Origin of the sequence: Schleiferilactobacillus perolens DSM 12744, assembly GCF_001435585.1 — a bacterium.
GTDB lineage: Bacteria > Bacillota > Bacilli > Lactobacillales > Lactobacillaceae > Schleiferilactobacillus > Schleiferilactobacillus perolens.
Genome location: NZ_AZEC01000020.1, coordinates 1 through 40,860, shown reverse-complemented (window position 1 = coordinate 40,860; position 40,860 = coordinate 1). Strand labels below are relative to the sequence as shown.

The 40,860-nt window shown below is 50.9% G+C and carries 35 protein-coding genes; 10 read left to right on the top strand and 25 right to left on the bottom strand.

The genetic code is table 11. The annotated features are described in order from the left end of the window. Positions 1-70: 70 nt before the first annotated feature. The 3 genes from FD09_RS14230 to FD09_RS14220 form a co-directional block, all read right to left on the bottom strand. Positions 71-826 carry a MerR family transcriptional regulator gene (locus tag FD09_RS14230; RefSeq protein ID WP_057822362.1) on the bottom strand — a complete coding sequence of 252 codons (756 nt, stop codon included), beginning with the start codon at positions 824-826 and terminating at the stop codon, positions 71-73. 142 nt (positions 827-968) lie between these two features. Beyond that, positions 969-1,817, bottom strand: coding sequence for an NAD(P)H-binding protein (locus tag FD09_RS14225; RefSeq protein WP_057822361.1), 849 nt, complete (start codon positions 1,815-1,817; stop codon positions 969-971). Positions 1,818-1,910: 93 nt separating this feature from the next. Beyond that, the gene (locus FD09_RS14220; RefSeq protein ID WP_057822360.1) at positions 1,911-2,132 is read right to left on the bottom strand and encodes a hypothetical protein; all 222 of its coding nucleotides are present in this window, start codon (positions 2,130-2,132) and stop codon (positions 1,911-1,913) included. Between the two features lie 126 nt (positions 2,133-2,258). Here FD09_RS14220 and FD09_RS14215 point away from each other — a divergent pair, with 126 nt between their 5' ends. The 3 genes from FD09_RS14215 to FD09_RS14205 all read left to right on the top strand — a co-directional run bounded on the left by FD09_RS14215 (position 2,259) and on the right by FD09_RS14205 (position 5,060). Beyond that, positions 2,259-3,443 carry a multidrug effflux MFS transporter gene (locus tag FD09_RS14215; RefSeq protein WP_057822359.1) on the top strand — a complete coding sequence of 395 codons (1,185 nt, stop codon included), beginning with the start codon at positions 2,259-2,261 and terminating at the stop codon, positions 3,441-3,443. 97 nt (positions 3,444-3,540) lie between these two features. Further along, complete coding sequence (locus FD09_RS14210; protein WP_235812309.1) at positions 3,541-4,065, top strand: sigma-70 family RNA polymerase sigma factor; 525 nt, start codon at positions 3,541-3,543, stop codon at positions 4,063-4,065. Beyond that, entirely contained in the window at positions 4,062-5,060 is a 999-nt protein-coding gene (locus FD09_RS14205; RefSeq protein WP_057822357.1) for a DUF4179 domain-containing protein, read from the top strand. Before FD09_RS14210 ends, FD09_RS14205 begins: the two co-directional genes overlap by 4 nt. A gap of 57 nt (positions 5,061-5,117) precedes the next feature. Here FD09_RS14205 and FD09_RS14200 read toward each other — a convergent pair whose 3' ends face one another. The 5 genes from FD09_RS14200 to kdpA form a co-directional block, all read right to left on the bottom strand. Continuing rightward, positions 5,118-5,804, bottom strand: coding sequence for a response regulator transcription factor (locus tag FD09_RS14200; protein ID WP_268873299.1), 687 nt, complete (start codon positions 5,802-5,804; stop codon positions 5,118-5,120). A 17-nt stretch (positions 5,805-5,821) separates the two neighbouring features. Further along, the gene (locus FD09_RS14195; RefSeq protein WP_057822355.1) at positions 5,822-8,440 is read right to left on the bottom strand and encodes a sensor histidine kinase; all 2,619 of its coding nucleotides are present in this window, start codon (positions 8,438-8,440) and stop codon (positions 5,822-5,824) included. A 92-nt stretch (positions 8,441-8,532) separates the two neighbouring features. Next, a complete protein-coding gene (locus tag FD09_RS14190; RefSeq protein WP_057822354.1) occupies positions 8,533-9,099 on the bottom strand; it encodes a potassium-transporting ATPase subunit C in 567 nt (188 codons plus the stop codon). 13 nt (positions 9,100-9,112) lie between these two features. Further along, on the bottom strand, positions 9,113-11,188 hold the full coding sequence (gene kdpB / locus FD09_RS14185; RefSeq protein ID WP_057822353.1) for a potassium-transporting ATPase subunit KdpB: 2,076 nt from the start codon (positions 11,186-11,188) through the stop codon (positions 9,113-9,115). A gap of 19 nt (positions 11,189-11,207) precedes the next feature. Further along, on the bottom strand, positions 11,208-12,977 hold the full coding sequence (kdpA, locus tag FD09_RS14180; RefSeq protein WP_057822364.1) for a potassium-transporting ATPase subunit KdpA: 1,770 nt from the start codon (positions 12,975-12,977) through the stop codon (positions 11,208-11,210). Positions 12,978-13,295: 318 nt separating this feature from the next. Here kdpA and FD09_RS14175 point away from each other — a divergent pair, with 318 nt between their 5' ends. Further along, positions 13,296-14,147 (top strand): EAL domain-containing protein, encoded by an 852-nt coding sequence (locus FD09_RS14175; protein WP_057822352.1) that lies wholly within the window; start codon positions 13,296-13,298, stop codon positions 14,145-14,147. Between the two features lie 376 nt (positions 14,148-14,523). On the opposite strand, the gene FD09_RS14170 is transcribed toward FD09_RS14175, so the two are convergent. The 11 genes from FD09_RS14170 to agaB all read right to left on the bottom strand — a co-directional run bounded on the left by FD09_RS14170 (position 14,524) and on the right by agaB (position 26,641). Then, positions 14,524-15,375 carry a nucleotidyl cyclase domain-containing protein gene (locus FD09_RS14170; RefSeq protein ID WP_057822351.1) on the bottom strand — a complete coding sequence of 284 codons (852 nt, stop codon included), beginning with the start codon at positions 15,373-15,375 and terminating at the stop codon, positions 14,524-14,526. Then, a complete protein-coding gene (locus tag FD09_RS14165) occupies positions 15,372-17,411 on the bottom strand; it encodes a cellulose biosynthesis cyclic di-GMP-binding regulatory protein BcsB (protein ID WP_235812306.1) in 2,040 nt (679 codons plus the stop codon). The genes FD09_RS14170 and FD09_RS14165 overlap by 4 nt, the downstream gene beginning before the upstream one ends. Positions 17,412-17,430: 19 nt before the next feature. After that, positions 17,431-18,684, bottom strand: coding sequence for a glycosyltransferase family 2 protein (locus tag FD09_RS14160; protein ID WP_057822349.1), 1,254 nt, complete (start codon positions 18,682-18,684; stop codon positions 17,431-17,433). Next, the gene (locus tag FD09_RS14155; RefSeq protein WP_157053850.1) at positions 18,681-20,240 is read right to left on the bottom strand and encodes a hypothetical protein; all 1,560 of its coding nucleotides are present in this window, start codon (positions 20,238-20,240) and stop codon (positions 18,681-18,683) included. The genes FD09_RS14160 and FD09_RS14155 overlap by 4 nt, the downstream gene beginning before the upstream one ends. After that, positions 20,237-21,718, bottom strand: a complete 1,482-nt coding sequence (wsfD, locus tag FD09_RS14150; RefSeq protein ID WP_057822347.1) for a glycan biosynthesis hexose transferase WsfD — start codon at positions 21,716-21,718, stop codon at positions 20,237-20,239. Before wsfD ends, FD09_RS14155 begins: the two co-directional genes overlap by 4 nt. A 3-nt stretch (positions 21,719-21,721) precedes the next feature. Next, positions 21,722-22,855 (bottom strand): glycosyl hydrolase, encoded by a 1,134-nt coding sequence (locus FD09_RS14145; RefSeq protein WP_157053849.1) that lies wholly within the window; start codon positions 22,853-22,855, stop codon positions 21,722-21,724. A gap of 559 nt (positions 22,856-23,414) precedes the next feature. Beyond that, positions 23,415-23,909, bottom strand: coding sequence for a hypothetical protein (locus FD09_RS14140; protein WP_057822346.1), 495 nt, complete (start codon positions 23,907-23,909; stop codon positions 23,415-23,417). A gap of 84 nt (positions 23,910-23,993) precedes the next feature. Further along, entirely contained in the window at positions 23,994-24,425 is a 432-nt protein-coding gene (locus FD09_RS14135) for a PTS sugar transporter subunit IIA (RefSeq protein WP_057822345.1), read from the bottom strand. Between the two features lie 22 nt (positions 24,426-24,447). Then, positions 24,448-25,278, bottom strand: coding sequence for a PTS galactosamine transporter subunit IID (gene agaD, locus FD09_RS14130; RefSeq protein WP_057822344.1), 831 nt, complete (start codon positions 25,276-25,278; stop codon positions 24,448-24,450). Then, a complete protein-coding gene (agaC, locus tag FD09_RS14125) occupies positions 25,268-26,089 on the bottom strand; it encodes a PTS galactosamine transporter subunit IIC (RefSeq protein ID WP_057822343.1) in 822 nt (273 codons plus the stop codon). The genes agaD and agaC overlap by 11 nt, the downstream gene beginning before the upstream one ends. Before the next feature lie 57 nt (positions 26,090-26,146). Continuing rightward, entirely contained in the window at positions 26,147-26,641 is a 495-nt protein-coding gene (agaB, locus tag FD09_RS14120; protein WP_057822342.1) for a PTS galactosamine transporter subunit IIB, read from the bottom strand. Positions 26,642-27,245: 604 nt separating this feature from the next. Between agaB and FD09_RS14115 the strand changes: the two genes are divergently transcribed. Both FD09_RS14115 and FD09_RS16420 read left to right on the top strand, forming a co-directional pair. Next, the gene (locus tag FD09_RS14115; RefSeq protein WP_057822341.1) at positions 27,246-27,632 is read left to right on the top strand and encodes an iron-sulfur cluster biosynthesis family protein; all 387 of its coding nucleotides are present in this window, start codon (positions 27,246-27,248) and stop codon (positions 27,630-27,632) included. Between the two features lie 22 nt (positions 27,633-27,654). After that, positions 27,655-27,795, top strand: coding sequence for a hypothetical protein (locus FD09_RS16420; protein ID WP_157053848.1), 141 nt, complete (start codon positions 27,655-27,657; stop codon positions 27,793-27,795). A gap of 100 nt (positions 27,796-27,895) precedes the next feature. Here the strand turns inward: FD09_RS16420 and FD09_RS14110 are convergent, their stop codons facing one another. The 5 genes from FD09_RS14110 to FD09_RS14090 all read right to left on the bottom strand — a co-directional run bounded on the left by FD09_RS14110 (position 27,896) and on the right by FD09_RS14090 (position 35,496). Continuing rightward, positions 27,896-29,311, bottom strand: coding sequence for an APC family permease (locus FD09_RS14110; protein WP_420806866.1), 1,416 nt, complete (start codon positions 29,309-29,311; stop codon positions 27,896-27,898). Between the two features lie 350 nt (positions 29,312-29,661). Beyond that, a complete protein-coding gene (locus FD09_RS14105) occupies positions 29,662-31,734 on the bottom strand; it encodes an Orn/Lys/Arg family decarboxylase (RefSeq protein ID WP_057822339.1) in 2,073 nt (690 codons plus the stop codon). A gap of 127 nt (positions 31,735-31,861) precedes the next feature. After that, positions 31,862-33,121: a methionine gamma-lyase family protein gene (locus tag FD09_RS14100; RefSeq protein ID WP_057822338.1), complete on the bottom strand. Its 1,260-nt coding sequence runs from the start codon at positions 33,119-33,121 to the stop codon at positions 31,862-31,864. 235 nt (positions 33,122-33,356) lie between these two features. Further along, a complete protein-coding gene (locus tag FD09_RS14095) occupies positions 33,357-34,499 on the bottom strand; it encodes an MFS transporter (protein ID WP_268873298.1) in 1,143 nt (380 codons plus the stop codon). A gap of 64 nt (positions 34,500-34,563) precedes the next feature. Then, complete coding sequence (locus tag FD09_RS14090) at positions 34,564-35,496, bottom strand: hypothetical protein (protein ID WP_157053847.1); 933 nt, start codon at positions 35,494-35,496, stop codon at positions 34,564-34,566. Between the two features lie 68 nt (positions 35,497-35,564). On the opposite strand from FD09_RS14090, the gene FD09_RS14085 reads away from it, so the two are divergent. Then, positions 35,565-37,148 carry an ATP-binding cassette domain-containing protein gene (locus FD09_RS14085; protein ID WP_057822336.1) on the top strand — a complete coding sequence of 528 codons (1,584 nt, stop codon included), beginning with the start codon at positions 35,565-35,567 and terminating at the stop codon, positions 37,146-37,148. 88 nt (positions 37,149-37,236) lie between these two features. Continuing rightward, positions 37,237-37,401, top strand: coding sequence for a hypothetical protein (locus tag FD09_RS16415; protein WP_157053846.1), 165 nt, complete (start codon positions 37,237-37,239; stop codon positions 37,399-37,401). A 79-nt stretch (positions 37,402-37,480) separates the two neighbouring features. On the opposite strand, the gene FD09_RS14080 is transcribed toward FD09_RS16415, so the two are convergent. Further along, positions 37,481-39,211, bottom strand: a complete 1,731-nt coding sequence (locus FD09_RS14080; RefSeq protein WP_057822335.1) for a pyruvate oxidase — start codon at positions 39,209-39,211, stop codon at positions 37,481-37,483. A gap of 194 nt (positions 39,212-39,405) precedes the next feature. Here FD09_RS14080 and FD09_RS14075 point away from each other — a divergent pair, with 194 nt between their 5' ends. Further along, complete coding sequence (locus FD09_RS14075; RefSeq protein WP_057822334.1) at positions 39,406-40,236, top strand: helix-turn-helix transcriptional regulator; 831 nt, start codon at positions 39,406-39,408, stop codon at positions 40,234-40,236. A gap of 182 nt (positions 40,237-40,418) precedes the next feature. Further along, positions 40,419-40,860 (top strand): helix-turn-helix domain-containing protein (locus FD09_RS14070; RefSeq protein WP_157053845.1); only part of this gene is annotated, 442 nt, incomplete at its 3' end.

Below are 40,860 nucleotides of genomic sequence, written 5' to 3'. Positions count from 1 at the left end.
GTCTAACTTTTTTGTTGCACTTCAAAATCGGTATCGGTGGAACGATCTTTTTGATTCAATTACGTCCGGATTATACCGCGTACTTCTCAATAATGGCCGCCAATACTGAAGCAGCCTTATCACTGCCGGTCTTGGCAGCATAATACTGGCCAAACCGCGGATCAGCTGTGTACATTTGTGCCAATCCTTTGTGGGCTTCCGTCGAATAGGTCGGCCACGTGAACTGCAACCACGCTTTATGCAAAGAAAATACCTGCTGTGCCTCTGGTGAATCGATCTGGCCGCTTTGGATCACCGCCTTGAGCAGGGTCAGCATCTTGCTTTCCGTGTCCTGCATCGCATTGTAATCTGCCTCGCTTAATCCTGCGTACTGCTTATTGGCCGCACTCACTTTTTCTTCTCCATACTTTTCCCGAATCTCGGAACCGAATTGCACATCGTTTTCCTTGATCTGTTTTTCTTTGAATGCCGCAAACTTTTCTGTATCCGACATATGATTACCTCCTCGTTTGAGTGTTTTATCTAGCGTTGTGAGCAAGTGGTCCAGACGATCCCGTTCTGCCAGAATCCGCTGGCGTTGATCCAGTAATGCGGCTTGCTGTGTAGCCAGCGGCGCATCCAAAATTTTCTGAATCGTCGCCAGAGGCACGCCGAAAAGCCGGAGAAAAAGAATCCGTTGTAATCGGTCGACTTGCACTGTGGTATATTCCCGATAATCGTTCGTTGAATTACGCTGTGCCGGCAACAGCCCAATCGTGTCGTAATACCGCAATGTGCGTGTACTGACGCCGGCTAAAGCGGCCAGCTGTTGAATTGTATAAGCCATCGAATCGCCTTCCTTTCCTGCTCACTGAATAGACTACGGGTTGCCGTTACGGCAAGGTCAAGACAAAACTGAAACTTTTTTGCACCACTGCAAAAAAAACCCAAAACATCAGTCGATGCTTTAGGCTCCCGCACATTTTCATTTATTTTCGCAAAACTTCCTGAATGGCCTCCGCCAACGGTGTCAGCGGTCGGCCCAGGACATCCGATAAGTCCGTTGTATCTTCAGCCAACACCCCCGCGCGAATCATCGCTTGAGTCGCTGTCATAAACTGTGCCAACCGAGGATTCATGCCGGCTTTGACGAGACGATCAGTAAATTCATCGTCCGTCACGGCGAGAATCGGAAACTGTCCGGGAACAGCCTCAGCCAGTTCCCGATAAGTCCGCGCCGCCCCAGCAAATTCATAGATTTCTTTGGGATCCATAGCCGCTAAAACCCGTGCAGCGGCTTCGGCATATTCCCGTTCCAGGGCATAACCAGCCTTGCCCTCACCGGCCGAATAGACGAACGGTTCGCCCGCGGCACCTGCGCGCAGGAAATCAGCTTCGTTTTCTAAATACCAATTATTTCGCAAAAACGAATGCGCCAAACCAGCAGCACTGATCGCCTGTTCAGTCTCCCGGTGGTCTTTGGCCAACGGCACTGTCGCGGTATCGGCGTGCGGGAAACTGGTGTAGGCAATATATGATACACCAGCCTGCTTGGCGGCATTGATGATATTCTGATGTTGCTGAATCCGCGGCAGGACCCGACTAGGAATGGATGACACAAATAATAATCGATCCACACCCTGTAATGATGCCGCCAATGCCTCGGGTTGGGCATAATCACCTGGCCGCACGGTCACCCCGGCCGGCACAATCTCGGCGGCCTTCTCCGTATTCCGGGCCAACGCGACGATATTTTCAGCGGGCACTAATTCTGCCAATGTCTTTACAGCCACCCGGCCAAACCGGCCAGTGACGCCTGTTACTGCATATGTGGTCATCGCAATGCCTCATTTTCTCAAACTTCTGATTGAGTGATCATTCTACCGCATGACGCGGTTTTTAGGGTCGTAGAAGTTTCGCCGATCAATCGATTAGAGAAACTTTTTGCCAAACCACTTGCTGATAAAGTTGGCGGCCACGGCAAATACCAATAACGCAATCACTTCCACAATCAATGTGACGTTTTTATCCAAGCTCAGCCACTTGGCCGCCTGAATCGTCAGCAGCATCCCGGCGACAAACACCAGGGTGAAGACAACAGTGACTGTCGCCGCAGGGCGCTCTTTTTTTGGATTATTTTTCGGTGTATTCATAATAATGATTTCTCCCTTTCGCATGGTCCACCCATGTGCTAGTCCCATTTTACCTTATCGGCGTGTTTCCTGACACCGACTGTTATAATGATGGAGTCGAATTCATCGTCAGAAAGGAAAAACGCTATGTCTTCCCGTCCTCGTCATCCTGCCCGCACAATTTTGTTAGGGGTGCTCAGTGCTTTTGGGCCATTATCCATGGATATGTACCTGCCTGCTCTGCCCGAAGTCGCCAGTCAGTTGCACACCACCAGCGCGGCGGGCCAATTGACCATCACCAGCTGTATCTTCGGTCTCGCCGCTGGCCAAATTATTGTCGGTCCGCTAAGTGATCGCTGGGGAAGAAAGCTGCCGCTGCTCGCTGGTGTGGCCCTTTTTACCCTTACCAGTTTCCTTATTCCGTTCACCACCAGCATCTGGCCATTAATTATTCTCCGCTTATTTCAAGGTATCGGCGGCTCCGCGGGACAAGTGTTGTCCCGCGCAGTGGCCCGCGATCTGTTTAGCGGACCGCAACTGGGCCGCTTCCTAGGAATTTTGATGTCCATCAATGGTATCTTTCCGATTATTGCACCCCTGCTCGGCGGGGCTGTCTTGAACTTCACCGATTGGCGCGGCGTTTTTGTGATTTTAGGGGTCACCGGACTCGTCCTGTTTCTGTGGACATTGTTCGGCCTGCCCGAAACACTGCCTAATGAAAAGCGCACCACCACTGGATTTGCCGCCTTTACCCAGATGTCTGGCTTGCTGAAAGACCGGCCTTTCATGGGCTATATGCTCAGCCAAGGTTTTGTGTATGGCGCCCTTTATGTGTATATTTCCGGATCAGCCTTTGCCTTCGAAACTGTCTTTCACTTTTCACCCCAATTGTTCAGCATCATTTACGCCGTCAATGGTGCCGGGATGATCGTCGCCACACAATTGGCGGCCCGTAATTTAACGGATCGAAATGGTGATCGGATTCTCAGAGGTAGTATCCTAGCCGCCGCTTTGGCCAGCACCTTGCTCTTATTCGCCATCCATCAATGGCCCAGCGGGATACTCCTGGCCGCTGGTTTGGTGATCATTATTTCGCTGGTCGGTGCGGTCAACACCACGGCCACCACCCTTGCCTTGGGGAATGAGGCCCGCCACGCCGGTGCCGCCAGTGCCCTGCTCGGCCTCGGGATGAATGCCATTGGCGGACTCATGTCGCCCGTCGTGGGCCTTTTCGGCACCCACAGCAGCCTGCCCATGGTAATGCTGATCATGCTGTGTGAATGGGTCGCCTTCATTTTGCTGATCGGACTCACCCATCAGAAATCACAATAGTCATGCCTGCCCGGATAGATTTTAAATCCGGGTATTTTTGTGCAACCTTTCCGACCAATCCACCACTAATAAGAGAAAGGAGGGGACGGCCGTGGATATGTTGACGCAACATCGGTTAATTCGCCGGGCCCAGCGCGGTGATCCAGATGCCTTTGCGACACTAATGACCGATATGGCCGAGTACCTGACCCGCACCGCTTATCTGTACCTGGCCGATGCCCACGATGTCCAAGACGCCATCAGTGCGGCGACGCTGGCGGCGTTCCAGGCTTTGCCGCAACTCAAACAGCCCCGCCATTGGCGTACTTGGATCACCCGGATCTTGATTCGCCAGTGTTATGCCCGTTACAAAGTAAAAGCCCACGAGATTTACGCCCAAGAGCACCTGCCAGAACCGCCGGCGGACACGGGTCAATTGACCACCGAGGAAAAAATGGACCTGCTGGCCGGCTTGCGGGAAATCAACCAGGCCCATGCGCTGACGCTGATGATGTTTTATTACCATGGCCTGTCGATCAAGGAAATCAGCGCTCTGCAAGACAACCCCGCCAACACCGTTAAATCAAATTTGCGCCGCGGCCGTCAAGCCCTGCGCGATTGGTTAGGAGAGGACTACTTATGACACCAGATGATCAAAAATTCCATGATTTTGTCGATCGGGTTAACACCCCGTCACCCACAGATGTGGCCCAGACCCGCGCCACCATTCAAAACACCCTCGCTCAAATCACCCCGGCTCCCCACCAACGCCGCATCCGCCCTTGGCAAATCGGGGTACTCACGGCAGTCGCCGCCCTATTCTTGCTGACTCTCGGCGGCATCTTCAACCCCGCGATGAACGAAGTGTTTGCTAAAGCACCCGTGGTCGGACAGTTCTTTGCGCGCTTCACCGATCCAGACCGCCTCAGTGTGGTGGTGGAAAACAACGGTGGCGGTCAACATGTCACTGGCCAGTCCACTGTCAACGGGGTCACCATTAAATTAGACTCAGCCTATTTGGAAGGCCAAACCGTCGGCGTCACCGGCACTGCGACCGGCATCAAAGCCCGAAAAAACGAATGGTTTAACTTACAGCTGGCTAAATCAGCCCCTGCGAGCTTCGAGCAAACAGCGATGGATGTCCGCGCGATTAATCAGGATACCTACCGTTTTTCGTTCTTCGGTCAATTAGACGCCGTCGATAGTCGGAAGCCTGTCACGCTACCCATCACCATCAGCCGCTTCGTCGGTCATCCGGGCCCGTGGAAATTCAATCTCAAGTTAACGCCTAGCCGCGCCGTCAACACCGCCATCAGAGGCACCGCGCAGCTGCCATACCAAACCAAATTAGCGCTCACGCAATACACCCGTTACTCTGGCGGCACCGCCCTATTGACGATGAATCTCACCTTGGCAGACAAAGATACGGACGTCAGTGTCCTCTCGATCAAGGCCGCCGCAGACAACGAAGAACGTCTGCTGAATGCGACCCCCATTTACCAAAACGACACGCACGATGGTCAACAGAATCCGATTGTCGGCTACCGCATCAAACAACTCCCGAAGAATACGAAACAACTCAATATCAGCGGCAGCGTGAATGACAAGAAATACAATGTCACCGTGCCAATTCAATAGGTGTTACCAAAAAAGAAAAGCCAACGCGTGCTTTTCCTTTTTTGGGTTCTTCTGATCTCATTGTTGCACCAGCCGGTACCCCACGCCGATATAGGTTTGAATAAAGTGCAGCGAGCTGGCCGTCGGTTCAATCTTGCGCCGCAATGTGGCCACGGCCACCCGCAGAGACGACGTATCCGATGTGCTCTCTTCGCCCCAAATTTTAGTGAGCAGATAGTGGTGGGTCAAAACCTTGTTCGCATTATGGGAAAACTCAGCCAATAATTGATATTCGATGGCCGTGAGATGGATGACCTCACCCCCCAGCGTCACCGTCCGGGTATCATAATTGATCCGCAACGGCCCATTCTCATAAGTCGCACTGGGTTGTTGGTCCGTCGTTTGCCGCAAATACCGATTCCGCCGCAGGGCCACCCGAATCCGTGCCAATAGTTCATCCACTGAGAAGGGCTTGATTAGGTAATCATCCGCCCCCAGATCCAAGGCATTAATCTTGTCGCTTTCTTCACCCCGGGCCGAAATAACAATAATCGGTGTGACACTTTTCTCCCGGACTTGCTGAATGATGACGGTGCCGTCGATATCTGGCAGACCAAGATCCAGCAAAATTACTTCAGGGCGATAACTATTGATCAATGTTTCGGCCTGACTGCCATTATGGGCCCATTCGTTACCATAATCGTTAGCCGTCAAAGCCATTTGGACCAACTTACCGACTTCGGTATCATCTTCTACGAGTAAAATCTTATGCTGTTTGATGGCTACTCACCTTTTTTCTGCTGATAGCGTGGTAACGTGAAATAGAATGCCACTCCGCGCGGTTCGATGTTGTGCACGCCAATCTTGCCGCCGGCGGCCTGGATGATCGTTCGACATAAGGCCAACCCAATACCCATGCCGTGGCGCTGATTAGTTTCTTGATGCTTGCTATAGAAAAGATCAAATAATCGTTTCTGTTCATCCGCCGGAATGTGCGGGCCGTCATTCTCAATGGTGAATAACACATGCTGTCGTTCACTGCGGGCAGTCACGGTGATGTGTGAACCGGCAGGTGTATATTGAATCGCATTATTCACAATGTTGATCAACACCTGCACAATGAGTTGCGCATCGGTATCGACCATCAATAAATCATCACTGACATCAGTCTTGAGCACATGCTGCGTAGCCCGCGGATTCACATGGGCCAGCGCTTCACCCACAATATCAGTGACCAGTTCCGGTTCCCGCTGGATAGTGATTTTACTCTCTGTAAAGCGAGTCATCGCCAATAGATTCTCCACCATCCCCGTCAACCAGACGGCGTCATTGTAAATAGATTGATACAAACCGTGGAGTTGGTCTGGCCGCAACCGGTCGCTTTGATGCACGAGCATATCGGCATTTCCTGAAATCGTCGTCAAAGGCGTCCGCAAATCGTGAGAAATTCCGCGCAATAAATTAGCCCGCGTCGTTTCCTGATGCATCAATTCCGCCACCCGCTTCTTTTCGTTGGCCTCTTGCACCCGCTGAATCGCCAATACGCTGGTGTCAATGATGGACGTTAACAAATTCCGGGTATAAAAATCAATGGTGGCCGTGCCCTGCATCGCAATCCCTAACACAGCCACCGGCAATTGTGCACTGGTACCGCCAATCGGGATATACAGGCCAGCAGAGCGAGGCAGCGTGTCCGTGTGCCAGCCGGCTTCTTGATTGTTTTTTAAGGACCATGCCGCCACCGCCCGTTCGTTGGCATTAAAGTAAGGCGCCAAAGGGTCGGTGGATGCCTCGGGTAATTGAAAAGGCACACCCAGTTTGCCCGCTTGGCGCGGATACACAAAGACATCCCGGTTCACCAAACGCTGGATATGGGTACCAATAATCACGAAAATGTCCGCCAAATCTTGTGCTTTCTCTAACTCATGGCTAGCATTCAAAAGGAGTTGCGTACGTTGCGCCTGTTGAGCTTCATTGGCCGCTTGCCGCCGTAAGCGGGTAGTCCAAGAACCGCTGACCAGACCAACCACGGCCATAATGGCAAAGGTGAGCAGATTATCTGGGCTGCTGGCCAGTGAACCATACGGTGCCGTGAAGAAATAATTAAATAGTGCCACCGCGACGATGGCGGCCGCCGTACTGGCGATCCGGCCAACGGTGACCAAGGCACTAAACATCACGCCAAGGATGTAAATCAAAATAATATTCTCAACAGCGATGTGGAACAATGACATCGCCATTCCCACCCCAGTACAGACGGCTAAAATAGCCACTGTCCGCACGGCATCCTGCCAATAAACTTGGGGCCATTGCCACCGTTTACGCCGATGCTTTGGCCGCAGATGCGGAATCACATACTTATCCACATCCGGCAAACTCTGGTTCAGTTGATCCACGATACTGCCCCGATAGCGCAATCGATTAAACAGTGACATGCTGCCGGCCCCAAGAATCAACTTGGAGATGTGATTATTTTTGGCATATTCCGCAATCAGCTCGGCCCGCTGGTCACCATACAATACCGTGACGTGCATGCCCAGTTTCTCGGCGAGCTTAATATTCTCCATGACTGGCGCCGATGGTTTCTCACCGGCCATATGCCGTGAAATATACAGTGCGGTGATATTGCCCGAAAAGGCGTGGGCCAGCTGCATGGCTGACCGTAACACCGTTTTACTGGTATCAGACCCTGAGAAGCAGACCAATAGATTCTCGGTGGTGGTTTCCTTGCGGGTCGCCAACCGCATGGTCATCCGCCGCAATGCAATTTCCCGCAATGACGTTAGGGTCTTCAGAGTGAAAAAGTGCTGCATGGCTTCTTTCGCCATTGCCGGTCGATAAATCTTACCCATCTTGAGTCGTTCTAATAGGTCTTGGGGGTCTAGATCCACCAGTTTGATTGCATCGGCCTGATCAAAGAAATCATCCGGTACTTTTTCCCGCACATGAATGTGGGTAAAGCCTTCGACAATATCATTCAGACTTTCCAGATGCTGAACATTCATGGTGGTGTATACCGAAATACCCGCAGTGAGCAGTTCCTCCACATCTTGATAGCGTTTCTGGTGCAGCGTCTGATCCGTGTTGGTGTGGGCCAATTCATCCACCAGCAAAACCTGGGGGTGCCGGGCCAAAGCGGCTGGCAGATCAAACTCGTTAACGGTCATCCCCTTATATTGCCGGGTCTGCGGTAGTCGCTCCAGGCCCTGCACCAGTGCCAGTGTTTCCGGCCGGGCCAAGGGTTCCACATAACCCACCACGACATCAATGCCGCGATCCTGCAATTGATGGGCTTCTTCAAGCATTTGATACGTCTTGCCCACACCGGCAGCGTATCCGAAGAATATCTTTAATTGTCCCCGCTTCTTCACTGAAGTTGGTGTTGGTTGTGTATCATCCATTCGTTTTCCACTCCATTGATTGATATTCTCACCATAGCACAAAGACAGCAGGAACGGCAGATATCTCCACGCGCCCTTACTGTCTTGATCCATCACGCATTTGTTTTGGCTAATGCCCGATTAACTTGAGCCACGTTCACTGTTTGGGCACCGAAAACACCGGTCCAAGCTGGTGTGGCTTGCTGGCTAATGATCCGTTGAACCTGTTTGACCGTCAACTGACGGGCCTTGGCAATGCGCGGAGCCTGCCACAGCGCCGCTGCCAAACTAATATCTGGATCCACGCCACTACCGGAAGTCGTGATCAACTCCTGTGGAATGACGCCGCGGGCATCTGGGTTGCGCGCTTGGATCGTTTTTGCCAAGGCCTGTGTCCGCTGGCGATAAGCGGTACTGGCCGGGCTCAAATTGGTAGGCCCAGCCTGCAGCGTATTGCCGGTTCCGCTCACCGCCATGGCCCGGCCCCACAGATCACCATCACCGGTTTCTGGTTGGGCAATCAAGGTCGAGCCAGTGACCTTGCCCTTGACGGTGGTCACACTACCATTGGCCTGTTGGGAAAAGAAGGTTTGCCCGATCCCGGTAATCACGGCTGTGTAAAGTCCCACTAAGACCATGCACCCTAGCAGCAGCCGGCCTGCCCGTAACCATGTTTTCATGTTGTTCAACCCCCTATAATAATGCCAAAAGCGGCGTGATAATCAGATCAATTAATTTAATCCCAATGAAAGGCACGATCAATCCGCCCACGCCATACAACCACAGATTATGCTTCAGCAATTGAGCCGCGGGAATCTCGCGGTATTTGACTCCGTTCAAAGCCAGTGGGATCAAAGCCACAATGATCAAAGCGTTGAAAATCAAGGCAGATAAAATGGCACTGGTCGAACTGGACAGACCCATGATATTCAGTACCCGCAACGGTGGATAGAGATTCATGAAGATGGCCGGAATAATCGCGAAATATTTAGAAATATCATTGGCGATCGAGAACGTCGTCAGGCTGCCCCGAGTCATCAGTAATTGCTTGCCAATCCGGACAATATCAATCAACTTGGTCGGTGACGAATCCAGATCAACCATGTTCCCGGCTTCCTTGGCGGCCTGGGTACCTGAATTCATGGCCACGGCGACATCGGCCTGGGCCAGTGCGGGCGCATCGTTGGTGCCATCCCCAGTCATTGCGACCAAGTGCCCTTTAGCCTGGTATTGATGGATGGTTTCCATTTTGCTTTCCGGCGTGGCTTGGGAAAGAAAGTCGTCGACCCCCGCTTCAGCCGCAATCGCAGCCGCTGTGACGGGGTTGTCGCCGGTGATCATAATGGTTTGAATGCCCATTTTTCGCAGATCCGCAAACTTTTCCTTGACGCCAGGTTTGATAATGTCCTTCAACGCAATGACGCCTAAAACATTGTAATCTTTGGTGACAACCAATGGTGTTCCACCTTGCCGAGCAATTTTTTCTACAGCATTTTTACATTCATCAGAATAGACATGGTCATGCTGTTCGACATAATTTTGGATGTTTTCCGCGGCGCCTTTGCGAATCTCAATACCTTGATAATCTACCCCGCTCATCTTGGTTTGGGCGGTAAAGGGGACAAAGTGATATTGGTGATGACCGACTTCCCGCCCCCGGATATTGAACTGTTTCTTCGCTAAGACCACGATCGAGCGGCCTTCTGGTGTCTCATCAGCCAAGGAAGCCAATTGAGCCGCATCAGCCACTTCTTCGGCGGTATGCCCCGCCACAGGAATAAACTCGCTGGCCCGGCGATTGCCAAACGTGATCGTCCCCGTTTTATCCAATAGTAAGACATCCACATCTCCGGCAGCTTCGATGGCGCGGCCGCTCATCGCCAAGACATTGGCGGCGTTAAGTCGGCTCATCCCAGCAATCCCAATCGCGGACAGCAAGGCCCCAATCGTGGTGGGGGCCAGACAAACGAACAGAGCAATCAACCACACGATGGAAATGGGATTATGCTGCCCCATTAATTGGGCCGAAAACTTGGAATAGGTGAAAAGCGACGCAGTCACTAATACAAAGATAATCGATAACGCCACCAGTAAAATTTCCAACGCAATTTCATTCGGTGTTTTTTGGCGATTCGCGCCCTCCACCATGCCGATCATCTTATCCATGAAGCTATGACCCTTTTCCTGAGTCACCTTGACCACCAAGGTGTCAGACAGCACGGTGGTCCCGCCAGTGACTGCGGATCGGTCACCGCCCGCTTCCCGGATCACCGGTGCCGATTCACCGGTGATGGCACTTTCGTCAACGGAAGCGGCGCCGCCCACGACCTCGCCGTCAGCGGGAATTTGCTCATTCGCTTTGACAAGGAAATAGTCCCCCTTGTTCAGGGTCGGACCGGCGACATCGGTATACTGCTCAGGCTGGTCTGGATCAGCTAACTTGTGGGCCGTGACATCCTTGCGGGAGGCCTTCAGGGTCGCTGCTTGGGCTTTGCCCCGACCTTCTGCGGTCGCTTCTGCCAAGTTAGAGAACCAGCACGTGATCCACAAAATAATCGCGACGGTGATGATAAAGCCGCTGGTCACAATGTGATCGGAGATGCCGAACAGGGACAGGACAAACAGCAATGTCGTCATCGCGGCAGAAATATAAACCAAAAACATGACCGGGTTATTGCGCTCATCGTTAAAATTCAATTTACGCACGGCACTCCACATATTGGCACCAGTCAACAACTTCTCTTTTTTAGATGCTTCTTTTTGAGCCATTCTCGTGAATACTCCCTTCCTAATGGGTTAATGCGTCCACAATGGGACCCAGGGAAAGTGCTGGGAAGAAGCTCAGCACCCCGATAATTAAAACCACGATCAACAGTAAAACGACAAAGGTGGCATTGGTGGTTTTCAATGTCCCAGCGGTTTCTGCGGTGAGCTTCTGTTCTGCCATCCGCTGGCCGATGTTCAGCATGGCGACAATTGGAATGAAGCGTGCCGCCAGCATGATTAACCCCAGCGTCATGTTCATCAGCGGGGTGTTCGCATTGAAGCCGGCAAATGCCGATCCGTTATTACCGCCAGCGGATGAGAAGGCGTATAGAAATTCCGAGAAACCATGGGCGCCGGTATTCGTCAGCGACTTGGCGACCACTGGCAGTGCCGCGATAATGCCGCTGCCGACTAAAATAGATAACGGCGTGGCCAGACAAGCCAAGACGGCCATCCGCATTTCTCCTGGGCCAATCTTTTTGCCCAAGTATTCGGGCGTCCGGCCCACCATCAAGCTGGCAATAAAGACTGTCAATAGAACGAACCCTAACATGCCGTATAGACCAGAGCCGACGCCGCCAAAGACCACTTCGCCAGACTGCATGAGCATCATGGGTAATAATCCACCCAAGGGCGAGAAACTATCCAACATCGCATTGACGGCCCCATTGCTGGTCGCCGTGGTACCCACTGCCCAGATAGCGGAAGCCGGTACCCCCAGACGGGCCTCTTTACCCTCCATGGTGATCGTGCCGATACCGGCCACGTGCACGCCGCGCTGTTCTGCCCAGCCAGTCACGACCATGCCAATGAGAAACAAGGTACCCATGGCAATGAAGAGCATCCACCCTTCTTTGGGTCGGCCGAGACTGCGGCCAAAGGCAAAGACTAATGACATGGGCAGCAGCACGATTGCTAAGTATTCAATGAAATTACTGAGGGCATTGGGGTTCTCATACGGATGAGCTGAATTGGTCCCTAACACTCCGCCGCCGTTACTGCCTAATTGCTTAATCGCCACTTGGCTGGCCTGGGGAAAAATCGGCAGGGTTTCTTTCGTGACGATCCGGGCACCGGGCACCTTTTTGCCATCCACCTTAACGGTTTCAGTTTGTCGATTGACCGTCGCACCCAAAATGACATTGCCTTGGGCACTGACCGCGACTGGTTGGGCCAAAGTGGCCGTGGTAAAGCCATAGGTGCTTTGCGGCACCCCGCACCATAACAGTAAAACGGCAAATAGTGTGCTCAATGGCAAAAGAATATAAAGAATGGCCCGGATCATATCCTGCCAAAAATTACCCAGATCATGCCGTTGATGTCCCGCTATTCCACGGATCAATGCATACACCACCGCAATCCCCACCGCGGCACTGGCAAAGTTTTGTACCGTGAGACCGAAGACTTGAGAAAAGTTCGATAGTGTTAATTCACCGGAGTAACTTTGCCAATTCGTATTGGTGATGAATGATACCGCCGTGTTGAAGGCCAACGACCAGGACAAGCCGGCGAAATGTTGGGGATTGCCAGGCAACAGGTTTTGAAACCGCAGAATCAGCCACAGTACCCCGAAGCTCAGAACAGAAAACGCCCCGACCGCCAAAGCATACCGTTGCCAGTTCATTCTTTCATCCAATCGCAACCACCGGGTCAGCCGCTTCTCCACTGGCCCCCAGACGCGGGTCAGCCAATTATCTTGACCGGCCATCACTTTGCTGATGTAATGACCAACGGGAATCGCGAGTAAAAACGGTACGCCCAGATAGAGCACATACGTCAAAATCGTCTTGATCACTTCTTATCACCTCGCACAAGTACATTTAAAAGATAGGCCAACATCAAAATTGTGGTGATCAGACCAATGAGTTCGACCATGATGATTACCCTCCTGATTTCATTTTCTGAAAGTCAGTATACCGAGATTGATGTAAAAACGGCGTTAAACTTGGGTGGGTGGTGTTAAATCGGTGTAAAAAAGGCAAAGTAGAAACCATCCTGATATGGCTCGCTAAAACGCCGTAATCTCCTCCAGGCATTGCCAATTCCCACCACTTTGCTAAAATAATAACAAAAGGACTATTTCTTCAATACTAGAAAGAAAGCAGACATCATGGCATTTCCTCAGTTGATATGGCTATTATCGTTGATATGTGTCGCGCTATCGGCCGGGGGCTTTGCATGGCTCTGGACGATTCACCGCCGCAAGCAAGAACAAACAGTGCGGTTCAAAAAAATATTGGCGCCTGGTTTGCGTTACTTTGTCCAACCACAGGTCAATGATGCCAATCGGGTCGTGGGATATGAGTGTTTGCTGCGGCAAAGGGGGGCGGACGGCCAGTGGAAAGTCCCCCAACAACTCGAAACACTAGCCTTGTCCCACATTCAATCGCTCCTGGCGGTACCGTTTCAAAGACTGCCAGAAGCACCAATTTTCTTGGCCATAGATTTGTATTATATCCAGATCATGAGTCGTGATTTTCCAGACTTTGTCGATTGGGTGATGCAGCGAATCGCTCCGTTATATTTGGTGATTGAGTATCGGTCAGAGCGGATCCCAAATCGACTGCAGCGATACCGTTTTTTGCAAAAAATCCGGGCCGCCCAAGACGAAGGGGCCCGGTTTGCCATTGACAATGTGGGCTCTGATCTGAGCGCACTCAAACAAATCGAGTGGCTTTTGCCCGTGGTAGATGAGTTGAAATGCTCTATGGCAGCGTTCCGCAAGGATGATCCGTCTATTTGGTTGGACTTGAATCTGGGCTTCTGGAATCGGTTGGCTAAAGAGCGGCAGATTGATTTGGTGCTGACCGGCGTAGAGACTGAAGAGGACGCCGCCTTGGCGCGTCAGTTGAAGATTCAGTTCCGGCAGGGCAACCTGGTGGGTCAACCGATTGAGATGAGAAGAATTGTATCGGATAGACCGGTGCATGCCAGTGCGGATGCCCGGGATCACATTGATTAGATTAAAGGGACTGGGACAAAAATCCTCCCTGATGAGCCCGTGCCAAAGCTCCACAATCTCCGGCCCATTTCAGCCTCCGATTGCTCTGCATTGGCACTACATCCATCAGGGCTTAGATTTTTGTCCCAGTCCCTTAATTGTTGTAGTTCGTGATTTGTTGTTTTCGTAAACGGGCTCCGCCGACCAGGGGCTAGGGCACAAGACAGGGCAGACATAAAACCTAAGACCGGGTTTTCTGTGCCTTCTTCATTCCACGTAAACGGGCTGCGCGGACCAGAGGCTAGGAGATAAGAGCGGGCAGGCATAAAACCTAAGACCGGGTTTTCTGCCTGCCCGCTCTTATCTCCTAGCCTCTAACCGGTCCGCTCCGCCCTCTCTATACATCATATTCTGTCTCCTTCATCGCCGCATGCATCAAATCTCCGGCGTCCTTGATCTCGTCGTCCACACTGCTCGCAATCCCAATAATTAAACTCACATCTACATCTGGCATGTCCGGAATGTTCGCCAGTTGTTTTGCAAAGGATGTCCGAATCCGGTCGGCGGCGATGCGGGCACCGGCCTTGCTGGTATAAAGCAGGACTGCCCAGGTAGGCGTTTGCCGATCAATGTAATACACCACATCATTCGTTCGTGTGGCACTGCGCAGGGTGGCGGATATCGTCCGCAATAAATCCGCAAATTGCTCTTTGGTCAACAGTTGGCGCAACTCGCTAAGATAGCGCAGGCGCAAGGCAATCGTACTGACGGGAATGGAGAAACGGCGGCCGGTTTCCAGAAATACGGCGGCATCCTCATAGTAAGCGACCGTTGTCCGCAATTTGGTATCTTTGTCAAAGGCGCTGTAATGGTCCAAGCTGACCGTCAAATGAGAAATTTCTTGCTGCATTTGCAACGCCCGCTGCGCCAGACCATGATAAGTCACGGACAACAACAACGGCATCACCAGCCAGAACACCATCACCAAGGATACAGCTTGATCCTGCAGCACATTTTGATACACCATGATCGTGCCCTGAGCAAAGATAAAGACCATGTTGGTGATCAGACCAAAAGTTAATCCCAAGAAATAGGTGAACACAACTAATAGCAGCGTCACACCAAGATAAATGGTATTCAACAACATTTGTCCGCTGGTAATCCCCATGAAGATAGCCGTGATCGCAAACAAGAACAGAAAGCCCTGTAAATAGAGATCTGTCTTTAACCCTAACTGTTGTGCTTTCATTTTTGTTCACCCCTCTTTCCTTGACGATGACCATACTTGCGCAGTAAAAACACCACGACGACAGTACTCATAATCAACATGACGCCCGCCACAGCCAAGAAAATCACCAGGCTGGAACGTTTCAACAACCGCTTGACCGGTGACTTCTTCGCTACCGGATTAGCCTGTTTCTTGAACCGATAATCATAGACTTGATTGTCTGTATCCACCGCGATCAGATCGCCTTGATGATTGACGATATTCTTTTGAAAATTGATCTGGGTCGATCCTAAGTAAGCCATCTGCGGCGTAGCCCCGGTCACCACGAGCACCGTATTGTTCTTATTCACAAGGGATCGCAGTAGCTGGGCAGTGCCCAAGCGGCGACCATACCCAGCCTCAATGCTCAGTTTTTCGTTGGAAATAAAACCCGTGAAATTTTTATTGAACTGGAAATACAGCTGCGGTTGTAATGAGCGAATATAGGCATTCGCTCGGGGTGTGCCAAACGCAATCACGTTATGGTTGGCCAATACACTGGCGGCCGGCTTGCCCGTATAATAGGCCACTGAGCCTGTATTCCGCTTCGCAAAATTACCGAGCAAATTGATAATGTTAGTCAATGTCGCAAAGTCGGCCTCCGTCATTTTTGCCGGGCGGACCAACGCAATTTGATTAAATTGATCGTTTTGTAAAAACATACTGGGATAATTGCTGAATAGCTGATCTGTCATGGGTTTGGTCCGCACAAATATTTCTGATGCCGGATCCACCGCCGCCCACGGGGTTTGGTCATTATTACTGGCGGTACTGCCGGGCAGGTCGAGGTCAAAAGCAACCCGCACGCTGATGGCATTTCCCACCGCCAAATTCGCCGGTACAGCCAAGGTAATATTGGTGCCGTTCGCGCCTGCCTTGGTCAATCGCCGACTGCCGATGGGCGTATTGTTGATGTACACCGTCACGAGCGACCGATCAAAGTCCAAGTTTTGTGCATACCGCAGCCGCAACCGGACTTGGCTGCCTGAGGCATTCGTCTGATCCATAGGCAACTGGACAAAATAGGCGGCCGTCTGGTGATCTGCCCCCGTGAGCTGGGTGCCAGTGGTGGTCAATGGATAGTGGCCATTATGATCCTGCAGGGAACTGCTGAAAGTACGCGTGGTGTTGGTGACAATTTTCGTGGCTGCTTTTGTTTGGGACATCAGCTCTTGGTTAGCCGCAAATCGGGCCGCCTTGATCAGCAATGCATCGGTCTTGGCGGTCACGATCAAATAGTAATGATCGTTTTGATAGACCGTGCGAATCACCGCCCCTTTTTGCAGGTCGGCAGTACTAATTTTATCCTTCACCACCGCCGGTAGCCGATCCGCGCGGGCCACCACCACCTGATAAGTCCGCTTGGCCAAGTTTGCTGTGCCAAAGGGCGCAATCGGCACCTGCTCCTGTTCATTAGTCATTACCCGGGTATAACCAGCCAGGGCGTATGTGGCGGCAGTTAATTCAGCATTCCGGGGTGCTGCCGGCACGGCAATACCGCTCAAGCCATTGCTGATGGTATCCAGCCCGCTGAAGTGGGCGTAAAAAGAACGGATGGTCGCATCGGGCGCTTTCAACGCATACGTAAAATTCACGTTGGATTCTGGATACACCGTGAGCCAGTTGGCGGGGGTCTGGACCCGCTGCGTTTGGCCGGCGACCGTATTCAACACCTGGCCCATCAACTGCAAGTTATTGCTGCCCTGCAAGAGACGCAGCGGAATATCGATGGTTTGGGTCTGTAAACCCGCCGAGTTTTGCGGCCGGAAAGAGGAAAATTTCACGCCGTTCAGCAGCACCGTAATATCCGATGATTGGCGATCGGCTAGTTGACTCACTTGATAGTGCAGCACGAATTTGGCTTGGTGCACCTCCCAGTAATCCTCCCGCACGAAATACGCGTTGCTGGTGATTCCGTCACCCGTCAGCGACTGGGTCACATTTTGCATTGGCTGAGTATAGGTCAAATCGGCGGCTTGGGCCGGTCGCTTGCCCCATACTAAAAGAATCAACAACACACTAAAAAGACTAAGCCACCTACTCAAAGCGCTGTGTTTTATACCAGCGCGCCTGCTTGTGTAAAACTTGTTCACGAATATATTCTCCCATCCCATAAACTGCCACCGCCAGCCACATTTGACTGTACGTGATGTACATCAACACAATGATCCAAATATTATTGAAGTTCCGCTCGCCTTTTTCCGTCGTAATCGTGGTGTATGTGCTGACGATGAACAGAATAATGGCCAGCAGCCAGAGCCCATTGGAAAAGCCTTGCAGATTCGAATGCACGATTCCGGCCACGGACAGGACGAAGACCACGTCCGATAACACCAGGGAAACCATTAAAAGGAAATAAATGGCCAGATCGTATAGCAGGTCAAAGTGAATCAGACGGGCACTGGAATCGCCCAGCAGCCGCAGATTTTTCAAAATAACGTAAATATTCCCCTTCACCCAGCGCGTTCGTTGATGAAACCAGACAGGCAATGTTTGCGGCTCTTGTTCCCAGGTGACAGCTTTGGGTTGAAAATAGATCCGCAACTGGTGCCAGTACACATGGAAACTGATTTCGGTATCCTCGGCCAATGCCTGGACATCCCAACCGCCAATTTCGTCGATCAACTCGCGGCGAATCACATAGTTGGTGCCCGGAATCGTACATAGGCCAAACAAGTGCTGGCGGCCGGCTTGGGCCATCCACTGGAAGGACAGGGTTTCGATGTTGATGAACCGAGTCAACAGCGTGGCATTGCGGTTGCGCGTGCGAAACTTGCCGATGACGGCGCCAAGTTCATCGTTGGCCATTAACTCACTGACTAAAATGCGCAGCGCGCCGGCCTCCGGGGTATTGTCGGCGTCATAGATCGCCAACACACTGCCCTGAGCAGATGCCAAACCAATGTTTAGCGCATTACTTTTACCCTTGCCGCCATTTTCCGCATCTGTATTCACCACGGTCAGGTTGCGACTGGGGTGCTGACGCTGAAGCTTGGCCAATAATGCGGCTGAGTTGTCACTGGAGTTGTCGTTGATCACAATAATTTCATATCGATCTTGGGGGTAGTCAAAACGTAAGAGCGACTCGACCGTTTTGACGATGACGATCCCCTCGTTATGGGCGGGCACCATGACCGACACGAATGGCGGCTTCTTCGGAAACTGCGGTACTGGTCGTTTGATTTGCCGGACATATTCTAAATAGCCAGCAATCACCAAGACGACATTGACCATTAAGATCAACCAGATCGCCAGAATTGCCACCAGTAAACACCAATCTAATGCACTCACGGCTTGCGCCCCTTTCGACGGAATTGATTGCGGTAAATATGCCGGCCATAAAGTAGGAAGATGGTCAGAATAACCAACGCAACAATAATAAAAATCAGCAGGATGTTCCCTTGAAACCGGGTGAACGCATTCACCTGACTGGCGGTTTGCGGGGCCTTGGCGGCTGTCTTTTTCACCTGGACATGTTCCCCCACATTCACCGCTCGACCAGCCACTGTATATTGGCCGGCACTCACCGTAATGGCTTGTGACGCCCGGACGGTCATCACCGCTGGATCCGCGGAGAGCGACCACCAGGACTGATCGGTCCACTGGCGCACCTGTTGGCGGAACGCTTGTAATGTTTTCTTACTGGTAGGCAAATTGATTGTCCAGGCCGTGGGGGTGGCAAACGTTAACTGGCGGCTGCCGCTCACCGCATTGAAATTCGTCCAAGGTGTGGCTATTAACGTTCGCAGGCTCGGCGTGTACCCATTTGTCGGCGCATATCGGTTCAATGCGTAGTTTGTGGGATTGGCCAATAATAGATTTTGATCCGCTTGGTGCAGTGACTGACTGAACAGCTGGTCAAACATCCAATACCCTGGCGCGCTGATTGCTCCGGGGAAAACGCCTTGTTGAGCAGCCGCTGCTAACTGGGCATTCAACTGCTGTTGCAAGATCGTTGCCGTTTGCGCGCTGGGATCATATACTTCCGGGACTTGCAGAAAAATAAACGCGCCGGCGACTTGTGCCTGGGCCAGGGTTCGCAAATAAGCGGCGTGCTCCGGCAACTGTGGATTAGCGGCGGTCATTGTGGCGCTCAAGGCATAGGGCACGCCCTGAGCATGCAGGTAGCGCGTCGTTTGTTTCAACAACTTGAGATCACTAACCGGGGTGATTCCTGTCAAGACCAATACTGGCGGCTGGGCTGTCACTTGACCAATAAAAAATTGGGCCAATAGCCGGGTACCGAGCAGACCCATTAAACCGGTATCGCGATAAGCAGGCAGATAGGCCTGGTGCCCGTTTATCGTGCCAAACGCATAGTGCTTTCCAGTGCTTTGCTGCACTAGCTCACCCACACTGTTTTTATCCACCGGGAACATCGGCCACTGATCGGAAGTGAACGGAATCAGCTGCTGACTATTTTGGGCCGGATCGACCAAGGTGTATTGCTGATGAGTCAACGTCACAGCTGTGCCCAAGGCCTGCATTTCAGCAGCCGTGAGGTTTTGACCAATATGCAGCTTTTTACCGGTAAAGGCCGCCCGGTCTTTTTCAAAATGGGGATTGGTCAGGCGGCTTTGATGCCAATTCACCAATGTGATCACGCCTCGAAAATGCCCCCGGGCCAGTTCACCAGCACGATATGTACTGAACTTTTCTACTGTCACCGTAATATTTAAACTGGCCAAAGTACGGCTGAGGCTGTCAATTGTTTGCTCGCCATTTTCTTTCAGATTTTCACTATCGTAAACCAGCAAAACACGGTTGGACGCCGCGGCTTGCACGGGCGTTGTCCGGCAAAACATCAAAACAACAGCGACAAATAGCCAATACACTAATCGCTTCATCGGCTCACGCTCGGTTCGTGAAACAGCGTTTTATTATTGATGTCGCTAAGTAAAATCAGCAACAGCCAATCGGTACTTTGCGCCACCATGAATAGATGCTTCGCTAAATCGGCATCTCCATCGCCAACTACGGAAATGATCATGACACCGATGATGATCGAGCTTAAACCGGCCACAATCGCTAATTTCATAATGAGCCAGGGTTGGTGACGACGGAAGCCCACGTAGGCACCGGCGGCGTATAACCCGATGAAGACCACCACGAAGAGTACATAGAAAGCAAACTTGGCCGGGAAGAATGTTCCCATCAGTGTGCTAAAACCCGTAAAATAATGGGTTTGCGCCTGTTTGGGATAGCCGCTGCGGGCTGGGTAATTGCTGACGGCCTTCACCTGAGTGAGCTGGCCATCCTTGGCGGCTAAATCTAAAATCCGGCCAAAGGTCTCTGGGTGGGACATGTAGAACCGCAGAATCCACATGAAATCGAAGCGATTAATAAAAAACTTTTGCATATACTGGCTCCGGGTATTCACCGACTGGTAACTCTGGTAATAGGTCGACTTGCGCAGCAAAGCAAACTGCGGATTGATGCCATTATCTTTGAGCGCCTTACCCGGATCTTTATCCAGTAGCAGAACACCGCGGGTCATGCTTTGGTAACTATTGATGTTTTGAAATTCCGGCGTGATCAAAGCATAAGTTGCAACGCCGGTCATCAGCAAAAGAGCCATGCTCCCGCCGACTACAAACTTTCCGCGTTTAGTCATCAGCGGCAACAACCCCAGAGCCATGACCAAATAGCTCAATGCTAAAGGTGCATTCTGTTGTTTCACGGTGATCAGCACAATCGCGCTGATCGTAAACAGCAGTAACAGGCCGCCCCGCCGCCATTTTTCCAACCCGGGGCGGGCCTTAGCTAGCAGCAACAATGTCGCCACCACAGCCATCCCTGTAATGACCATCACAGATTCGCCAAAAAGCGAGTTAAAGTAAAGCGTATAGCTGCTATCCGCGAACACAAAGACGCACACCAAGGCGACCACGTACTGGCGTATTGCCCGACCCGTGGTCAATGCCCGCACCACTAAATAGAGCGTGCCTAAAAAAAGCACATAATAAATCAGTGCTTGGAACCGAATATCGAACACCGTCTGGCTGAACACCAACTGATTCAACCAAATCGCTGGGCGAATGAACAACGGCTGGGAAGAAAAGAGCGCCGCAGTATTCTCATTAAAGTGCTGCATAATGCCGTAAGTCAGATTCATCTGATCGACCATGATGTACGGCTGGTCCAAGCGATGATACAGCCCGACGTGATACATCATGCGGTAAAAATCCCCATTATCGGCGTACCCGTTAATCGGTGGGATAAATAGTAAAATGCCCACGATAAGGGCAGCCACCCCGGTGGCCAGTGCAGCCGGCGAGCAGTGACGCTGGAAAAGCGTGCCCGCCGTCTGGATTTTTTCTTTCATTTTCTACTTTCCTAAGTACATGTCCAAAGCAACCAATGTTTCTAAGTTATCAAACGAGTACACTTGCTGACTGGCCAAGTCTCCTAAAGCACCATTCAACGGTGTATCAGGTTTCTGGATCTGGAACGCCAAGGCTCGGTGCAAAGCTTGTTTTGCTAAATCCGAATCATGGATCAAAATCCCCAGTTGCGCTGCCAGCGCATACCCGCCCGCTGATTGATCGAAAGTTAGCGGTGCGCCGCTGGTCCCGTCATAGCGATTCGCTAAAGTGCCCGCAGCGACCTGCTTTTTCACCCACTGCACTGTTTTTGGCGGCACTTTATTCACCGACGCCAAATGGACCGCCGTTAACAAAGATTCCACACTATTAATTTGACTTGTGCCAGTATACTTTTTAGCCGAATAATCATACCGGGTGGCAAATAAAGGCAACCTACTTTGCAACTGACCGCTTTGAATCCGATCCAGCTGACTACGATAAAGCGCCTGTCCACCAATTGCCCGTAACGTGGTCAAGTCCAGATAACATAACGTGATAGTTTTAGCCCTTTTGCCGGTCTTGGCATCCACAAAGTCGACCGGACGATCAGCTGCAATAGATTGATCGCGCACCTTTTTGGCAATCCATTGATACTCGTGGTGCCATTGATCCGATTTGGTCTGGATGGCCGCTTGTCCCACTGCTTGTAAGATCCGCAGATCATCCACGGTGGCATTCACTGGAAAGCGTTGATGGTTGGCCGGATTATACCGGTAGGCAAATTGTCTGCCCTGCCACAGCGTATCTTTTATCTGTTGATAGAAGCGTCTGAACGCGTCAAATTGTCTCGTGTACGCCAAATGTAACAACCACAAGCCTGCTGATTCGCTCAAATATTCATGGCCGCTGGCGGTGGCTGCGTTGCGGTTGGTATCTAAGTAGTTCGTGTACACACCATCAGGGCGAACTAATTGCTGTTGAAGAAAGGCAATTAACCGGGTGCGGGCAGCCGCCAGTGATTGATCGCGCTGATTGGCGGAGTAGGCCGTCCGTGGTAACTGAACGGCTGACCGGGACGATGTGTGTGTGTGTCCCGACTGACACGCCGCTAATAAGACCGTGGCTCCGATTACGGCCACTGTGGCACCTTTCCGCATGATTTTTCCTCTCCCAAATGTTCGTCTTCTATATAATGCCGCTTGAATATACTAGCACTTACTATAACATAGCGTTATCAAAAAAGCAGTGAGAATATTCACTGTGCAAAATATAGACCAGTACATTATAAAAAATTTAATGGATGTGACGAGACAGCACTCATCGCTCTTTTTGAATAAACGCTTAACATATACCGTTTGTTTTTCTTAAACACATCAATTACCGGTTCGCGGCAAAGTAGAACAAATGATTAAAGACCGGAATTCGAAGTAGCGCGTTCCTGAATCACATCACGCCGGTGCATCGAATCAGAGATTGCTTGGGTATTTTCTTTTTTGTGCGTTTTCGTGTTCAAATGTGTTTTTTCGTGTGTGCATAATATGTGCGTTTTCGATCGAAACGCCTATCAAATTTGTCCGCTATGTACCAGCGTCATAAACGAGTCCCTCATTATCTGCAAAAAAGCTCCGGAATCCCAGCCAATTGGGATTCCGGAGCCAATAAGGTTTGATATATGTCAACCGAGTTCATCATACAACAGCTTCATTGCAAGCGCACTTATTTTGCCTCGGATGGCCTCTGTTTTTTGTCCACAATCGCTTGATAGTCCTTCAAGCTGACCAACTTGCCCTGTTTCATCGCTTGCAGCGGTTTATTGCGCCATGTGAGCTGGCGGCCAGGCGTCACTGTGAGTTCTGTGGCTGGCGTACTTGTATCGCTAACATGAGTATTTTTGATATCATTCATAACCAATCCTTGGGCATCCGCAAAGTCGGCGGTGATCCTTTTTTCAGGCGCCAACGTAATCTTTTCGGAGGTATAGGTATAGGTGCCCTCTTCCACTGCAAAGTGAGCCGGTGCCTTCGGGTTTTGGGCGACCACTGTGTTGTTGATGAGGTAATGACCACCCAGGTTCATTTTAACGATCAAATTATTGTTATCCGCCCGGACAAAGAATGTCTTCGCGTAGAAGTACTTGCGGTCTTGGTGCAGCTTGAGAATTAAACCCAATGCAATTGTCGCCAATACCACAATGGGGACCCAAATTGTCATTTCATTCACCGTTCCTTACTTACTAAAAATAGAGGACATAGAATGCTCAGCAGCACCCTATGCCCTCTCAGTATACATCAGATACTAAATACCATCGGCATCATCAGCCGGTTGTGTATTCTTCGGCGTTTCGGTTTCGAAAAGCTGTGTCCCTTGTTTAGAGACCGTCACCAACTTTTCGGCATATTCTTTGGCATTATCAGAGTCGCTAAAAATTGTCTCCAACAATGACCCAAGATTACAACCCGCCACCACTTGGAAGTTACTGTGTTGGTAGGCGAGTGTGGCCGCCACTTTGTATGGTGTGCCACCAGCTAAATCGGTAAAGAAAACAACCTGTTGAGATTTATCGCCCAGTACCTCATCGAACTTCGCAGCCAGCTGTTTATCGCTCATGCCTTCCGCAAAGTTGATAAAGGACCAGTTATCCGGTGCCTTGGCCAGGAGCTTCAAAGCTCCCTCCATACCTGAGGCAAACGTACCATGACCGCTGACGATAACTTGGACAGAACTCACGGTAGAACCCCCCTTCGTGTGACTACATCCAACCAATTGCCGACATGGCAATTGCGAGGACAAAGGTCACCACAATCAGCCAAATCGGATTCACATTCTTCTTCAACAACCAGTACAGTAAGAAGACGAAAGCGAATGGTAAGATGTTCGGGAAGATTTTATCGAGTAATTGCTTCTGTAAGTTAATGGTTGCATTCCCGGCACCGATCTTGATCGTTAATTGCATCTTTACATAAGAGGCAATCAATGAACCAATTACAGTCAAGCCCAGAATAGAAGCCACGTGCGAAATAATCTTGGAGTTATCCTCAATGACATCAATCGCCCGGGCCCCAAGGTTATACCCTAAGTGGGCTAATGGTGCACGAGACCAGAACAGGAACAGGTAAACCAGGAAGAATATGATTGGTCCTAAGACGTTACCATTCTTCGCGATAGAAGCAGAAATACCACCGACAATAGGCATGATGGTGAACCAGAAGATGGCATCACCAATCCCGGCCATGGGGCCGAACAAGGCATTCTTTAAACCTTTGATGGTTTGCGGATCAACATGATCTTCTTCCATCGTCAGCAGCAAGCCCATCAGAATCGGGTACAACGGGGGCGAACTGTTGATAAATTCCATGTTGTCGGTCATGACCCGTTTCAAACCTTTGGGGTCATCTTTGTAAATCTTTTGCCAATAAGGCAGTTGGGCCCAAGTCCAACCAGGTGAATGCATCCGTTCGTAAGAGAATGAAGCCTGGACAAGGTTAGAACGGATACCTAGCATTGAGATTTCATGATTGGTGAAAATGCTCTTGCGTTCACCCTTGTTAGGGGTTTGTTGAGTTGTATCGTCAGATGCCATCGTCCATGCCGCCTCCTCCGTTATTATTCACATTACCAGAAGACTTAAGTTCCTTAATTTGTGCTGCCAACTTATCATTTTCCCGAGTGCGATAGAATTCAATCATGGCAAAGACCGCACCAACTAATGCGACTGGCAAAACGTTGGAGAATGGAATCATGCTGGCCATGACGAAACCTAACAACAGATAAGGGAAATATTGTTGCTTCAGCATTACCTTGAGTAACATCGCGAACCCAACGGCTGGCAGAATACCACCGGCTAATTCGAATCCGTGGGTCAACCAATGCGGCATTGAAGTGACCAATGTGTGCATGGGTCCTTGCGCCGCATAAGCACTCAGGAAGGCGACGATCCCAAAGGATAACGTCACGATGGTCAACGGAATATAGTTGAGTCGCTTAAACGCTTTAGCATTTCCTTCAGCAGCGTACTTGTCGAACCGCGGCAGGAACAGAGAGAAAGATGAATAGTAGAACAATAGGATATATTGCATTAACATCGCGAACGGCAATGACAACCCAATGGCTGTCGCCGGAGCGATCTTGTTCGAGTAGGCAATGACGACGGTCATGATACCTGTCAAAACAGTATTCGGTGGTTGAGTACCACCGGCCGGAGTCAAGCCCGCAAAGGCAAGCTCTGTTAAACCACCAGCGATGACCCCAAGCTGCAAATCACCAAGAATTAACCCGGTAATCGTACATACAATGATTGGGCGGAAAATAAAGAACGCCTGCAACCATGCATCAAGCCCAGAGATCATCGCCCAAATGGCAATGAGCGCGCCTTGTATAAATGTGACTTCCATTTTACAAAGGCCTCCCTAACCAAAAACAACAAAAACAAACAACCAAGCGGTCACGAATTATTGAACTTTACTCAACAATGCGTCATCCACCGTGGTCTTCTTCTCACCAGGATAATCCTGGATATAGATGTCGACACCCTTATGGGCGATGTCCAGCAATGCCTTCTTGTCATCCGCATCGACGTAAACCTTCTTTGTGATTTCCGTCTTGCCTTGAGCAAAGTGCATGTTCCCGACATTCACCGTTTTGATGGGTACGCCACCGGCAATCAACTTCTCACAATCTTGCGGTGTCTTTACCACGATAAAGATGTGCTGACGATCAGCAGCCTTACTGATAATGTCGATCGTGTGTTGCAAAGTGAAGAAACGGATGCCTGCGCCAGAAGATTCTGCCGTTGTGGACATCAATTTCTGCATCAACGGATCGCTTGCAGCTTCATCATTCGCTACCAGCAATAGATTGGCGTTCACTGCCTTGGTCCAAGTTACACCCACTTGGCCGTGCACCAACCGGTTATCAATCCGTGTAAATACGATATTTGCAGCCATTATTTCACCTCCCATATGGTATCTTTTGTTCACCAGAAACACGCATTAGGTGATAGTACGCACAAACAGCATGTTCATAAATGTTGTTTGTTGAGCCTTTCTGATTCACGACCCAATTCTATTGCAACCGGTATCAGGTGTCAACACAAAGCACTTATTTTTTGACATCTTTTTTCCATGACCACCCTTTTGATCTGCCTTTTTATGGCGTTTTTGGGGCTTTATTTTGCTATCCGATAACGCGGTGTACGGTGCGGATAACATGTGAATATTTAATCGGTATAGACCACTCCAATAAAAATAACGAATCGAGACTGAATAAATTGTCTTCTTAATAACCAAATATCTTTCAGTTGTTCGCGCCATTCCTCGGTATGAAACCGTTTGTCGAAATGAAAGAGAATTTTCCTGAATGAAAGAAATGACGTGACTGCTGATGAAAAGAAAGTGGCTTGCTCAATTTGACACAATTTTCCCAAGCGTCTTTCCACCACTCTCTGCGCAGTTCGTCGTATACTGTAGACGCTTAGAGAAGAGTCAACGGATTTGATTGTAGCTACCGCGGATGTCCGCGGTGCGGCAATTCTTAAGGGGGACTTTTACAATGACACAAGATGTAAAATTTGACGAAACTGTCACCAAACGGATTCAAGATCGCTGGAAAGACGGTGATCGGCTGTTATTAACTTTCGAAGATGGTGTGGGACCTTATTCTCAACACGCCATGATTCATATGCAGACCCAGTTCACAATTAACATCATTGGCCCAGATGCTTCACTGGATACCTATGATGCGACGATTGATTCCAACTTAGGGAAAGTTTACGTCAAGGCTTACGGCATGGATGGCATGGATGACCATTTGGTGATTCGTTTCCACCCGCAATACGACACCATGGTGCTATCGGGCGATTCTGGCGACATCGACACCAATGTCGGCTTCATTGATTTCACTGATCCTAACGGTATCAAGGAGAACCCAGCCCGTTAATCAAGAAAAGGATGGGATGATCATGTGGCAGGCAATTGCGAAGTTCTTCAGTACATTGCTAGGCGCCAATCGGCCGGACAAATGGACCGAGGTCTCTGACGAAAAGGCAAAGCGCAATATTGAGCGGATTCGTCAGGACAATGCGCAGGGTAAATATCGTTAACCTCACCAATGATCGACAGTTCTTTCCATACAAAAAAGAGACCATCACAAACGATGATCTCTCCAGCTTTAAGACTCACGTCAACCGTGGGTCTTTTTGTTTAGCCTAATTTTTCTTCCTTCAAATCCCGGCGCGCCAGCATCGGCATGATGAAGCCGAACCCAAAGAGGACGATGACGGAAATGATGTTCATCACCAGTTGATGGGTCCACCCATTAGTGCCAAAGACCACTTCTTGGGGCAAGAAGCCCAAAGTGGCACACACAAACGTGAAGACGAAGCACCAGCCACCCACCAGATAAGCGGCGGCTTTACTCTTCAGAAAGGTATATCCAGAAGTGAATTTCTCTGCCTGGGCCCGCAAAGCGAGGAAGGCGACGAAGACCAGCGCCGTCTTGTACGGGGATACAATTCCGTTCAGGTTCAACAGCCAGTTAAAGATAGCATTGATATTGGGCAATGTGCCTGACAATAACAATAGAAACAGACACAGGCCAGCGGTGAATATATAGCTGTGAATTGGCCTGCCTTGCTTGTTTTTCTGGAGGAGCCATTTCGGCATAAAGCGCACCGCGGTATCGGCTGACAACACCCGACTGGAGGCATCGATCAGGACGGCTAACTGCGCCAGCATGAATAACAGCTGGGTCGCTGCAAACATATACATCAGAATCTTACCCAACCCCCAGGCTTGCCCAAGCATTGAGAAAGCATAGTAGGCGCCATTCATCTTCAGATCATCGGGTAAGTGGTTGGCATTAAACCAAACCCCTAAGGCCAGGGAACCAAAAATCACCAAAAATCCGGTCATGATGGCCAATGCCCACATCGCTTTGGGGAATTCTTTTTTCGGGTTGCGCAATTGAGCCACATAGGTCGCGCCCAACTCCGCCCCGGAAGTGGCGAAGATCAACAACCCAGTAGTGGCGAAGTAATGCATGGAGAAATGCGGCTTAAAGGCTGCCCATGTGAAGGTGGTCGCAGAATGCACACCCTTCGCCAGGCCGGCTGCTGTCAAGAGCACGAATAAGACCGCCATTAGGAACATGGCCGCCCCGCCAATCAGCGACATGACTTCCAGAGACCGGGAGAAGAGATTCTCAAGGACAATAAAGACCAAAATAATGACAAAGGTCAGCAAGCCAAACGTCAAATTCGTCATCCGCTTGCCCAAGGTGTTATCGCCTAAGATCATCCAGGATAAGGCGACAATGACAGAGTTAGAGACATCCACCAAGTAAGGCAAGGTCTGCGCCCAGTAAATCCAACTGGTCCAGTAACCCCAGGTGTCGCCCAAAGTCCGGCGCATCCAGGTGGCCAAGCCGCCGCCTTCGTCTTCCCGAGTAAAGGTCGTCCCGAGTTGCGCCGAAATTAATGCGTAGGGGACGATGTAGATGACAAGCAAGATAATCCAGTTGATGACAACGGATAAGCCTTGGTTTTGGAACGGGTAAAAGATGTTTTCGAAACCGATGACCGTGATAAAGACCAGCAGGCTCAGGACTGGCCAGCTCATATATTTACGGTTCGGGGTTAATTCTTCCTGCACAATAGAAATCCTCCATTATTATATTCAGTTGTTTTAGATCAAGTAGTATGAGTGCATAAGCTGTGAATCATGACAGATCCAGTGCCAATGCGGAGCAATCGGAGGTGGCAGGGGGCTCAGTGGTGGGAACAGTGATAAACTTGGCCCGGTCCTGGCCAAGTTTATATGCTGTTAGGCGACTTTGAGACCGCGTTCCTCAGCGGGCTCAAAGCGCCGTCACCACTTGCTACGCCTGCGGCTACGCACTAGCTGCGCGTCGCAGCCCCCTGACACCGGAGATTGCGCAGCTTTGACACGGCGCTAGCGTGATAACCTCGTTATTTCGCCACATGCACCATGGCGTCGCCGTCTTCGTCGGAGAAGACACCCTGGATTTCAGGCGTGAATCCGGGGAAGCGGGCGATACCAGCAAATAGGATACGGAAATAATCAATAGCCGGTAAAGTCCAAGTTTCTCCTGGCACCACCACAAAAATTCCTGGTGGGTACGGTAAAGCGCCCTCTACAGCCACCTGTCCGGCACTTTGAATTAGCGGCACCATGTCATAATGACCCATTGCAAACTTCGCATCTGCTTCAGCAGCTGTCATCACCTGATTACGACTGTTACTATTTTGAAACAGCCAACGCTGTTTAATTACCAGTTGTTGATCTTGGAAAAAATCGGATAATTGCTGGCACAGTTCACGCAATGTCGTGTGAGCATAACGATCGCCGGTTTCAGCCACTAATTTCGGCAATGTTTGCGCGACTGTTTTGTCGTTGTTGTAGTCCGCTTCAAACTGCTTCAAGACTTCCAACAACCGGCGCCAATCGGTCATCCGGGAACCAGGAGTCACCAGGAATAGCAGTGAATTAGGATCGGCTTTTTCGGGCACAATATTGTGATCCAGCAAATACCGGTCCACTACCCAGCCAGACACACCAAGCGCGTGAGTGTGGGGTAAAATCACCGTCACTTTGCCGGGATCTAAATAGGCCTGACCAGGCAATAGATCAGGAATACCATGCCACTGAGCTTGGGGATCCAGCTGCCAGGCAGCCGGATCGGAATACGCCGTCTTTGTTTCCATGGTAACCAAATCGGGACTGTTGTAAGCCCGGAACAGTTGGGTGTCGTTCAACGCTCGGCGAAAAGCCAAGGAGTCCGCCAGAGCTTGCTGCCAAATTTTGCGGCCCACCGCGCCTTGATTTAACGCCACATTCGCCGCCAGCGAGGCATAAAGAGGGTAAGAATAGCTGGTGGTGACGTGCTTCAAATAGGCATGGTTAAACTGGGCATGGCTGACGTAGCGCGGCTGACCCTTGATATGGTGATCCTTTTTATGGATCTGCGACGTCTGAGCAAAACCGGACTGCTGTTTATGAACGGACTGGGTCACAATGATACCGGGATCATTTGGTCCCAGGTCCAGTTGCAACGGGTCCATCGGTTTCATCGCCGGGATGAACGGTTCATAACCACCCCAGGCCGCGTCAAACAGCATGTAGTCCACCAATTTGCCAAACCGGTGAAGCAGCATTTTAACATCCGGCACGAGTCCATCGAAGGTTTCCAGTTCCATGGCGGCTAATCGAAAAGGCCGCTCTGGATTGGCTTTTTTCGGCGCAAAAGTCCGCAAATAATTACGCAACTTTTCTTCCGTACTGTCCTTCAGGTCTACTGGTCCAATCAAGCCTAGGTCACTGCGCAGAGTATCTAGATAAACCGGGATCGCCCCATTCATGACTAAGGCGCCATTGTAAACAGACTTGTGGTTGTTGCGATCAAAGAGCACCAAATCACCTGGTTGGAGGATGGCACTGGCCACCACATTGTTCGAACCGGTGGTCCCATTGGTGACAAAATACGTCTTGTCTGCGTGCCAAAGCTTGGCTGCTGCTTGTTCAGCCTTCAGCGGTGTACCGCCGTGAGTCAGCATATCCCCCAGGGCAGTCACGACATCAGAAGTGTCACTGCTGAAGAATTCCTGACCATACGCTTGTTTCAGCAGGTAGCCGGCCGGGGCCAGTTCATCGTAATGACCGGCATGGTGTCCCGGCGTCGCAAAGGTCGTCGGGTCTGCCTGGGCAAACTTGAGTAGATCGGCCACGTAAGGCGGAATTTCCCGTTGTTCATACTTTTGTGCCGCCGCCGTGATTTGGCTGCGGACTGCTGGGGTGATTTCTGTAATCAGGGTGACCAGTGGGAGGGCTGGCGGCGCCTGTTGTCCGAGGATAAAGACAGGGATGGGCAAGGGACTCTCTGCCAATTTTTTGATATTGGTGGTGTCAGTGGCCTCGATGACCGCTGCACTAATCCCGGCCAATGGTGTCTGGGCAATATCAGTTAGCGGTAAGCTGTGCAGGGTTTGCGCTAACTGCGGCGTTGTGCCAATTTTTAAAAACATCAAATAAAACCTCCCAAATTAGCGTGCGAAAGAATTAATTTGGCGGCGATTGCTCCGCATTGCCTAAATTATCTCTTTTGTCTACGCTTGTTACCCCAAGCAGAAAAACACTCTGCTCGCGTGGTGCTTAGTGACTGAAAAATACTTTCTGGGCCGCTTGCATCGTGGCAATTTTTACGTGGGCGTACGTTAAGCCGCCTTGCATGTAAATCGTATATGGTGGTCGAATGGGACCGTCACCAGAGAACTCAATGGTGGAGCCAGAGACGAAGGTGCCGCCGGCCATGATCACTTCGTCTTCGTAGCCGGCCATGTGTTCCGCGATCGGTGTGACGAAGGAATCTACCGGTGAGCTGGCCTGAATGGCTTCTGCAAACTTCACCATGTCCTTGGGGTTGCCAAAGTTGACGGTTTGGATCAAATCCGTCCGCGGAGCATCCCACTTCGGGTGAACATCCAGTCCCAGGCTTTCAAACAAAGCGGCTTCGAAGATGACACCCTTGATGGCATTGCCAGTCACGGACGGGGCAATAAAGAAGCCTTGGAACATGTCGGACAGCATCCCGACCGTGGCCCCTTCGTCACCACCCAGACCGGGTACCGTCAAGCGATAGCTGACCCGTTCGACCAGGTCTTTTTGACCGACAATATAGCCACCAGTCTTAGCCATACCGCCGCCGGCATTCTTGAACAGCGAACCGGCCATTAAGTCAGCACCAACATCCAGTGGTTCTTGGGTTTCGGAGAATTCACCATAGGCGTTATCCACGAAAATCCACACATCTGGCTTTACCGCCCGGACGGCGGCGATCATGTCTTTGATCTGGGCCACCGTGAAGGAATCCCGCGTGGCATAACCGCGAGACCGTTGGATGGCCACAACTTTCGTGTTATCCCGCAGCCGCTTTTGAACAGCCGGAATATCCACGCTGCCGTCTTTTTTCAACGGGACATAATCGGCACCAATTCCATATTCCTTAGGACTGCCGATGCCGTTGCCGGCCATGCCCAGGACTTCTTGCAGGGTATCATAAGGTTCGCCGGTAATATAAAGAATCTCGTCACCAGGACGGACCAACCCAAGCAAGCTTACACCAATGGCATGGGTGCCAGACACAAACTGCGGCCGCACCAGAGCATCTTCGCCGCCTAACACATCGGCGTAAATAGCCTCCAGCACATCCCGGCCTTCGTCGTTATGGCCGTAGCCAGTGGACCCGGACAAGTGACTCTCTGCCACGTGGTGTTCTTGGAACGCCTGCAATACCTTGGCTTGGTTTTGCAGGATCTGGTCATCAATTTCGGCCAACCGCGGGGCAATCTTCTTGTCCGCTTGGTGCATCAATTCGACCAGTTTTGGATCAAACTCATTTTCCCAACTTTGCATTATTCGCCGTCATACTTCCCAGTTTCGATTTTGAGCCACTCGCTGGCATGAAAAAAACCCCTGAAACAACTATTCAGGGGACGCTTGGACACAATTCCGCCAGGACCATATAACGTCTTACCCTCCTTGACGCTAAGTATAATGGAAAGCAGGCTGTAACACCAGATAGAAAGCCGGTTTCACGTGGAACATGATTAAAAATGGGACCATATTTCAGCCTACTTGATCAATCACTCTATTCAGTCGTTCCGTCACAAACAACATCACGATGGCAAAAACGACCAAATAAAATGGGAATAACCCCATCCCTAGACGGCTGGCTAACCAGCCAAATAATGGGGGCATAAATACGGTCCCCAGGTAGGCCGCGGCCATCTGTACGCCAATTACCGCTTGGGAGCGGCTGGCGCCAAAGTTCGTCGGCGTGGCGTGAATGATGGCGGGAAATATCGGGGCACAACCCAACCCGGTAATGATCAATCCGGCGAGTGCGGCGGCCGGGCAGAGCCACCAGACCAATGCCGGCCAGCGCTAGAATTGTGCCGCCCCGGATCAACGCCCGGTCGCCAAAGCGGTCCGCCACGAAGCCGGATAGAAATCGCCCGCCGGTAATACCTAGATAAAAGAACGAGGCAAAATTCGCCGCGGTATCCACCGGCACCTGCCGTACCTGCACCAAATAACTGCTGGCCCAAATTCCCGTGGTCTGCTCGACGGCACTATACGCGAAAAACGCCGCCAAAACGAAAGGGACGCCCGGTATCCGCCAGATTTGCGGTAAGTGCAGCGGCGCGCTGGGGGCCTCTTTTTCTGCGGCTGGTAATTGCTGACTAGCTCGTCGCCACAGGGGCAGCGTCAAAAGTAAAACCGCCGCTAACCCAATCTGCAACAAGCCGTCAATGCAGTAGCCGCCAGTCCATCCGCGGCCGCTGCTCAACGCAAAGCCCATAATATATGGACTAACGGCGGCGCCCACGCCCCAGAAGCTGTGCAGCCAGCTCATGTGCCGAGCGGCATAGTGCAGCGCCACGTAATTATTCAACGCGGCATCCACCGCGCCAGCACCCATGCCGTAAGGAATCGCCCATAAGCACAGCATATAGAACTGTTGAGACAGTGAAAAGCCCAACAACGCGATGGCTGTGGTCAATACACTGACAGCGGTCACTAAACCCGCCCCAAATCGGTGGGTCAACCGATCCGACAGAATGCTGGAGACAATCGTTCCCATGGCAATCAACATCGTGATCATCCCGGCAGCGGCAATCGGCACGTGTAACGCCGTGTGCATCACCGGCCAGCCGGCGCCAATCAACGAATCCGGCAGGCCCAAACTGATAAAGGCGATATAAATAATAACCAGTAATAACGAATACACTTTTCTTTCACTCCCAAAATTAAATGAAAACGTATCCGCTCATTATACCGGATTCCGCAACGGACTAATAGACATCGCGGTAAGCCCGCAATGGTTTCTCGCCCTGCGCTAATGCGTCCGTTAAGCCTGGAAACTCGCGCAAGTAGGCGGCTTGATCCTGCTTGAACTGCCACGGGACGACTTCAAAAAGCCGCGCCACGGCCCCCAGCTCCCCAGGGGTCCAAACCGGATGCTTTCCCGCTGAAGCCAAGGCATGGCGGCGATTGTCCACCCAGGCGTCCGCCTCAACCGGGAGACCCAACCCGCGCAAGTGTTGGATAAAAGGCTCCGTCGCCCGGTAGGCCTGGGTGATGGAATCGGCGGTTAACGCGATAATCAGCATGGTGTTTTCCAGATAAAATAAGCGATCCGCATCACGCTCAGACGCAAATTGTTGCGCCTGGTCGAGGTACTTCTTTCCCTCCTGGGCATTGCCGTCCAGTAACTGCATAATTGCCTGATTACTGAACAAGCGATACCGTAGGCGCTTCACTGCTGGCATGTCCGCCATCTCTGCCAACACGCGGGCTAGTTTATCGTTGATGCGGTTCCGGGCATCCGCCGGCAGGCGTACTTGGATAGTCATCAATGTTTCAATCTCGCTCACGGTAAAAAAAGACCGGTGCAACGCAAAGGCTTGGATCGCCCGTACTTCTCCTGGCGTCATGTCTGCGTCCGTCCAGGCGGCCAGCTTTTCTCGAACAGTGTTCAAAATATCCGCTTGTCGGGTCACTGTCTTGGTCTGCCCAGTCTGTTTGCGCCACCGATACAGAAACTCGTCGTAGGACATATCCAAACGTTCTAACACCGTCAAAAAACTCTCCGCTTTAATATCCGTCTCGCCGCTCTCGAAACGAATGGCCTGTCGCCGGCTCAACAGACCTTGATACAGCTTGACCTGGGTCGTTTCCTCAGCCAACCGAATTGTTTTCACTACTGGTCCCAGTTCATGTGCCATTTTTGTCACCTACCCCTTTTTCCTGCATTATAGCCGCTATGCTAGGGAAAATGAAGGAGTGATAAATTATGACCATCAATTTTCGCTGGGTATTACGGCATTTGCCCCTATGGTTGATTGCCGCATTAATTATCACGGCAATTTGCGGCAGTTTAGAAGGAATTATCAATGGGGTCGTCCTGGGACAGTTTCCCAGTTTAGTCGGCGCCAGCAGCGCCAAATTGATTCGTTATCTGCTCACGTCCAGTACCCTATATCTGTTCACATACACTTTTCTGTATCTCTGCCAGATCTTGACCGTGGTCGCCATCAAGCACCTGAATATCGCGTTGAAACAAAGTATGCTCACGGTCAGTTTCCAGCAGGGAGAAGCGACCAGTCACGGCCTGAACCACTTAACCAATGATGCCGCCAAGATCGAAACCAATTATTTCAGTGCACTGGCGACTTTGCTCACAGCGATTTGCGGGGCGGTTTTGGCCACGACCTTTGTCCTATCTGTCCACTTATTAATGGGCACCATCGCCATCGCCTTCTCAGCGCTGACCATGATTCCAATGGTGTTTGCGCAAAAGAAAATCGGCAAATTGGGCAAAGACTGGAGTCAGGCCAATGACCGGACTGTGCAAACCGCCAATGATTGGCTGGCGGGGCGGCGGGAGATTAATCAGTACCGCACCGAGCAGTCCTTCTTTGCCCGGGTCACGGGTGCTTTAACTAATAGTGAACGCCGCCTGCAAAAACAAAACATTTTCCAGTGGACTGTTCAGTACGGCAGCTGGTTGTTGGTAATCGCTGCCATGATGGGACCGTGGGCAATCGGCTTTTATCTCATGCAGCATGGCGGCTTCGGCGTCTCCATCAGTATTTTACTGACACTGACATTGAGTGCCGATCACGTCGTCGGCAGCATTCGCCAAGTGATGGCTGTCTGGGGAGATTTGGCCAGCACGAAGGATTTGCGCAAGCTCCAAGCGGCGCCCATCCCCTTCTCCCAAACAGCCGCCAAAACTCCGACTGCCCCGGCACTGGCATTGCACCAAGCCAGCTTGGCCTTTGGCGATCACCAAATTCTGCGCCCAACCACAGTGACCATTCCTTACGGCAGCAAAGTCTTGTTGACAGGTCCCTCTGGTGTGGGTAAGACCTCCTGCCTGAATTTGTTAGCCGGCTGGCAGCAGCCCACCACCGGCAAAGTTGATTTAGCCGACACCCCGGTACAATCCACCGATGTCACCTATGTGCCCCAGGAGCCCTGGCTGTTCACTGGCACCGTTCGGGACAATCTCACCTTAACGGCACATTATTCAGATAAAGAATTATTGGCCAGCTTACAGGAAGTGGGACTGCTCACTGAGTTGGGACCTGATCCGCTCAGTCGCATTCTTCATCCCGATGCCAATGATTTATCCGGCGGCCAAAAACAGCGGCTGGTCATCGCCCGTGCCCTATTGCGTCGCCGGCCGGTGTTGTTACTGGATGAAATCACGGCGGGGTTGGACGATAAAAATGCCCATGCCGTGCGCGGACTGCTTTATCGCCTGCCCCAAACCATTGTCGAAAGCGCTCATCACCTAGATCCCGCCCTCATTCAAGAATTTCACTTCCAGACTTACCATCTCCAAGATCAACAACTGATTCTCGAGCATTAATTGTATGCATTCGCTTACATTTGGCGGTATACTGTAGTCGTGAAAAGTTGGACACTGCTGGATCGCAATCATGGAGAGGATGGTTGTTATGTGGTGGGCAATGATTGCCATCGTGATGATGGCCCTCGTCTCAATGGCCTTGGTCTATTTCAGTGACGGCGGCTGGGCAATGTATGGCGGCCGCATGCTGCAAACAGTCCGCCACGACGAAGAGCGATTTGTCCGTTTTTGGCGTTTAGTCTTTAGTCGGTAAAGTGTTCCGCGAGAGACAAAAATGCGCCGCAACCGTTGCTAAATAACGATTGCGACGTATTTTTATTGCCGTCTAAACTTTAGAAGAACTGCCGCATAATATCTTTCAATGGCGGTAATTCCGGAATTTTCCAATAAGAAGTCAGATACTCTTCACCATATTTCATGTACCCTTTGGCTTCGTCACCGACAATCTTACCCGGCAGCGGAGCATCATCACGCACATAGGCGTTGATCAAAACCGGCTTATCCTTTTCTTGATAGGCTGCTGCCAAGGCCTTCTTGAATTCGGTAATGTTCTTCACATTATAGCCGACCCCGCCGCAGGATTCTGCGAACTTGGCAAAATCAATATCTGCCAAGTTAATCTCGTAATTCAATTGACCAGCGGCCTGTTGTTCATATTCGATAAAGGCCAACTTCTGATTATTCAAGACCACGCAGATGATTGGCAAATGATACTTGACCGCTGTGACGAAGTCCTGCATGACCATGGCGAAGGCGCCGTCCCCGCACATGGTCAACGCGCGGCGATCTGGATAGGCCTGTTGGGCAGCAATGGCCCCAGGCAGGCCGCAGCCCATGGTGCCTAACCACGCTGAAATCACATACCGCTGGGTCGGTTTGGCATGGATAAATCGGGCCCCCCAAGTGGTTGATGTACCCACATCAATGGAATAAATCAAATCATCTGGGGCCGTTTTATCGATAGCACTGGCCAATGCTTCCGGCGCAATCGGCGTATCATCGATTTGTGTTTTAGCAGTCATCCACTGATTCCAATTGGCCATGCTCTTTTGACAAGCGGATAAGAAGCGCTTATCCTGACGTAATTCACCTTGCTTATTCAGCGCCGTGATCACGAGCCCTAGATCACTTTGAATCGCCACGTCCACTGGATAGCGACGACTAATATTTTCTGGATTCAGATCAATTTGAATACATTTCGCTGTCCCTGGTTTAGGCAGATAAGGTTTGTATGGATAATTGGTGCCGAATAACAGTAACAAATCCGCACTCTTCATGGCTTCGTAAGCCGGCTTGGTCCCCAGTTTACCCACATTGCCCAAGGAATTCGGGTGGGCATCGCCAATGATGCCCTTGGCCGGCATACTGGAAATAAATGGAATATGATTCGTCTCCAAAAACTTAGTGACAGCTGGGCCGGCATTGCGCGCACCGACGCCCACCAAGGCAATGGGCTTTGCAGACGCCCTAATCAAATCCGCCGCCTGTTGCAACTGTTCATCCGTCACCGCAGGGGCATTCAAATGAAATGACTTAGCAGATGACTGATACGGTGCCGCCTTCTCATCCGGCAAGTTATCTGGAATGGTCAACACCGCCACACCGCGATGTTCGTAGGCACTGCGGATGGCCTCATCCAAGACTTCTGCTAAATTATCTGGCGACGTGATCGTCCTGTTGAAGACAGCCACATCATCGAACAACTTGGGTGTGTTGATTTCCTGGAAATAACCCTCGTTAAGATCGTTAGTGGTGACTTGTCCCAGCAACGCCAGCACCGGTGCATGGTCCATCTTGGCATCGTACAAGCCATTCAACATATGAATCGCGCCGGGTCCACCGATGGACAAACATACTCCTAGTTTGCCTGTCAGCTTGGCCTCAGCCGCTGCCGCCAAGGCCCCGACTTCTTCGTGCCGCACCTGAATAAACTTGATTTGATCCTGTTTTTCCTGCAGAGCACTGACCGTCGTATCGATGGAATCACCCGGCAGACCATAGATGTTTTTGACTCCCCAATCAATCAACACCTGGACTAATTCTTCAGAAGATTTATTGGCCATATGAAGACTCCTTTTTAACAATACCGTCTCTGACTGGCCCAATCCTAAATGAGTTGTGCCATAATGTATTGTCTGCAACCCACGGTAGTTCTTTCATTAGACGGTTGTCAAACCGTTTTTGCCTATGACTTTTTGCTTTTTAACGTTGCGGATGCAACAAAAAGGTTAGAATGGTATAAAGAGGTGTTTAATCGATGACAATTGGTGCCGTGCTGAAACAAGCCCGCAAAGATGCCGGCCTTTCGCAAGCGGAGGCGGCAGCTGGTATTTGTTCCCAGGCCATGCTTTCAGCCATTGAAAGTAACAAGTATACGCCTAACGTGACGCTGGTGATTGCCCTGTGTCAACGGCTGGGGATTACTTTGGAAACAGTTGCACTGGCCCAAAACTTTGCCATTGGCCAACAGAAAGACTTTAACCAGCAGGTGGAGACGCTGTGCAATACCCACCAGTATCGGAAATTGTTGACGTTTTTGAATACTGACGCAGTGATTGACAGTATTGCAGACGGTGCAGAAACCCAAGCTTACTACTATTATTTAGCGGTGGCCGAGTTCCAAGGCGCTAACAACTGGGATGCTGCCCTGCAAAATCTGCAGCTGTGTCTGGCCAATGCCGCCCATACCAAGACATTGACCACCCTCACGCGGCTGGCCACCATCAGTGCCGCCTACATCAAGACCTTGAAGAATCAACAAGTATCCCCCACGGTGCAAGATAATATCGACCGGGCGTTAGGCGGAATTGATGCCGCCCGGTACACGGAAAACTTGAACATCGTCTATTATCTCGCAGCATTGCTCTATTTCCACGTGAAACAAGATACTACCAGTGCCAAAGTCTTGGCCCAGGGAATTCATTTCACCACCAGTCATAATTCCCACTACATGTTGGCTAATGACTACTATTTATTGGCTAAAATTGCCCAGCGCTTGGGCAAGCAGGACGAAGCGGAGGCGGCCACGAAGCGCTCGCAGTTGTTTAACGAATTATTCGGTGAAGCCGTCTTTGCCGATTTTGACTAAGGAGGTTGGGAATGATTACCGATTTTGTGGTCAAGTATCATCATCAATGATCAAATACGATCATTAACATTGTTTGCGTGGATCCGGTGCCGGCTCCTGGAAGAGGCAAAAAATGGTTGAGCACAGGAGGAGACAAACGTACATTCGATCCGGTATCCTTGAATTATGAGGAGGTGAATCGAATGCCCATCAAAACCCACAAGCTTCGCATCTACCCCAATGCGGAAATGAAGACTGTCATCACTGAGTTAATGGATTATAACCGTTTCTGCTGGAATCGTGGTTTAGAAACTTGGCAGGATATGTATGATGCATCCCGACTTCTGGACGACAAGAAGCTGCGGCCCAGCGAACGCAAAGTCCGTGATGAACTGGTGGAAAACAAAGCGCGCTGGCAGCGCCGATTGTCTGCGCGGGTGCTGCAGACTGCGATTCATCGTCTGCACCAAGCCTGGCAAAACTTCTTTAATCCCAACATGCCGGATGCCCACAAGCCCAAGTTTCACAGTAAGCGGGACGCCAAGCAAAGCTTTACGACCGATCGAGCCAAAGTGGCGGGGAGATTTCTCCAGTTGGATCGACCACTGAAGACCACGCACCACTTCACCAAGATCAAAATGGCTG

Excerpts from the sequence above, each read along its gene's own strand:
- FD09_RS14170 (WP_057822351.1), bottom strand. The coding sequence starts at position 15,375 with ATGAAAGCACAACAGTTAGGGTTAAAGACAGATCTCTATTTACAGGGC.
- kdpB (WP_057822353.1), bottom strand. The coding sequence starts at position 11,188 with ATGGCTCAAAAAGAAGCATCTAAAAAAGAGAAGTTGTTGACTGGTGCC.
- FD09_RS16415 (WP_157053846.1), top strand. The coding sequence starts at position 37,237 with ATGTGGTGGGCAATGATTGCCATCGTGATGATGGCCCTCGTCTCAATG.
- FD09_RS14225 (WP_057822361.1), bottom strand. The coding sequence starts at position 1,817 with ATGACCACATATGCAGTAACAGGCGTCACTGGCCGGTTTGGCCGGGTG.
- wsfD (WP_057822347.1), bottom strand. The coding sequence starts at position 21,718 with ATGAAAGAAAAAATCCAGACGGCGGGCACGCTTTTCCAGCGTCACTGC.
- agaC (WP_057822343.1), bottom strand. The coding sequence starts at position 26,089 with ATGGAAGTCACATTTATACAAGGCGCGCTCATTGCCATTTGGGCGATG.
- FD09_RS14080 (WP_057822335.1), bottom strand. The coding sequence starts at position 39,211 with ATGGCCAATAAATCTTCTGAAGAATTAGTCCAGGTGTTGATTGATTGG.
- FD09_RS14230 (WP_057822362.1), bottom strand. The coding sequence starts at position 826 with ATGGCTTATACAATTCAACAGCTGGCCGCTTTAGCCGGCGTCAGTACA.
- FD09_RS14205 (WP_057822357.1), top strand. The coding sequence starts at position 4,062 with ATGACACCAGATGATCAAAAATTCCATGATTTTGTCGATCGGGTTAAC.
- FD09_RS14090 (WP_157053847.1), bottom strand. The coding sequence starts at position 35,496 with ATGGCACATGAACTGGGACCAGTAGTGAAAACAATTCGGTTGGCTGAG.
- agaD (WP_057822344.1), bottom strand. The coding sequence starts at position 25,278 with ATGGCATCTGACGATACAACTCAACAAACCCCTAACAAGGGTGAACGC.
- FD09_RS14220 (WP_057822360.1), bottom strand. The coding sequence starts at position 2,132 with ATGAATACACCGAAAAATAATCCAAAAAAAGAGCGCCCTGCGGCGACA.
- agaB (WP_057822342.1), bottom strand. The coding sequence starts at position 26,641 with ATGGCTGCAAATATCGTATTTACACGGATTGATAACCGGTTGGTGCAC.
- FD09_RS14115 (WP_057822341.1), top strand. The coding sequence starts at position 27,246 with ATGACACAAGATGTAAAATTTGACGAAACTGTCACCAAACGGATTCAA.
- FD09_RS14145 (WP_157053849.1), bottom strand. The coding sequence starts at position 22,855 with ATGCGGAAAGGTGCCACAGTGGCCGTAATCGGAGCCACGGTCTTATTA.
- FD09_RS14175 (WP_057822352.1), top strand. The coding sequence starts at position 13,296 with ATGGCATTTCCTCAGTTGATATGGCTATTATCGTTGATATGTGTCGCG.
- FD09_RS16420 (WP_157053848.1), top strand. The coding sequence starts at position 27,655 with ATGTGGCAGGCAATTGCGAAGTTCTTCAGTACATTGCTAGGCGCCAAT.
- FD09_RS14140 (WP_057822346.1), bottom strand. The coding sequence starts at position 23,909 with ATGACAATTTGGGTCCCCATTGTGGTATTGGCGACAATTGCATTGGGT.
- FD09_RS14155 (WP_157053850.1), bottom strand. The coding sequence starts at position 20,240 with ATGAAGCGATTAGTGTATTGGCTATTTGTCGCTGTTGTTTTGATGTTT.
- FD09_RS14210 (WP_235812309.1), top strand. The coding sequence starts at position 3,541 with ATGTTGACGCAACATCGGTTAATTCGCCGGGCCCAGCGCGGTGATCCA.
- FD09_RS14075 (WP_057822334.1), top strand. The coding sequence starts at position 39,406 with ATGACAATTGGTGCCGTGCTGAAACAAGCCCGCAAAGATGCCGGCCTT.
- FD09_RS14110 (WP_420806866.1), bottom strand. The coding sequence starts at position 29,311 with ATGAGCTGGCCAGTCCTGAGCCTGCTGGTCTTTATCACGGTCATCGGT.
- FD09_RS14085 (WP_057822336.1), top strand. The coding sequence starts at position 35,565 with ATGACCATCAATTTTCGCTGGGTATTACGGCATTTGCCCCTATGGTTG.
- FD09_RS14215 (WP_057822359.1), top strand. The coding sequence starts at position 2,259 with ATGTCTTCCCGTCCTCGTCATCCTGCCCGCACAATTTTGTTAGGGGTG.
- FD09_RS14195 (WP_057822355.1), bottom strand. The coding sequence starts at position 8,440 with ATGGATGATACACAACCAACACCAACTTCAGTGAAGAAGCGGGGACAA.
- FD09_RS14105 (WP_057822339.1), bottom strand. The coding sequence starts at position 31,734 with ATGTTTTTAAAAATTGGCACAACGCCGCAGTTAGCGCAAACCCTGCAC.
- FD09_RS14190 (WP_057822354.1), bottom strand. The coding sequence starts at position 9,099 with ATGAAAACATGGTTACGGGCAGGCCGGCTGCTGCTAGGGTGCATGGTC.
- FD09_RS14100 (WP_057822338.1), bottom strand. The coding sequence starts at position 33,121 with ATGCAAAGTTGGGAAAATGAGTTTGATCCAAAACTGGTCGAATTGATG.